This is a genomic window from Streptomyces sp. CNQ329 (assembly GCF_000482585.1).
In genome coordinates this window covers 56571-114241 of sequence record NZ_AXVU01000007.1, presented here as the reverse complement: position 1 = coordinate 114241, position 57671 = coordinate 56571, and the positions used below count along the sequence as shown (strand labels likewise).

Annotated in this window: 46 protein-coding genes, 1 pseudogene and 1 riboswitch (2 of these 48 cut by a window edge); of the genes and pseudogenes, 26 read left to right on the top strand and 21 right to left on the bottom strand. The window is 74.8% G+C overall.

Going from position 1 to position 57671, the window contains the following annotated elements:
- Nucleotides 1-725, bottom strand: the 5' portion of a protein-coding gene (locus I003_RS0106720) for a low temperature requirement protein A (RefSeq protein WP_027770814.1). Its footprint begins 562 nt before the window's first position; the window shows 725 of its 1287 coding nt (coding positions 1-725); its start codon is at nt 723-725; the stop codon falls past the left edge of the window.
- 253 nt (nt 726-978) lie between these two features.
- Here I003_RS0106720 and I003_RS0106715 point away from each other — a divergent pair, with 253 nt between their 5' ends.
- Nucleotides 979-2442, top strand: a complete 1464-nt coding sequence (locus I003_RS0106715; protein ID WP_027770813.1) for a glycoside hydrolase family 47 protein — start codon at nt 979-981, stop codon at nt 2440-2442.
- 52 nt (nt 2443-2494) lie between these two features.
- On the opposite strand, the gene I003_RS0106710 is transcribed toward I003_RS0106715, so the two are convergent.
- Both I003_RS0106710 and I003_RS0106705 read right to left on the bottom strand, forming a co-directional pair.
- Entirely contained in the window at nt 2495-3250 is a 756-nt protein-coding gene (locus tag I003_RS0106710; RefSeq protein ID WP_027770812.1) for a C39 family peptidase, read from the bottom strand.
- Nucleotides 3251-3318: 68 nt separating this feature from the next.
- The gene (locus I003_RS0106705) at nt 3319-4317 is read right to left on the bottom strand and encodes an esterase family protein (protein WP_037720261.1); all 999 of its coding nucleotides are present in this window, start codon (nt 4315-4317) and stop codon (nt 3319-3321) included.
- Nucleotides 4318-4698: 381 nt separating this feature from the next.
- On the opposite strand from I003_RS0106705, the gene I003_RS0106700 reads away from it, so the two are divergent.
- Nucleotides 4699-5682 carry a helix-turn-helix domain-containing protein gene (locus tag I003_RS0106700; protein WP_027770810.1) on the top strand — a complete coding sequence of 328 codons (984 nt, stop codon included), beginning with the start codon at nt 4699-4701 and terminating at the stop codon, nt 5680-5682.
- Between the two features lie 12 nt (nt 5683-5694).
- Here I003_RS0106700 and I003_RS0106695 read toward each other — a convergent pair whose 3' ends face one another.
- From I003_RS0106695 to I003_RS0106680, 4 genes are read right to left on the bottom strand one after another with little or no spacing between them, the layout of a single operon-like run.
- The gene (locus I003_RS0106695) at nt 5695-6915 is read right to left on the bottom strand and encodes a type III PLP-dependent enzyme (RefSeq protein WP_027770809.1); all 1221 of its coding nucleotides are present in this window, start codon (nt 6913-6915) and stop codon (nt 5695-5697) included.
- A complete protein-coding gene (locus I003_RS0106690; RefSeq protein ID WP_027770808.1) occupies nt 6912-8657 on the bottom strand; it encodes an IucA/IucC family protein in 1746 nt (581 codons plus the stop codon). The genes I003_RS0106695 and I003_RS0106690 overlap by 4 nt, the downstream gene beginning before the upstream one ends.
- Nucleotides 8657-10534 carry an IucA/IucC family siderophore biosynthesis protein gene (locus tag I003_RS0106685; RefSeq protein WP_027770807.1) on the bottom strand — a complete coding sequence of 626 codons (1878 nt, stop codon included), beginning with the start codon at nt 10532-10534 and terminating at the stop codon, nt 8657-8659. Before I003_RS0106685 ends, I003_RS0106690 begins: the two co-directional genes overlap by 1 nt.
- The gene (locus I003_RS0106680) at nt 10531-11712 is read right to left on the bottom strand and encodes an ATP-grasp domain-containing protein (RefSeq protein WP_027770806.1); all 1182 of its coding nucleotides are present in this window, start codon (nt 11710-11712) and stop codon (nt 10531-10533) included. Before I003_RS0106680 ends, I003_RS0106685 begins: the two co-directional genes overlap by 4 nt.
- 297 nt (nt 11713-12009) lie before the next feature.
- Between I003_RS0106680 and I003_RS0106675 the strand changes: the two genes are divergently transcribed.
- On the top strand, nt 12010-13302 hold the full coding sequence (locus tag I003_RS0106675) for an MFS transporter (protein WP_027770805.1): 1293 nt from the start codon (nt 12010-12012) through the stop codon (nt 13300-13302).
- A 24-nt stretch (nt 13303-13326) separates the two neighbouring features.
- On the opposite strand, the gene I003_RS0106670 is transcribed toward I003_RS0106675, so the two are convergent.
- The 3 genes from I003_RS0106670 to I003_RS0106660 all read right to left on the bottom strand — a co-directional run bounded on the left by I003_RS0106670 (nt 13327) and on the right by I003_RS0106660 (nt 16053).
- Nucleotides 13327-14361: a P1 family peptidase gene (locus I003_RS0106670; protein WP_027770804.1), complete on the bottom strand. Its 1035-nt coding sequence runs from the start codon at nt 14359-14361 to the stop codon at nt 13327-13329.
- A gap of 619 nt (nt 14362-14980) precedes the next feature.
- Nucleotides 14981-15715, bottom strand: a complete 735-nt coding sequence (locus I003_RS0106665) for a permease prefix domain 1-containing protein (RefSeq protein ID WP_027770803.1) — start codon at nt 15713-15715, stop codon at nt 14981-14983.
- Nucleotides 15712-16053, bottom strand: coding sequence for a PadR family transcriptional regulator (locus tag I003_RS0106660; protein WP_027742643.1), 342 nt, complete (start codon nt 16051-16053; stop codon nt 15712-15714). The genes I003_RS0106665 and I003_RS0106660 overlap by 4 nt, the downstream gene beginning before the upstream one ends.
- 75 nt (nt 16054-16128) lie before the next feature.
- Between I003_RS0106660 and I003_RS0106655 the strand changes: the two genes are divergently transcribed.
- Nucleotides 16129-16605, top strand: a complete 477-nt coding sequence (locus tag I003_RS0106655) for a hypothetical protein (protein ID WP_027770802.1) — start codon at nt 16129-16131, stop codon at nt 16603-16605.
- A 3-nt stretch (nt 16606-16608) separates the two neighbouring features.
- Nucleotides 16609-16881: a hypothetical protein gene (locus I003_RS0106650; RefSeq protein ID WP_027770801.1), complete on the top strand. Its 273-nt coding sequence runs from the start codon at nt 16609-16611 to the stop codon at nt 16879-16881.
- On the opposite strand, the gene I003_RS0106645 is transcribed toward I003_RS0106650, so the two are convergent.
- Nucleotides 16874-17947 carry a DUF4037 domain-containing protein gene (locus I003_RS0106645; protein WP_027770800.1) on the bottom strand — a complete coding sequence of 358 codons (1074 nt, stop codon included), beginning with the start codon at nt 17945-17947 and terminating at the stop codon, nt 16874-16876. The genes I003_RS0106650 and I003_RS0106645 overlap by 8 nt on opposite strands.
- A 291-nt stretch (nt 17948-18238) precedes the next feature.
- Here I003_RS0106645 and I003_RS0106640 point away from each other — a divergent pair, with 291 nt between their 5' ends.
- Together I003_RS0106640 and I003_RS0106635 are read left to right on the top strand one after the other, a co-directional pair.
- Complete coding sequence (locus I003_RS0106640) at nt 18239-19027, top strand: GNAT family N-acetyltransferase (protein ID WP_027770799.1); 789 nt, start codon at nt 18239-18241, stop codon at nt 19025-19027.
- A 109-nt stretch (nt 19028-19136) separates the two neighbouring features.
- Complete coding sequence (locus tag I003_RS0106635) at nt 19137-20171, top strand: glutathione S-transferase C-terminal domain-containing protein (RefSeq protein ID WP_027770798.1); 1035 nt, start codon at nt 19137-19139, stop codon at nt 20169-20171.
- A gap of 153 nt (nt 20172-20324) precedes the next feature.
- On the opposite strand, the gene I003_RS0106630 is transcribed toward I003_RS0106635, so the two are convergent.
- On the bottom strand, nt 20325-21806 hold the full coding sequence (locus tag I003_RS0106630; protein ID WP_027770797.1) for an MFS transporter: 1482 nt from the start codon (nt 21804-21806) through the stop codon (nt 20325-20327).
- 183 nt (nt 21807-21989) lie between these two features.
- On the opposite strand from I003_RS0106630, the gene I003_RS0106625 reads away from it, so the two are divergent.
- Nucleotides 21990-24698 carry a helix-turn-helix transcriptional regulator gene (locus I003_RS0106625; protein ID WP_027770796.1) on the top strand — a complete coding sequence of 903 codons (2709 nt, stop codon included), beginning with the start codon at nt 21990-21992 and terminating at the stop codon, nt 24696-24698.
- A gap of 42 nt (nt 24699-24740) precedes the next feature.
- On the opposite strand, the gene I003_RS0106620 is transcribed toward I003_RS0106625, so the two are convergent.
- Nucleotides 24741-25280: an NUDIX hydrolase family protein gene (locus tag I003_RS0106620; protein ID WP_199784242.1), complete on the bottom strand. Its 540-nt coding sequence runs from the start codon at nt 25278-25280 to the stop codon at nt 24741-24743.
- Between the two features lie 22 nt (nt 25281-25302).
- Entirely contained in the window at nt 25303-27366 is a 2064-nt protein-coding gene (locus tag I003_RS0106615; protein ID WP_027770794.1) for a discoidin domain-containing protein, read from the bottom strand.
- Between the two features lie 692 nt (nt 27367-28058).
- Here I003_RS0106615 and I003_RS0106610 point away from each other — a divergent pair.
- On the top strand, nt 28059-29591 hold the full coding sequence (locus I003_RS0106610; RefSeq protein WP_486584117.1) for an outer membrane protein assembly factor BamB family protein: 1533 nt from the start codon (nt 28059-28061) through the stop codon (nt 29589-29591).
- A 346-nt stretch (nt 29592-29937) separates the two neighbouring features.
- On the opposite strand, the gene I003_RS0106605 is transcribed toward I003_RS0106610, so the two are convergent.
- From I003_RS0106605 to I003_RS0106595, 3 genes are all read right to left on the bottom strand, one after another.
- Nucleotides 29938-31269: an amidohydrolase/deacetylase family metallohydrolase gene (locus I003_RS0106605; protein ID WP_027770792.1), complete on the bottom strand. Its 1332-nt coding sequence runs from the start codon at nt 31267-31269 to the stop codon at nt 29938-29940.
- Nucleotides 31270-31321: 52 nt separating this feature from the next.
- The gene (locus I003_RS0106600) at nt 31322-31816 is read right to left on the bottom strand and encodes a RidA family protein (RefSeq protein ID WP_027770791.1); all 495 of its coding nucleotides are present in this window, start codon (nt 31814-31816) and stop codon (nt 31322-31324) included.
- Between the two features lie 91 nt (nt 31817-31907).
- A complete protein-coding gene (locus tag I003_RS0106595; protein WP_027770790.1) occupies nt 31908-33473 on the bottom strand; it encodes an aminotransferase class V-fold PLP-dependent enzyme in 1566 nt (521 codons plus the stop codon).
- Nucleotides 33474-33840: 367 nt separating this feature from the next.
- On the opposite strand from I003_RS0106595, the gene I003_RS0106590 reads away from it, so the two are divergent.
- From I003_RS0106590 to I003_RS0106540, 11 genes are all read left to right on the top strand, one after another.
- Nucleotides 33841-34905, top strand: a complete 1065-nt coding sequence (locus tag I003_RS0106590) for a LacI family DNA-binding transcriptional regulator (protein ID WP_027770789.1) — start codon at nt 33841-33843, stop codon at nt 34903-34905.
- Nucleotides 34902-35858: a carbohydrate ABC transporter permease gene (locus I003_RS0106585; RefSeq protein WP_027770788.1), complete on the top strand. Its 957-nt coding sequence runs from the start codon at nt 34902-34904 to the stop codon at nt 35856-35858. The genes I003_RS0106590 and I003_RS0106585 overlap by 4 nt, the downstream gene beginning before the upstream one ends.
- Nucleotides 35858-36712, top strand: coding sequence for a carbohydrate ABC transporter permease (locus I003_RS0106580; RefSeq protein ID WP_027770787.1), 855 nt, complete (start codon nt 35858-35860; stop codon nt 36710-36712). Before I003_RS0106585 ends, I003_RS0106580 begins: the two co-directional genes overlap by 1 nt.
- Nucleotides 36709-38052, top strand: a complete 1344-nt coding sequence (locus tag I003_RS0106575) for an ABC transporter substrate-binding protein (RefSeq protein WP_037720254.1) — start codon at nt 36709-36711, stop codon at nt 38050-38052. Before I003_RS0106580 ends, I003_RS0106575 begins: the two co-directional genes overlap by 4 nt.
- Before the next feature lie 76 nt (nt 38053-38128).
- Nucleotides 38129-39229, top strand: coding sequence for an ADP-ribosylglycohydrolase family protein (locus I003_RS0106570; RefSeq protein ID WP_027770785.1), 1101 nt, complete (start codon nt 38129-38131; stop codon nt 39227-39229).
- A complete protein-coding gene (locus tag I003_RS0106565) occupies nt 39226-40629 on the top strand; it encodes an ADP-ribosylglycohydrolase family protein (protein WP_027770784.1) in 1404 nt (467 codons plus the stop codon). The genes I003_RS0106570 and I003_RS0106565 overlap by 4 nt, the downstream gene beginning before the upstream one ends.
- A complete protein-coding gene (locus I003_RS0106560; RefSeq protein WP_027770783.1) occupies nt 40626-41822 on the top strand; it encodes an ADP-ribosylglycohydrolase family protein in 1197 nt (398 codons plus the stop codon). The genes I003_RS0106565 and I003_RS0106560 overlap by 4 nt, the downstream gene beginning before the upstream one ends.
- Nucleotides 41819-43318, top strand: coding sequence for an ADP-ribosylglycohydrolase family protein (locus I003_RS0106555; protein ID WP_027770782.1), 1500 nt, complete (start codon nt 41819-41821; stop codon nt 43316-43318). The genes I003_RS0106560 and I003_RS0106555 overlap by 4 nt, the downstream gene beginning before the upstream one ends.
- The gene (gene rbsK, locus I003_RS0106550; RefSeq protein WP_027770781.1) at nt 43315-44229 is read left to right on the top strand and encodes a ribokinase; all 915 of its coding nucleotides are present in this window, start codon (nt 43315-43317) and stop codon (nt 44227-44229) included. Before I003_RS0106555 ends, rbsK begins: the two co-directional genes overlap by 4 nt.
- 88 nt (nt 44230-44317) lie before the next feature.
- On the top strand, nt 44318-45556 hold the full coding sequence (locus I003_RS0106545) for a CoA transferase (RefSeq protein WP_027770780.1): 1239 nt from the start codon (nt 44318-44320) through the stop codon (nt 45554-45556).
- A 62-nt stretch (nt 45557-45618) separates the two neighbouring features.
- Nucleotides 45619-46521: an aldolase/citrate lyase family protein gene (locus I003_RS0106540; protein WP_027770779.1), complete on the top strand. Its 903-nt coding sequence runs from the start codon at nt 45619-45621 to the stop codon at nt 46519-46521.
- Between the two features lie 86 nt (nt 46522-46607).
- On the opposite strand, the gene I003_RS0106535 is transcribed toward I003_RS0106540, so the two are convergent.
- Entirely contained in the window at nt 46608-48833 is a 2226-nt protein-coding gene (locus I003_RS0106535) for an NADP-dependent isocitrate dehydrogenase (RefSeq protein WP_027770778.1), read from the bottom strand.
- Between the two features lie 190 nt (nt 48834-49023).
- Between I003_RS0106535 and I003_RS0106530 the strand changes: the two genes are divergently transcribed.
- Entirely contained in the window at nt 49024-49725 is a 702-nt protein-coding gene (locus tag I003_RS0106530; protein ID WP_027770777.1) for an LmeA family phospholipid-binding protein, read from the top strand.
- Nucleotides 49726-49748: 23 nt separating this feature from the next.
- Here I003_RS0106530 and I003_RS0106525 read toward each other — a convergent pair whose 3' ends face one another.
- Nucleotides 49749-50144 carry a four-helix bundle copper-binding protein gene (locus tag I003_RS0106525; protein WP_051368125.1) on the bottom strand — a complete coding sequence of 132 codons (396 nt, stop codon included), beginning with the start codon at nt 50142-50144 and terminating at the stop codon, nt 49749-49751.
- A 441-nt stretch (nt 50145-50585) separates the two neighbouring features.
- Entirely contained in the window at nt 50586-50915 is a 330-nt protein-coding gene (locus I003_RS31615) for a DUF6479 family protein (RefSeq protein ID WP_486584116.1), read from the bottom strand.
- Between the two features lie 133 nt (nt 50916-51048).
- Between I003_RS31615 and I003_RS0106515 the strand changes: the two genes are divergently transcribed.
- From I003_RS0106515 to I003_RS0106500, 4 genes are all read left to right on the top strand, one after another.
- On the top strand, nt 51049-52488 hold the full coding sequence (locus tag I003_RS0106515; RefSeq protein ID WP_027770775.1) for a GuaB1 family IMP dehydrogenase-related protein: 1440 nt from the start codon (nt 51049-51051) through the stop codon (nt 52486-52488).
- Between the two features lie 60 nt (nt 52489-52548).
- The gene (locus I003_RS0106510; protein WP_027770774.1) at nt 52549-53004 is read left to right on the top strand and encodes an Lrp/AsnC family transcriptional regulator; all 456 of its coding nucleotides are present in this window, start codon (nt 52549-52551) and stop codon (nt 53002-53004) included.
- A 158-nt stretch (nt 53005-53162) separates the two neighbouring features.
- Entirely contained in the window at nt 53163-53951 is a 789-nt protein-coding gene (locus I003_RS0106505; protein ID WP_027770773.1) for a carbon-nitrogen hydrolase family protein, read from the top strand.
- A 111-nt stretch (nt 53952-54062) separates the two neighbouring features.
- Nucleotides 54063-55766 (top strand): NAD(P)/FAD-dependent oxidoreductase, encoded by a 1704-nt coding sequence (locus tag I003_RS0106500; protein ID WP_027770772.1) that lies wholly within the window; start codon nt 54063-54065, stop codon nt 55764-55766.
- 10 nt (nt 55767-55776) lie between these two features.
- On the opposite strand, the pseudogene I003_RS36755 reads toward I003_RS0106500, so the two are convergent.
- Nucleotides 55777-55956, bottom strand: a pseudogene (locus tag I003_RS36755) (DUF5995 family protein); the annotation flags it as partial.
- Nucleotides 55957-56351: 395 nt separating this feature from the next.
- A riboswitch (FMN riboswitch) is annotated at nt 56352-56482 on the top strand.
- A gap of 147 nt (nt 56483-56629) precedes the next feature.
- Here I003_RS36755 and ribD point away from each other — a divergent pair.
- Nucleotides 56630-57671 carry the 5' portion of a bifunctional diaminohydroxyphosphoribosylaminopyrimidine deaminase/5-amino-6-(5-phosphoribosylamino)uracil reductase RibD gene (ribD, locus tag I003_RS0106490; RefSeq protein ID WP_027770771.1) on the top strand. 128 nt of this gene lie beyond the right edge of the window, so 1042 of the gene's 1170 nt are visible here — the first part of the coding sequence; its start codon is at nt 56630-56632; its stop codon lies beyond the right edge, outside the window.

The following is a 57671-nucleotide window of genomic DNA, read 5'->3' as shown; positions in this document are numbered from 1 at the left end:
ACGGTGCCGACGACGACCTCGCCGAGGGTGATGATCGCGAAGAGGCCGTACCGCTCGGCGACGTGGTGCGGGTGCCAGGGCGTCCCGCCCGCACTGCCCTGGGTGAGCACCGGAATCAGCAGCTCCAGCATGGTGAGCACCGCGTAGGGGACGAAGACCTGGGTGAAGGTCAGCCCGGTGAACCCCACCACGAGCCAGCCGGCCTGGGCGATCGTGGTCCACCGGATGCTGGCCGTCCCCACGTCGCGGTACTGGGGAGACTCCCGTGCCGCCCGCCACCACTGCGCGACCATCGCGATCCGCATCACGACGTAGCCGATGACGATCGCGCGGATCTCCAGATGGCCGCCCTCTTCCACGGAGTGGAACATCGCCGGCAGGCCGAGCGCGAAGACGACGACCCCGATCATCTGGAGCATCGTCAGCGAGCGGTAGAGCCAGTCGTCCGTGCCGAACGCGGACGAGAACCAGCTGAAGTTGATCCACGCGATGCTGATCGCGAACATCGCCAGCGTGAACGCCGTGACCGCCCGCCCGGCCAGACCGCCGGCCGCCAGCTCGGCGAGGAAGTGGGCGGAGGTGCCGACGGCGGCCACGAAGGTCAGGTCGAACAGCAGCTCCAGCGGCGTGACGGCCCGGCCGCGCTCGCCGGGATCACGACCGGTCATCGGCACCCGGCCGTGTGCCACCCGCCCGCCCCCGGCGGCGCGTGCGGAGTCCGTCATGGCCCAAGATGATGCCCCATCAGGCGCCCGTCGCCGCGAGGACTCGCGCGGGGCACCCGGGACGCGTACGCCCGCTGCCCTACGGGCCGAGCGGCGCGCCCGGCACGCGCGGCGGGATCCGCCTCCGAGGCCCCACGACACTCCGCAGGCCCCATTGACACCAACCCAAGTCCCGCTAGCCTCGATGCACGACCACGTGACAACGATGTCAGGCGCGTCGGGGGCGCGTCCACACCGCGAAGGGGCAGCATCGATGGGCACCGCCGCACAGCACCGCACCCCTCTCTCCCGCCGCCGGCTGCTGGCAGCAGCGGCCGCGGCGTCCGCCGCAGGAGCCGGCGCCCTCGCGCAGGCCGGGCCGGCCCAGGCCCTGCCGGGCCCGGCGGCGCACCCCGCGACCGCGGTCCGCGTACCCGCGGGGCCGCACGCCGCGCGTCAGATCCGGGCCGAGTTCCTGCACGCCTGGAACGGCTACCGCGCCGCCGCCTGGGGCCACGACGAGGTCAGGCCCGTCTCCGGCACGTCGAGCGAGTTCTTCGCCGAGGGCCACCCCGTGGGCCTGTCCATCATCGAGGCCCTCGACACGCTGTACGTGATGGAGCTGGACGACGACCTGACAGAGGCCGCCGACTGGCTGGAAGCGAACCTCGACTTCGACATCGACGCGGACTTCCACGTCTTCGAATCCATCATCCGGCTCGTCGGCGGGCTGCTCGCCGGCCACCTCGTCACCGGCCGGCAGTCGCTGCTCGACCAGTGCGTCGACATCACCGACCGGCTGCTGCCCGCGTTCACCAAGTCGCCCACCGGCATCCCGTACACCCGGGCGAACCTGCACACCGGCGAGGTCCACGGCACCACGCCGCCGCTCGCCGAGATCGGCACGAACATCCTTGAGTTCGGGATGCTCTCGAAGCTCACCGGCGACGGGAAGTACTACGAGGCGGCCAAGCGCGCCTACCGGGCCGTGCTCGACCGGCGCTCCTCGCTCGACCTCCTCGGCACCCGGCTCGACGTCGAGACCGGGCGCTGGACCGACCCGACGGACCAGGGTCCGAACCCGCCGGTCGACTCCTTCTACGAGTACCTGTGGGGTGCGTGGGAGCTGTTCGGCGACCGGGACTGTCTGCGCTGGTGGCGGCTGCTCAACGGCGCCATGACCGAGCACCTTGTGGAGGAGTGGGACGGCCATGTCTGGTACCGCCAGGTCGACTTCGCCACCGGCGAGACCACCGGCCGGCGCCAGTCCGAGCTGGCGTCGTTCTGGGGCGGCCTGGTCGCCAAGGGCGGGGACCGGCGCCTGGGCGAGCGCTACCACCGCTCGTGGGAGTCGGTCCTGCAGCGCTGGCCGGTGCTGCCCGAGGAGATCGACTACAGCACCATGACCCCGACCTCGCCGGGCAACCAGTTCCGGCCCGAGTACGTCAACGGCGCCTTCGACCTGTACTGGCTGACGAGGGACGACTTCTACCGCCGTACGGCGTGGCAGTACTTCGAGGGCATGAAGGCCCACGCCCGTGTCCCCGGCGGCTACACGATCCTGGAGGACGTGACGACCTCGCCGATGCGCCAGGGCGACCTGTTCCCCGCGTACGCCTTCGCGGAGAACTTCAAGTACCTGTACCTGATGTTCGCGCGCACCCCCCGCTTCGACGGGGACGACTACGTGCTGTCGACGGAGGGCAAGATCCTGCGCGGCCTTCCCCGGCGCAGGTGAGAGCGGCCGGGGCCCGCCCTCCGCAGGACGGGCCCCGGCACACCCGGCGGCGTCAGGCGGCGTAGCCCTTCGGCGGGATGAGCGTGGCGAGCTGGTCGAAGGAGAGCCAGTAGATCTGGTTGCCGCCGAAGGACGCCGGGTCGGCGATGAGGACGGTGCCCTGGGCGTCGTCGTAGCCGATCACGGTGAAGTAGTGGTAGATCGTCTGGTCCGGCGGGTAGCCGGGCGGCTGGTTGCCGGGCGGGGCGACGATGTTCGCGACGACGGGGTAGCCGTTGTCGATGTCGAGCACGACGTCCTGCCACAGCAGGTCACGCTGTGCCTGCGTGGGCGGGTCGTTCGGCATCTCCTTCGTCTCGTACCAGCCGGTGCCCAGGTTGGCGTTGAGGACGCCGGTGACCTGGCTGATGTGGTCCGTCCCGGCCTCGGTGGTGCCGAGCTGTGCGGCCAGGTCGGCCTGGCCGGGCGGGGCGATGCGCGCGGACAGCGCGATGCGGGTGGCGGCGGGGCCGCACCAGTAACCCGTCTCCTGGACCTGGTAGTCGACGTCCAGGGTGCGCGCCGCCGCGGTCCGCTCGCCGTCGATGTGCAGCCGGGTACCGGGGCGGTTGTGCCCGCTGACGACGGCGGTGCCCGAGGCCGTGCCGTGCTCCAGTACGGAGGCCACGGCCGGTCCCGTGCCGGGTGCCGGCCGGGCCTGCGCCGGGGCGGCGAACACGGCGCAGGCGGTGGTGGCCGCGAGCGCGGTGGCGAGGGCGATCGGTACCGGGCCCGGGCGGGGCGAGCGTGGCGTGCGGGACAGGTGCATCGGGACTCCTGAGGTGGGGGGTTTGCGGGTGGGGGGTGGTGCGCGTACGGCTGCTCTGCCTGTACGCGTCAGGGTGACGCCTTGCGCAGCCGGGCGAGGATGCCGACGAGGTCCTGGCGGAACATCTCCGGGCGGAAGACGTGCCCGCCTGCCTCCTCGCGCCACTCGTGCGGGATGCCCGCCCCGGCGAGGGCGCCGCGGAACTCCCGCTGGCCGGCGAGCACCTGGGTCTCGTTGGCCGTGTCGAACCAGTTCACCGGGTCGGGGCTGGTCCCGGCGACCAGGAACACCCGCTTGTCGCGGTAGCTGCCGAGGCGCTCCATCGGGTTGTCGGCGCTGACCCGCGCCTCGTCCCACAGCGGCGCGCCGTAGACGGTGCCGCCGGCCAGCTCCACGGCCGCCGACGACAGGTTCGCCCAGTGCACGACGAGCCCGGCGTCCCGGCGCAGGCTCGCCGGGCCGGAGTGGGAGCTGACCGAGGCGAAGTGCCCGTAGTACTTGGCCGCGTACTTCAGCGCACCGAAGCCGCCCATCGAGAACCCGCCGACGGCGCGGCCGTCGTACTCGGCGTAGGTACGGAAGTTGGCGTCGATCCACGGCAGCAACTGGGCGATGTGGAACGTCTCCCAGTTGCGCGGCCCGGCGTTGGAGGAGACCGGGTTGGAGTACCAGCCGGCGTGGCCGCCGTCCGGCATCACGACGATGACGCGCTTGCCGGCGGTCAGCGCGCGGATGCCGAGCCGGTCGAACTGGATGAAGTCCGCGTCGGTGCCGCCGCCGTGCAGCAGGTAGAGCACCGGATAACGCAGCCCGCTGTCGTGGTAGCCGTCGGGGAGCAGGACGTTGACGCCGGGGTCCCAGCCGATCGCGTCCGTCGCGAACCGGTAGTACCACATCCGCGGGTCGGACTCGTTGCGGTCGACGATCCGCAGGCCGAAGCCGTCGTCCGCGGCGCCTGCCGGCGCAGCCGAGGCGAGGACGCCTGCGCCGCCGGCGGCCAGCGCCGCCGTGAGGCCGCCCGCGGCCTTGAGAACGCGTCGGCGGGTGGGACGGATCTCGCTCACCATGACCTCCTGGGCCGTGTCGATACCTGACTCCGGGCCGGGGTCCGCCGGCCCGGGTTCGTCGCGTCCGTGTCCGGCCACGGATCGTAGGCGGGGGCCCGCCGCGCGGCGGGGAAGGCTTTTCCGGCTCGGTCGAAAAGCCCACGGCGCGCGCCGCCGCGGGCGCCGCGGGACGGTCGTCGATCCCGCGTCGTCTCCCGGGGCGGGGGCGGTACGGAGGGCGGTGCGAGTCGTTCGCGGGGCCGCGCCGCCCGCGTGCCCCGCGCTGCTCCGTCCGTCCGGCAACGGCGAGGACACCTGCCTCGGGCCCCCACGGCGCGTGCGCCCGGGGCCGCCACCGCCGAAGGCGGGCGGGAGACGGGCGACAGGCCCTAACCTTCGGGGATGGCCGGCACGCTCCGTATCCACTTCGGTGACCGCGACTTCCGGCACGTGCAGTTGACCGGGACCGCCGATCCCATGTGGGAGGCGATCCTCGGGCTGCACGTGCTCAGCACGCCCCCGGCCCGCCTGCCCGCCCGGCTGCGCCCGTGGCGGCGGCGTGCCGCAGCGCGGCTGCACGGCGGCGAACTGCGCGCCGCCTGCCGGCTGCTGCGGGACCTGGCGCCCGCCGACGCCGCGTACTTCCCCGACTTCCTCACCCCCGTCGAGTCCGAGGAGGGCCTGTCCGCGGCGCTGGAGACGCTCCTCGCCACGCCGGGCCGGCGACTCGCCCGCGAACTGCGCGAGGCCGCCCGGCACCGGCCGCTGCCTGCCTGGACCCGGCGGCTCGCGGCGGGGGACCGGGCGCAGCTCGCCCGGATCGCGGACGCCGTACGGCAGTTCCACGCGCGGCTGATCGTGCCGGAATGGAGCGAGGTGGAGGCCACGATCGCCGCGGACCGCGAGTGGCGGATGGCCGCGCTGGACGGCGGGATGCCCGCGGTGCTGGGCACGCTGCGGCCGTTCCGGTGGCGCGACGGGGTGCTGTCCGCGCCGTATCCGGTGGACTACGACCTTCGGCTGCGCGGCCGGGGCGTACGGCTGATCCCTTCCTTCTTCTGCCACACCGCGCCGATCGCCGTCGCCGATCCCAGCCTGCCGCCGGTGGTGGTCTATCCGGTACGCCGCCACCCGGAGACGCCCGGCCCCGTCCGGCCGCCGGCCGCGCTCGCCGCGCTGCTCGGCACCGCCCGCGCCCGGGTGCTCGACGCGCTGGCCGCCACCGCCACCACCGGGTCCGTGGCCGCCCGCCTCGGCATGCCGGCGTCGACCGTGAGCGGTCATCTGACGGTGCTGCGCGGCGCCGGCCTGGTGTGGAGCGAGCGCGCGGGCACACACGTGGTGCACCGGCTCACCGCCCGCGGGCGGCACCTCCTCGGCCGCTGACCCCCGGTGGGCTCACGCGTGCCCTGCGAGGAAGTGGAAGCCGGGACGGGGGTGCATCAGGAAATTGTGGTGCGAGATGTTCCAGGCGTACGCGCCCGCCAGCGAGAACACCACCAGGTCCCCGGCGCGCAGCCCCGCCGCCGCCACGCCCCGCGCCAGCACGTCCTTCGGCGTGCAGAGCTGCCCCGCGACCGTGACCGACGTCCCGCGCGCCGCCGGCCGGGGCCACCGATGCGGCCACGGGCGGGGCCCCGGGTGGACGGTGCAGGGCTGGTCATGGCCCTTGGCCGCGGGGGTGCGCAGGTGGTGGGTGCCGCCGCGGACCACGGCGAACTCCTCGCCATGGCTGCGTTTGACGTCCAGCACCTCGGTCGCGTACCAGCCGCAGTATGCGGTCAGCGCCCTCCCCGGCTCGATTCGGAGCGTCAGCCCGGGGTGTTCCGCGGCCAGTTCCGCCAGCCCCGCGCCGTAGCCGCGCCAGTCGAACCGGTTCTCGGGGGCCGCGTAGTCGACGCTCATCCCCCCGCCGACGTCGACCTCCAGCCCGGACGCGTCGAGCCCCGCCCGTGCCGCGAGCCGCAGCGTCCCCGCCACCACCGCGCGCGCCACGCCCAGCAGCCGCGGCGCGTCGAGCCCGCTGGCCAGGTGCGCGTGCACGCCGCGCAGCCGCAGCCGCGGGTAGGTACCCGCGGCGAGCAGCCGCGCGGCCTCCTCCGCGTCGGCGGGATCCAGGCCGAAGGGGGACGGGAGGCCGCCCATCGCGAGCGCGCTGCCCGCCAGCGAGCCGTCGGCGACGGGCATGTTGACCCGCAGCAGGACGTCCGCTCCCGCGTCTGGCGCGTCGCCCGCGGTCTGCTCGCCGAGCAGGTGCAGCTCGTGCAGGCTCTCGACATGCACGCGGTGCACACCCGCGGCGCGTGCGGCGGCCAGCTCCCCGGGCGTCTTGCCGGGTGCGCCGAAGGCGAGGCGCCGGCCGGGCACGGCGCCGGCGACGTGGGCGAGTTCGCCGCCGGAGGAGACCTCGTAGCCGTCGACGTACGGCGCGAGCGCGGTCAGAACCGGGGGTTCGGGGTTGGCCTTGGCCGCGTAGTACAGCTCGACGGACGCCGGCAGGGCGGCACGTACGGCCGCCGCGTGGATGCGCAGGGCCGCCAGGTCATAGACGTACGCGGGCAGTTCCTCGGGTGCCAGAGTCGCGAGGAGGTCCAGTACCGCGGGGGTCGGGTCGGTCAACGGGGGCTCCGGCGAAGCGAGTCGGGTCCGGGTGCGGCAAGGGGGTTCGGCAGGTGGACGTAGCCCGCCTCGCGGTCCGCGCGCCGGCCCCAGCGGGTGAGCAGGTTGGCCTTGGCGGGCAGCGGCGCCCCGGCGAGCAGGGCCCGCAGCCGGGGCGGGTCGCCCAGGTCGCGGGCACAGTCCAGCAGCACCGCGCGTACCCGTGCCCACAGCGCGGCCTCGGCACGCGGGTGCAGGTCGGCGAGGACGGCGAGCATGTCGGCGATGTGGTTGACCAGCAGGCAGTACACCACCCGGTGCCAGCCGCGCGTCGCGTCGTACGTCATCGGCCCCGCCACCTGCGCGGGCAGTGCGGCCAGCGCCCCGGCGTGCCTCTCGGGCAGCAGCTTGGTGCCCTCCAGGTCGCGGAAGACCACCTGTGCCGGCATGCCCTCGGGGTCCACGCACAGCAGCACGTTCTGCAGATGCGGCTCCAGCACCACGCCGTGGTCGAAGTAGGCGGCCAGGACGGGCGGGACGAGCAGCGCCAGATAGGCCGACCACCAGTCGAGGGCCGTCTGCGGGTGGGCGGCGGCCGGGAGCCGGGAGAGATGCGCGGGACCCGTCGGGTACTCGTCCGCGACGGCACCGGCGAGCAGCGGGGTGACGCCCGGGTGCAGCACGCCGGTGAGCCCGTCGCGGACGATCACCCCGAACCCTTCGAGCAGCGCCGGATCCGGCGTACCGGCCGGGCCGGGCAGCGCCAGGGTGCGGTAGGCCGGTTCGCGCAGCAGGGCGGCGGCGGGGTGGCGGGCGGCGAGGGCGTCGAGCGCGGGGCGCAGCAGCCGGGTCAGGGCGACGGCACCGGAGAGCTCGTAACGGGAGTTCTTGCGGACGCAGTTGGTGATGCGCACGTTGAGGCTGAACTTCAAGAACCCCTCCCCGGTGTGCAGCGTGCGCACGGAGGCGGTGGGGGTGCACGGCGGGCCGCCGGTGCCGAGGTCGAGGACGTCCCCTCGGCCGAGGGCGGCGCGCAGCGCCGGGTGGCCGGAGAGGAGTTCATGCTGCCAGGGGTGGACGGGCAGCAGGCGGTAGCCGTCGGGGACCGGGCGGAGCCGGTCGAGCGCGGTGGCGGCGCCGGGGCGTGCGGTCTCCTCGGCGGCCAGGTGGGCGCGGACCGCGAGATGGCGCAGCGGGAAGGCGGCGCCGGCCTCGGGGGCGTAGGCGGACCAGGCGGCCGTGCCGCCGTCGCGGGCCTTGGGCGTGGGGTGGAAGCGGTGGCCGAGGGGGAGTGACTGCTCGGAGTGCAGATACGCGGCGAGCGGCCCGGCGCCGGCCGTGGGAGCCGGCCGATCGCGCAGGGCGGCCAGCGCCGCCGACGTACCGCGGTGGCTGGCGGCGACCTGCTCGGGGAACTCGTCGTTGCGCACGCCCGTACGTGCCGTCAGCTCGTCCTGCACGTGCTCGGCGAGCCGGCGCCAGCCGATCTGCGCCCAGTCGCCGTCGCGCCACTCGGCGACCGGTCCGCGGAAGCGGTGCGCGCCCAGCAGCGAGGCGCGGCGCAGCGCGACGCGCAGCAGCACGCCGCGCCTGGACAGCCGCAGCAGCAGCCGGCCGCCGTCGACGGTGGCCTGCCCCTCGGGTCCGCAGACCTCGCGCAGCAGGCAGTTGAGAAGGGTGTGCGCCACGGCCTCGTCGGCGGTGGGCGGCCGGGCGGGCGAGGCCGTCGCGGGCACGGTGGCGGGTGAGGCGGTGAGGGGCATCAACGGTTCCAGCCGGGGCGGGGTGAGGGGGCGGACGGGTACGGGGCGGTGTCGTGCGGCGCTGCCGGGGAGGGCCCGGCGCAAAGGTAGTTCGGGCCGGTGGTGTAGTGCTTGTTGATGTCGGCCGCCCCCGAGCGCTCCTTGGCCAGCAGCGTCCCGGCGCTGACCATCGCCTTCACCGGCAGGTGCCCGGCGCGCAGCACGTGCGTGCGCAGTACGCCCCCCGGTTCGCCGGGCCCGGTGCCGAGCCGGTCGACGGCCTCGGCGAGGCGGTCGCGTACGAGGGCGAGCAGGGCGGCGAGCGGGGCGCGGCCGTGCCGGGCGAGGCCGAATGCGAAGGCGCCGGCGCACAGGTGGACGGTGATCGTGGCGAAGACGTCGGCCACCGGCCCGTCGCCGTCGCACAGGGTGCGGGCGTCGGCGAAGTCACCGGGGCCCGGTGCCCCGGGCCCGAGGGCGGCGCGCAGCCGCGCGAGGTGGATGCGCGGGCCGTCGTCGTCCTTGAACAGCAGCCGGACGCGCGGGCGGCCGTCCGCGGTGCGGTCGGGCGGGTCGAGGACGAGCGAGACGTTCTGCTGGTGCGACTCCAGCGCGATGCCGTAGCCGAACAGCGTGGTCTGGAAGTCGAAGAGGAGGGTGAGGAGGTCGTCGAGGAGGGCGAGGTGGTCACCGCCGTGGCAGCGTTCGGCCAGGTGGTCGACGACGAGCCGGCCGCCGGGCGCGGGGGCCGCCAGGGCGGCCAGCGGGACGACGAGGGCGCCGTCGAGGCCGGAGGGCTGGCGGCGGCACAGCGCGGCGAGGAGGTCGTGGCCGGCATGCGCGTAGGCGGTCTCGTCGGCGTGCAGCACGGTGCCGCGAAAGCGCGGCTCGCGCCGGACGACCTCCTCGACAAGCCGCTGGACGGTCGCACCGTCGGCGAGGGTGGCGGGCTTGATCGTGCGCCGGTTGCGCAGTCCCAGGGTGGCGGTGGCCAGCGGGAGCTTCAGGTGCAGCCGGGGGTCGGCGGCCGAGGCGACGGTGCGCATCGACAGGGTCGGGAGCACCTCCAGGTACGGCTCCGGGGCGAGGGCTGCCCGGCCGGCGAGGCCCGCGGCGCGCAGCGCACCGTCCAGCGGTCCGCCGGCGGTCAGCGGGTGGACGGGCAGGGCGAGATGGGTGTGGTCCAGCGCGGCGGGCAGACCGAGGGCGGAGGGGGCGGGCCAGCCGGCGGGCGGCCCTTGCGCGGCGGCGGGGGCCAGGGCCCCGCGCAGGGTGAGGGCGTCGCGCGGCAGGGCGAGCCAGCGCAGGGCGAAGCGGGGGTGGAACTCCGGGGCATAGGCACGCAACTGGGCAGCGCCGAGGCCGGCGCGTCCGCGCGAGGCCGGGTAGACGGGGTGGTCGAGGCGGGCGGCGAGCGCGTCGTAGGCGAGCGTCCCGGCGTGGCCCCTCCAGCGGGCCGGGTCCGGCCCGTACCGTGCGGCGAGCGCCGCGGCCGTCCCGTCCCAGGTGGCGGTGTGCAGGCGCGCCGTGGCCAGGCTCTGCCGGCACTCCGCGGCGAAGTCGGCGAAGCCGCCGCGGTCCTCGGGCGCGGCGTGCCCGGCGAGTGCCGCCAGGACGGCGTCGAGCCCGGTGACCTCGCTGACCCGGCCGCCGGTTTCGCGTAGCAGCAGCGGCAGGCGCGCGCCGTACGCGCCCTGGAACCCGTCCGGCGCGACGGGCAGCAGCAGCGCGCCCGGCCCGGCGGGGTCCACGAGGCGCAGCCAGCGCCCGTCCGCCCGCTCGTGGACCGTCGTACGGGTGCGCAGCCCCGCCACGTCCTCGCGCAGCAACGCGCTCAGCACGCGCAGCGTCAGCTCCGTCTCCTCGCCGTCCACGGGCTCCGCTGCGGCCCCGCTCACGGCGTGATCTCCCAGCGCTGCGCGGCCAGGAAGCCGGCCACCACCCGGTCCACCCGCCGCTGGTCCGTGCCGATGCCGCGGGCCACGCCGAGGAAATCGCGGTTGGTGCGGTGCAGTTCGTGCCGCTCGCCCACTGCGCGCAGCGGGCGGTACGTCAGCTCCACCCCGTCCACCACCTGGTCGGCCGGCCCCGGCGCGGCGGTCAGCGTCCCGGCGGAGCGGGCGCACGGGTACGACAGCCGCGCCCGCCCGTCCGTCCGTACCTTCAGGTCCGTGGGCAGCGGCTCGCCCAGGTGCGTGCGCAGGATGTGCGCGAAGAGCGGGACACCGAGCAGCCGGGCGAGCAGCAGGTCGCACTGGTCGCCGATGGCGCGGTAGTTGACCTCCACGAGCCGCGCCCGGCCGGAGCTCACCACGAACTCGGTGTGACAGGCGCCGAATCCGACGCCGAGCGCGTCGAGCTGCGCGAGCACCTGGGCCGTGACCCGCGCGGGGTGCGCGGGCACGTAGGACATGCTCTCCTCGATGAAGTACGGCGGCGGTGACAGCTCGGTGTGGAAGCCGCCGAGGAGGTGGCGTACGCGGCCGTCGCCCAGCGTCTCCAGGGTGTACAGCTCGCCGTCCAGGAACTCCTCGACCACCAGGGCCTCGCCGGGCCGCCGTGCCCGGATCTCCGCGCACCGCCGTACCAGCTCCCCCTCGTCGGCGGCCAGCACCACGTCCTCGCTGGCGACGCCCTCGCGCGGCTTGACCACGCACGGGTACGGCACGTCCAGTCCCGCCGGGTCCGCTCCCGGGGGCAGCTCCGCCGCGCGCACCGGGTCGGCGCCGGCGGCGGCGAGCCGGCGGCGCATCTCCGCCTTGTCCTTGGTCGCGAGGGCGGCCCGCCAGCTCTTGGCGGGCAGGCCGAAGTAGTCGGCGGCCAGCGCGGCCTGCGTCTGCAGGTGGTCGCTGTTGGTGAACACCGCGTCGGGCCGGTGGTGGGCGGAGATGCGGCCGATCACGGCGCGGAAGTCGCGCACCTCGCAGCCCAGGGTCTCCGGTTCCGGGGCGCGCCGCCGGTGGGCGCCGGGCTGGTCGCTGAGCACGGTGACGTCGAGGCCGAGGCGGCGCGCGGCGGGGAGGAAGCCGTCCGTGACCGAGTCGGTGGGGTTGCGCGCCAGCAGATATAACCGCACGGAATCCTGACCTGACACCTTCCTGGATGCACCCGCCACCGGCGGCAGAGGTAAGGCTTACCTTACTCTGTCGATCACCCGTCGGTGCACGGGGTGCGCAATCCGGCCGGGCGCCGCTGTCCCGGCTCCGTGCGTCCGTGCGATGCCGGAGGCGGTCCAGGCGCCGATATGGGTTTGAGCGCGCGGCGGGGTCGGAACGAGACTGCGGGAGGAGCCGTGCCGCGACACGGTCCCCCGCTCTGCCGCACGTCCGTCGTCCCGGCGCCGACAGCCACCCCTTCGAAAGAGAGCCCTCCGATGGCCACCGCCTTGCGTCGCCGGCGCCTGTCGCTGTCGCTGATGTTCCTCATACCCGGGCTGGCGCTCTCGTCGTGGGTGACCCGCACCCCGGACGTCCGCGACGAGCTGGGTGCGTCCACTGCCGAGATGGGCTTGATCCTCTTCGGCCTGTCCGTGGGCTCCACGATCGGCATCGTCAGCTCCGGGGCGCTCGTGGCCCGGATGGGCACCCGGCCGGTGATCGGCGGCGGCACGGTGCTGATCGTGCTCGGGGTCGCAGGGGTCGGCACGGGGGCGCTGGCGTCCTCGGCGGCGCTCGTCACCGCCGGGCTCTTCGCGTTCGGCCTCGGCGGCGGGTCGGGCGAGGTCGCGCTGAACGTGGAGGGCGCGGAGGTCGAGCGGCTGCTCGGCCGGTCCGTGATGACCACGCTGCACGGGTTCTTCAGCCTCGGCACCGTGGTCGGCGCGAGTCTCGGCATGCTGGCCACGGCCGCCGGCTTCCCGGTGCCGTGGCATCTGCTCCTCATGGCCGGCGTCGCGCTGGCGGTCTTCCTCGCCTCCTTCGGCGACATCCCCGGCGGCGCCGGCAGGCCGGCGGCCACGGAAGACGCCGTCGACGGGGCCGGGGAGGCCGCCGACGGCAGCGGCGGTCAGGCCGCCGGACGGCCGCTGTACAAGGACACCCGGCTGCTGCTGATCGGCGCGGTCGTCCTGGCCATGGCGCTCGCGGAGGGCGCGGCGACGGACTGGCTGCCGCTGTTGATGGTCGACGGCCACGACCTGGACGCGGCGCTGGGATCGCTCGTGTACGTGGGCTTCGCCGCCGCCATGACCGCCGGCCGCTTCTGCGGCGGCTTCTTCATCGACCGCTTCGGGCGCTACCTCGTGATCCGCACCAGCGCGATCTCCGCGGCGCTCGGGCTCGTCGTGGTGATCTTCGTCGACCACCCGGTGGCCGCCGGCGCCGCGGTCCTCTTCTGGGGTCTCGGCGCCTCGCTGGGGTTCCCGGTCGCCATCTCCGCCGCCGGCGACTCCGGCCCGAACGCCACGGCCCGGGTGAGCCTGGTGGCGATGATCGCGTACGCGGCCTTTCTGGTCGGCCCGCCGGGCCTCGGCTTCCTGGGCGACCACTACGGACTCCGCTCCGCGATGATCGCCGTCCTCGCCCTGGTCGCCACGGCGATCTTCCTCGCCCCCGTGGTCGGCGAACGCCGCCGCGCGGTGGCGGACGTCAAGAACGAGCCGAAGACTGCCCCGCAGCCCGCCGCCGAGCCCGTGGACGAGACCGCGTGGACCGACGGCGACCGCTGAACCAGCGGCGCCCGTGCGGCGCGTTCAGCGGGAGCCGAGCATCTGAAGCAGCCGGCCGGCCGGCAGGGCGTGCCGGGTACGGCCCTTCGGACCCGTCGTCGTGATGGCGGCCAGCAGGGAGTTGAGCACCGCCTCCTCGACGGCATCCATGACCCCCTCGAAGACCGGGTCGAGTTGGGCGTCCGCAGGCGGCCGGCCGCCGGGCCGTACGCCGAAGGCGATGGCGTAGTCCCCGCTCCCGTGCCCGTACGACGCGCCCGTCCTGGCCAGCGCGAAGACCGCGCGCCGCGCCACCCGGGTCAACTGCCTGGCGTCCAGCGGCGCGTCGGTGGCCGCGACGACCATGCACGAACCCGCCTCCGGCGCGGCCTGCGGGCCGGGGACGCCGATGTCGGCGGGGGAGACGGTGCGGCCGAGAACGCGCAGCGTGCCGCCGAAGTTCGCCTGGACCAGCACGCCGACGCACGCGCTCCGCCCACCGGCCTCGACCAGCCGCGACGCGGTGCCTACGCCCGCCTTGAAGCCCAGCGCGGCCACCCCCGTGCCCGCGCCCACGCACCCCTCCGCGACCGGCCCGCCGACCGCCCCGTCGAGCGCGGCGCGTACGTGCTCCGCCCGTACCGGCCGGGCGCGGAAGTCCGACAGCACGCCGTCGTTGCACTCGCCGACGACCGGGTTGAGGCTCGTCACGTCCGCGCACGCGGGCCGCCGCAGCATCCAGCCGACGAGCGCGTCGGCCGCCCGGAACGCCGACAGCGTCGAGGTCAGCAGCACGGGCGTCTCCACCGTGCCCAGCTCGGCGAGTTGCGTGCTGCCGATCAGCTTGCCGTACCCGTTCCCGGCGAACACCCCGGCGGGCAGCGGCGCCCCCGGGTGTACGTCGCCGGGCACGATCGCCGTGACGCCGCTGTGCAGCAGCGGGGGCTCGCGCAGTGTCACGTGTCCCACGCGCACGCCCGGTACGTCGGTGATCGCATCACAGGGGCCGGGCGTGCCCCGGTCCGTCACCAGCCCCAGGTCGCGGGCGCGGCGCCCGCCCGCCGCGGCGAGTTCGTCCATGAAGCCGCAGGCTACGCCCCTTTGGCCGGCCAAGGCATGTTCCACACCTGCGGCACGCCGGTGTGACGGGACGCGGTGACACGGCGGTGGCCGTCCGCGGTGAGCGCCGCCGCGGGAGGGGGCGCCACTCCTCAAGGAAGGCGCGGGCCGTGTCCGGCGGCGCGGCCGGGTCCCGGTGCGGGTGCCGCCGCCGAGCCCCGTCGCCGCCTCCGGTGATCACGTGGCGCCCGTCCGGCGTCATCGCAGGCGACTGGATCCGGCCGCGCTGCCGCGCGGGCACCGGGCCTTCCGGTAACAGCCGCTCCCGCCACCCTGGCACGCCGTACTCCCCTCCTGGGGCACCGCCGGATCACCGAAGGCCGCGACGGACCACCGCGGTCCGGACGTGGCCGCCCCAGGCTGCCATGCGGATTCCGGGACCCCTCCCTGGATCCGTCAGCGGACACACGGGCCCGGCGGCACGCCGCGGCGCACCGGACCTGGCAGCAGGGCTGGATCTGAAGGGCTGCCGCGCACGCGGCAACACCCCGTGCCCGCGGGCGGGCCGGGGCTCCGGCCGCCGGGCTCCGCCGTGCCGGGTCCCGACGGCGGGGTCCGGTGCGCCCGGCGGGCGGTTACGTCAGCGGGCCAGCAGCGCGCAGTGGCGGCAGGCGCGCGCGGAGGCGGCCAGCCGGGTGTGCGCGAGCAGGGTGAGCGCCGCCGCCAGCGCGCTGACCGGCCAGTCCTGCGCCAGCACCGCGCCGGCGCTCAGGGTGAGCGCGCTGACCGCGAGCGCCACCGCCGCGGTGGTGCCCGTCCAGGCCACCACGATCGGCAGCCGCCGCGGGGTGGCCAGCCGGCGCGAGACACCGCCGGTGGCGGCCAGCGACCCGGCGGCGAGCAGCGCGGTCAGCGCGGCGAGGCCGCCGAGGTTGGCCACGAGTACGTGCACGGCCGCGGGCAGCCGCCCGCCGGCGTCCTTGTCGGTGGCCCCGAGCAGGTACCAGCAGGCCATCAGGAACGGGACGATGAGTGCGACGACCCGGGCGGTCTGCCGGGCCTGGGCGATGGTCAGCTCGCGCTGGAACGAGGGTCCGACCTCCTCGACGGTGCCGAAGTCGCGCACCGCGCGGGCCGCGGCGGCGGCGCGGGACGGGGCGTCGGCGTACGCGTCGGCGGCGTCGGCGAGGCCGTCGCGTACCTCCGCGAGCATCCGGGACTTGGCGCGCACGGGCCCGTACAGCGCGGTGTCCAGGGCGGCGAGGTGGTCCTCGATCGCGGTGCGGGCCGGGGCCCCGTCAGCGTCGCCGGACCCGCCCGCGGTGCCGGCGTCGCCGGCCTCACTGCGAAGGCCGCGGTGGCCGCGGGCCCTCACGTCGCCGGCCTCGGCGCCCGGCCCGGGTCCAGGACCGAGCCGATCGCGCTGGTGAACTCCCGCCAGGCGGTGCGCTCGTCGGCCAGCGCCCGCCGTCCCGCGTCGGTCAGCTCGTAGCAGCGCCGCCGCCGCTCACCCACCGACTCCCACGTGCTGCGCAGCAGGCCCGTGCGCTCCAGCCGGTTGAGAGCCGGGTAGACCGTGCCCGTACGCAGCTCCAGCGCGCCCGCGCTGCGCTGCTGCACGGCGGTGATGATCGCGTACCCGTGCAGCGGGCCGCCTTCGAGCGCGGCGAGCAGCAGTCCGTCCAAGTGCCCGCGTACCGGATCGCCTCTCATGGGCACCCACCCTACCTCCTCTTGTTGGTGTGCTATGTATTGGTAGCCAACATATTGAGCCTCTGGGAGGGTGCGGTGACGAAGTTCCTGCTGTCCGTACACGTGCTCGCGGCGATACTCGCCGTCGGGCCGATCGCCGTGGCGGCGTCGGTGTTCCCCCGGATCGTCCGGCAGCCGGCCGCGGCCGACCCCGCGCACCGCGACGGGACCGCCGCGTTCCTGCACCGCATCTGCCGCGCGTACGCGGTCGTGGGCCTGGCGGTCCCCGCCTTCGGCGTGGCCACCGGCGCGCAACTCGGTGTGCTGACCGACGCCTGGCTGCTCGCCTCGATCGCGCTGACGGCCGGCGCCGCGGCCCTCCTCGCCTTCGCGATCCTGCCCGGACAACAGCGCCTCCTCGCCCGGCCGGGCGGCGGAGCCCCCGCAGCGGAGGGCGACGGGATGCGCCCCGCGGCGAGCCGGCTGGCCATGCTCACCGGGGTCTTCAACCTGCTGTGGGCGGCCGTCGTCGTGCTGATGATCGTGCGCCCCGGCTCCACCACGGGGGCCTGAGCCGTGCGCGCGCTGCGGATCGCCGCCGCCGTCGAACTGATCACGCTCGTGGCCCTGCTGGCCAACCTGTTCACCGTGCACACCGATGCCGTCACCACCCTCGGCGGCCCCGTGCACGGCACCGCCTACCTCGCGGTCGTCGTCCTCGCCTGGGCGACGACCCCGGTGCGCACCGACCGCGGCACCCGGGCGCGGGCGGTCGTCCCGGGCGTCGGCGGCCTGCTGGTGCTGCGCCGGCTGCGCGGCGAGCGGCCACCGGCGCCGCCGGTCACGTGACGAGGCCGCCGAGCCGGGCGAGATAGCGGCGGCGCCGGTCGGCGAAGCCGTGGGCCAGAAGGTCGGTGCTGTCGGCGTACTGGTCCACGGACCCCACCGGCGGCAGCGCCACCAGCTCCGGTTCGGTGACCGTGGCCAGCAGCGCGGCGCAGAAGCGCTCGGCGCCCAGGACGAGGAACGGCCGCTCGTGGAACGGACGCACCGCCGGTGCCTGCGGCTCCGTCAGTCCCAGGCCGTTGTGCATCCGCGCCACCAGTTCGTACGCGGGCGACAACTGCCGCTCCCGCTCCCGCCAGCCGCGCGCCGCCAGCGCGCCGGACAGCAGCGGCCCGAGCTCCGCCGCCTCGGGCAGGGCGGCGAAGGCGGAGCCGAGCCACTTGCCGTACGGCGGGTAGACCCGGTGCATCAGCAGGCACAGCCGCATCAGCTCGCGCACCTGCCGGGCGGCGGTCACCGCGGACCCCAGGTCGTCCCCGACCTCCCCGCAGCGGCCGACGAACGGCTCCTCCTGGTGCAGCCGCTGCCACTGGCACGCCAGCACGTAGCGCCACACCTGGTCCGGATACCGGCCAAGGCTCTCCCGGTACGAGGTGAGCACCCCGGCGCCGTCATGGAACACCGCGCCGCCCGTCAGCTCCCGCAGCACCTGCCACGGAGCCGCCAGCCAACCGCCCGTGGACAGCCCGCCGTCCGGCACCTCGCCGAGCTGGCCGGCGAAGTACGCGGAGACGTCGAGGACGTCGACCCAGTGTCGCGGCTGCGTACCGCCGGGGAACGCGAAGCGCACCGGATGGCCGCCGAACCGCTCCGGAAGCTCCCGGTCGAGCAGCGCGGTGAGCCGCGCGGCGTGCGTCCGGTGTGCGGCAGGCGCGAGGAACACCTGCAGCCGCGGTCCCCAGGCGTGGTCCGTCGAGCGCGGGGTGTCGAAGCCCTGCACCTCGGAGCCCCAGCCCAGCAGCGCGGCGGCATACGGCGTTCCGGCCAGTCGTGCGTCGAGGAGCGGGGCGACGGCCTCGGCGTGGAAGTCGCGGGCCAGTTCGAGACCGGGGCGGAATGCGTCGCTCATCGCCGTCACCCTGGCAGACCCCGTGGCCCGCGGACCACCCGGTTTCCTTCGCCGTACCCGGCGGCCCGCCGTGTGGAGCGGGTCCCCCCGGCCAGCCTAGAGTACCCGGAAGATCCAGTCGGCGACCGCAAGCGGAGGCGTCACCGTGGCCGAGTCCGTGCCCTTCCCTCACGGGCCGGGGCGCACCGCCGGCGGCGAGCACTGCTGCGCCGGCCCCGCCCTCTCGTCCCGCGGCCCTGTCGCCGGACCGTTCGCCGGGAGGGCCCCCGCGTACCTTGGCGGGAGGCGGCGGTGAGCGCCGGGGTTCCGGGCCGGGCGCCCGGGGCCGTCCGGGACCTGCAGGAGCGGGCCGCGCGGGCGCTGCCCGCGGAACTGGTCGAGCACGCGGACGGCTGGTGGCTGCGGCACGATTCCGGGAGTTCCTGGTGGGTGGCCTCGGTACTGCCGCACGGACCGGAGGGGGCCGGGGGGCCGGAGCTGGCGCGACGGGTGGCACGCGCCGAGGAGTTCTACGCCCGGCACGGGGGTGCGGCGCGGTTCCAGATCACCCCGGCCGCCTGCCCCGCGGTCCTCGACGACCTGCTCGCCCGGCGCGGCTACCGCCGCGCGAATCCGGTGTCCCTGCAGGCCGCCGCGATCGCCGGGGTGTCGCGGCCGGACGCCGGAGGACGGCTGCGGGTACGGGTCGAAGACCGCCCGGGCGATGCGTGGTTCGGCGTCTGGCACGCCGTCCACGGCGGGGGCGCCGGCCCCGCCGGGTGGGGGCTGCTCGACCGGGTCGCCGGCCCGTCGGCGTACGCGCGCGTCCTGGACGGCGACGAGACGGTGGCCGTGGGCCGCGCGGTCGCCGACACCGGCTGGGCGGGTGTCTTCGCCATGGCCACCCTTCCCGCGGCGCGGGGGAGGGGCGCCGGCGGCCGGGTGCTCGGCGCGCTCGCGGGCTGGGCCGAGGAGCAGGGCGCGGCACACCTGTACCTCCAGGTGGAGTGCGACAACCCGGCGGCCCTCCGGCTGTACGCGCGCGCGGGATTCCGCGAGGTGTGCACCTACCACTACCGAACCGCCGGAGCAAAGCCGTGATCCGGCCGTCCGGCGACTCGCCCGGCGCACACCCCGTCTCCTGACAGCGGGACCGGGGGCACTGGACAATGGAGACGGTGGTGTAAGGCAGGTCGACGAAGGAGCGGCGATGAGCGGCAGCGAGACCGATGAGGCGGGCCGGGGCAACACGGAGTACGGCAGGAAGCGCTTCAAGCGCTCCCGCAGCCACTTCGCCGACCGGATCACCGCGGCCGGCGAGGACGGCTGGCCCGTCGAGGCCGGGCGCTACCGGCTGGTGGTCAACCGCGCCTGCCCCTGGGCCAACCGCACGCTGATCTCCCGGCGGCTGTACGGCCTGGAGCCCGCGATCTCCGTCGGCGTCACCGACCCGATCCAGGACGACCGGAGCTGGCGCTTCACGCTCGACCCGGACGACCGCGACCCGGTGCTGGGCATCCGCTACCTCAGCGAGGCGTACGACGCGCGCGAGACCGGCTACCCGGGCGGTGTCAGCGTGCCCGCGATCGTCGACGTGCCCAGCGGCAAGCTCGTCACCAACGACTTCCAGCAGATCACCCTGGACTTCGCCACCGAGTGGACGGCCCTGCACCGCGACGGCGCCCCCGACCTCTACCCCGAGGCGCTGCGCGACGAGATCGACGAGGTGATCGACGGCGTCTACCGGAACGTCAACAACGGCGTCTACCGGGCCGGGTTCGCCACCAGCCAGGACGAGTACGAGGCCGCGTACCGGGACGTGTTCCGGCAGCTCGACGAGCTGTCCGCGCGGCTGTCCGGCCGCCGCTACCTCGTCGGCGACACCCTCACCGAGGCCGACGTCCGGCTGTTCACCACCCTGGTCCGCTTCGACCCCGTCTACCACGGCCACTTCAAGTGCAACCGCAACAAGATCGCGGAGGACCCGGTGCTGTGGGCCTACGCCCGCGACCTGTACCAGACCCCGGGCTTCGGCGACACGGTGGACTTCGACCACATCAAGCGCCACTACTACGAGGTCCACACGGGCATCAACCCCACGGGCATCGTCCCCGCCGGGCCCGACCTGTCCGGCTGGCTCACCCCGCACCACCGCGAGCAGTTGGGCGGCCGTCCCTTCGGCGACGGTACCCCGCCGCCCCCGCCGCCCGAGGCGGAACGCATCCCGGCCGCCGGCCGCCCCTGATCCGGCGGCCCGCCCCGCCGCCCGCGAACCGGGCGCGGGCACCGCCGCGTTCTGGGACGGCATCGCGGCCGGCGGTCCGCGCGTCCCCGCCTCCTGGCTCGCCGCCGCCGGGTGCCGGCCCTCTGGGCCCGCGCCCACCCCTGCCCGGCGCCCTCACGGCACCTGCCCCGCGCCGCGAGCGGCCTGAGCGGCTTGCTTTTCCGCGTCCTCCGCCGCCCCGCCGGTGACCACACGCTCCGTTGCACGCGGCAGCGCCAGCGCCGCCGGCACCGCGGGCAGCAGCGCCACCGCCAGCACGAACGTCGCGTTGCGCATCCCGTCGGCCGTCGCTTCCCGCAGCGCCTGCCCGGCCAGCCCGTCGACGCCGCGGTTCGCGACGGCGACGAGCACGGCGATCCCCGTGGCCGTGCCGATCTGCAGCGCGGTGGACGCCACTCCCGAGGCGAGGCCCTGCTCCTCCGCGGCGACGCCGGTGCCGGCGGCTATCCACATGCACTCGTAGGTGACGCCCATGCCCAGCCCCACGACCACGATCCCGGCGAGCACGGTGAGGAACGAGCCGTCCGCCCGGAAGCCCGGCGCCAGCAGCGCCGCGCCGGCCGCGTTGAGCAGGATGCCGCCCGTGAGCGTGGCGCGGTTGCCGAAGAGGTGGACCAGCTTCTCGCTGAGGGCGTTTCCCGCGGTGATGGCCAGGGTGGGGCCGAGGAAGGCGAGCCCGGTCTCCAGCGCGCTGAAACCCAGCACGCTCTGGAAGTGAATCGTGAGGAAGTACGGCACGGCCTGCGTGGTGAACCCGAAGAGCAGGATGACGACGGTCGCCGCGCTCAGCGCCCGGTTGCGGAACACCCGAAGCGGCATGAGCGGGTTGCGCCCGCGCGCCTGGGTGCGCAGGAAGACGCCCAGCAGCAGCGGCGCCAGCGCCGCGGCGGCCACCACCTCGCCCGCGGTCCAGCCGGCTTCGGAGCCGTGCGCGACAGCGAAGATCAGCAGGGTCACGCCGGCGGTGCCCGTCAGCGCGCCCGGCACGTCGACGTCACCCCTGCCGAGGCGGCCGTCGGCAGGCAACAGGGCGAACGCGGCCGCCGCGCCGAGAGCCGCCATCGGGACGTTGACGAAGAAGACGGCCTCCCAGCCGAACGTCTGCGTCAGCACCCCGCCGGCCAGAGAGCCGGCCGTGAGACCGCCGGCACCCGCCATCGCCCACACCGTCAGCGCCCGGGTGCGCTCCCGGCCCTCCGGAAAGGCGGTGTTGACCAGCGACAGCACCGCGGGGAACAGCACCGCGCCGCCCAGCCCCTGCAGCCCGCGGGCGGCGAGCAGCACGCCCGGTACGGTGGCCAGCCCGCCGAGCACGGACGCCGCCCCGTACAGCACCATGCCCGTGACGAACATCCGGCGTCGCCCCAGGAGATCGGAGAGACGGCCGCCGAGCAGCAGGAAGCCGCCGTAGAGAACGGCGTAGACACTGACGACCCACTGCTGGGAGTGCGCGGTGAAGCCCACGTCGGCCGCGATGCCCGGCAGCGCCACGAAGACGATGGTGAGGTCCAGGCTGATGATCAGGTGCCCGAGCGCCAGCAGCGCCAGGGCCGGGCCGGGCCGCCGGAGGCGGGCGGGCGAGGGTGGATACGACATGGGTGTGCTCCGTCGCGGTGTGGTCCGGCGCAGCCGGCAGTGGGCCGCGCGGCGGGCTGCCGGCTGCGCCGGCGCGGTGCTCGTGACGCTAGGCCGGGGGGTCTACGTATCCGCATCAGCAAGTCTTCGGAATGCGTCCGCGGCGGCCGTGCGTTGTCGCCCTACGGGACGGGAGGACACGGCGTGCTGCTGGGGAGATCCGCCGCACAGGCGGCGCTGAAGGACGTGCTCGCGGGCGCGGGGGACGGACGCAGTGGCGTGCTCGTCCTGCGCGGCGAGGCCGGCATCGGCAAGTCCGCGCTGCTGGACTGGACCGCGGCCCAGGCGGCGGGGGCCGGGCTGCCGGTGCTGCGAGTGACCGGCTCCGAGGGCGAGGCCGAGCTGGCCTTCGCGGGCCTCGTGCAACTGCTGTGGCCGGTACGGGACGGGATCGACGGGCTGCCGGGGCCGCAGCGCGCGGCGCTGCGCGCGGTGCTGGACGCCGGCCAGGACCGCGGCCCCGACCGGTTCCTGACCGGCCTGGCCGTGCTCACGCTGCTGGCCGGCCTCGCCGAGCGCGGCCCGCTGCTCTGCCTCGTCGACGATGCCCAGTGGGTCGACCGGTCGTCCGCCGAGGCGCTGCTGTTCGCCGCGCGGCGGTTGGCCGCCGAGGGCGTCGCCATGGTGTTCGCGGTACGGGACGAAGGGCTCGACGGCCACGGCCTCGACGAGCTGCGGCTGCCGCGCCTCAGCGCCGCGGATGCCGCGGAGCTGATCGCGGACCGCGGGTTCGCCCCGGAGCTGCGCCGCCGGATCGTCGCCGAGTCGGCGGGGAACCCGCTGGCGGTGCTGGAGTTCGCCGCCGCGGCGGGCGCCGGTCCGGCCGGTGGGCCCGGTCCGCGCGAGCCGCTGCCGGTCGCGGACCGGGTGCTCGCCGGTTTCCGGGCCCGGATCGAGGGCCTGCCGGAACGGGCCCGGCAGATGGCCGTGCTCGCCGCCGCGGAGGGCCGCGGCGACCTGCCGGTGCTGCTGCGTGCCGCGCAGGCCCTCGGCACCGGCCTCGACGAACTCGACCGCTCCGGCCTGCTGCACACCACCGGCTCCACCGTCGCCTTCCGGCACCCGCTGATCGCCACCGCCGCCTACCGGGACGCCCCGCTGACCGCCCGGATCGCCGCCCACCGGGCGCTGGCCGAGGCCGCCGCCGACCCCGACTGCCGCGCCCACCACCTCGCCGCCGCCGCCACGGCTCCGGACGCGGGAGCCGCAGCCGAGATCGCCGCGGCGGCCGGACGTGCCCTGCGCCGTACCGCGTACACCGCGGCGGCCGGGCAGTTCCGGCGCGCGGCGCAGCTCGCCCCGGACCCGGCCGAGCAGGCGGGCTGGCTCGTCGCGGCGGTGAGCGCCGCGGCGTCGGCCGGGCAGCTCGACTGGGCCGCGGCGCTGGCGGAGGAGGCGGAGCCGCGGGCCGGGGACGGCGCCCTGCGCGCGGAGCTGGCGCGGGTTCGCTCGGTGGTGGAGTTCGAGCGGGGCGCACCCGATCGCGCCGCGGCCCTGCTGGTGCGGGGCGCGTCCGGGGCGGCGCCGGACGACGCGGCGGCGATGCTGCGTACGGCCGCCGGCTTCGGGTGGTTCGCCGGCAGCCCGGAGCCGGTCGGCGTCGCCGCCCGCAGGTTGCGCGAGCTGGGCCGGCCCGACGACGCGGCGGAGGCCATGGCCCACCTCCTTCAGGAGGACTACGCCCGCGGGGTGCCGCTGCTCGCGGCGTACGTCGCGCGGGTGCGCCGGGACTCGCGCAGGGCCGCGTACGAGACCGCTGACGAAGCCGGCGCCGGCCTCCGGCCGGTCGACGGCGACGAGCGCATGCAGGCCCTCTACGGCGGCATCATCCTCGGCGACGACGAGGCCGCTTTGGATCTGGCCGCCGACGAGGTCGAACGCTGCCGCACCGAAGGGCTGATCGGCCGGCTGCCCAAGGTGCTCCAGGCGCAGGCCATGGCGCAGCGGACGGCCGGGCTGCACCGCGCCGCCGCGGCGTCGGTCGCCGAGGCGGCGGCGATCGCCCGGGACACCGGGCTGCACCGCAGAACCGTGGAGCTGGACGTCGTCCGCGCGTGGCTGGCCGCGGCCGAGGGCGACGAGGAGCGCTGCGCCGAGCTGGCCGGTCGCGCCTCCGACACCGGCCGGGTCGCCGCCGACTGCGCGCTGAGCATGCTCGACCTGAGCCGGGGCCGGCACGCCGCCGCGCTGGACCGGCTGGAGGCGGCCTGGCGCGGCCCCGGCCGGCACACGACGGTGCTCATGGCCGCCACCGCCGACCTCGTCGAGGCCGCTGTGCGCCTCGGCCGCCCGGAGCGCGCGCACGCACCGTTCGACCGGTTCCGCCGCTGGGCCGAAGCCGGCGGCCCGCCCTGGGCGCTGGCGGTCGCCGCCCGCTGCGCGGCCCTGCTGGGCGGCGGCGAGGAGGCGTACCTGCGGGCTCTGCGGCTGCACGAGCAGGGCGGGCGGCCCTTCGAACGGGCCCGCACCGAGCTGGTCTACGGCGAGTGGCTGCGCCGCGAGCGCCGCCGCAGCGAGGCGCGCGCGCCGCTGCGCCGTGCACTGGAGTCCTTCGAGCGGCTGGACGCCGCCCCGTGGGCCGAGCGCGCCCGCGCCGAACTGCGCGCCACCGGCACCGCCGTACGCGCCACTGCGCCCGCCGCCCGCACGCGGCCGGCCGACCGGCTCACCCCGCAGGAGCTCCAGGCGGCCCGGCTGGCGGCGCAGGGGCTGAGCAGCCGGCAGATCGGGGCGCGGCTCTTCCTGAGCCCGCGCACCGTCGAGCACCATCTGTACAAGGCGTACCCCAAGCTGGGCGTGGCCTCCCGGGCCGAACTGGCCCGGCTGGACCTGGACGGTCCGGCGGCCGGCTGACGGCCCCCGGTCCACGCCTGCCGGGACGGCGGCCCCGTGGGCTCAGGAAGAGACGTACCCCACGTGCGCGAGCGCCTGCTTGAGCAGGTGGCCCTGGCCGCCGTGCATCTCCTGCTGCACCACCGGGGAAGCCGCCTCCTGCGGCGTGAACCAGACGAAGTCCAGCGCGTCCTGCCGCGGCCGGCAGTCTCCCGCCACCGGCACGACGTACGCCAGCGACACCGCGTGCTGCCGCGGATCGTGGTACGGCGTGATTCCCTGCGTGGGGAAGTACTCGGCGATCGTGAAAGGCTGCGGCGACGACGGCACCCGGGGCAGCGCCACCGGCCCGAGGTCCTTCTCCAGATGCCGCAGCAGGGCGTCCCTGACCCGCTCGTGGTGCAGCACCCGGCCGGAGACCAGCGCCCGGCTCACCGCGCCGTCCGCGCCGATCCGCAGCAGCAGACCGACATGCGTGACCTCGCCCCGGTCGTCGACGCGGACGGGCACCGCGTCGACGTAGAGGACCGGCATCCGTGCGCGCGCCGACTCCAGCTCCTCGGGAGCCAGCCATCCGGGTGTGGTTTCGGTCAAGTCAGCCATTGGCCGATCTTACGCCGAACACTCAGCCGGTGTGGACGCCGACCTCGTAGAGCGAATACCCGTAGGACGTGCCCCGTTGTACTCCGGCGATACGGACATAGCGCGCCTCGGTGGCCTCGAACACCGCGGTGTCGAGCCCGCCGTCGCCGCCCTCCGTCGCCCACACCGTGCGCCAGGCGTCGCCGTCCGCGGAGACCTCGACGCGGTAGGACTTCGCGTACGCCCGCTCCCAGTCCAGCGTGACGCGGCCGACCGTGCGGGGCTCGCCGAGGTCGAGCCGCAGCCACTGGTCGTCGCTCCAGTCGCTGGCCCAGCGGGTAGCGCGGTCGCCGTCCACGGCGCGGCCGGGGGCGTAGCTCGTCAGCAGGCTGAACTCGGTGGAGCTGGCGGTGGCGCCGGCGCCGGCGGCGAGGTTCGCAGGCTTCTCGTGGCTCTGGGTGGCGCCCCAGGTCGTCAGGTAGGACTCGGCGCCGGCCATCAGGTCCTCGACCACGTCGCCGCCGCCGTGCAGCCGCATCTGCTCGATCCAGTCGGGGACGAGGCCCGCGTGCGCACCGCCGTCGGTGTTGAAGTCCCAGGTGCGCTCGCCGGTGACCTGCCGGTCGAGGACCGAGCCGCCGTCGGCGCTGCGGAACGGGTAGGTGACCTTGTCCGGGGCGTCGTTGCCGCGGGGCGCCGGCCAGCCGCCGACGCCGTTCATGTCGGTGCCGTAGCCGTACCCGGCGCCGTACTTGTCGCGCAGTTCCGCGCCGCGCCGGCCCTGCTCCACGAAGTCCTCGGCGGCGTTCATGTACTGCGCGGAGAAGCCGCCGAGGCGGTAGAGCCGCTCGGTCCAGTCCAGGTCCATCCAGCTGTGGCTGGAGAGGACGCCCGGGTACGACTCCGACTCCAGGATGTCCAGCGTCCGGCCGGCGGCCTTGACGCTCATGTGGTCCAGCTCCAGCATCATGTTGCGTTCCATCATCCCGCGCACCGCGTACTCGCCGAGTCCGCTCAGCCCGCGGGTGTTGCACCGGGCCTCCTGGTCGTACGACGGCACGGATGTGCCCGGGGGCAGCAGCTCGGTCATCTCGGCGGGCGCCTCGGCCAGCCCGATGGGGTTGTCCTGCTGACGGCCGGTGCACTTCTCCGTGGTCCAGAACGTGCCGGTGGACAGGAACTGCCCGATGTTGACCGCCGCGCCGATCGTGCCCGAGTCGAAGCGCACGCCGCACAGGGCGTTGTCGAACTTGTGGCACAGGAACATGCTGCGCACACCCATGCCGTACAGCTCGTCCAGCCCGCGGTCGATGTCGCCCTTGTCGCACTGCGCGATGCCCAGCACCTGCTTGCAGCCGAACGGCTCGGAGGTCTCCACGCCCAGCACCACGGCGAGCTTGCCCTCGGCGACCACGGCGCGTGCCTGCTCGGCGTCGGTGACGATACGGAACCAGCCGCGTCCGGGACCGCCGTACATGGCGTCGACGTAGTCCTGCATCTGGTAGGTCTTCTCGGCCTGCAGCCTGAGGGAGTCCATCTCGTCGCAGCCGCGGTCCTTGGCCGGGTAGAGGGAGCAGAGCAGGCCGTTGGTGACCAGGTCCTGCACCAGGACCCGCTGCCCGCCGCGCCAGGCGCGCTCCAGCCAGGCGTAGTAGTTCTGCTGGTGGCTGAGCGAGTCGTGGGCCGGCCAGTGCCCGAACGTCGGCCAGCCGACCGGGTCGTGGTGGCCGTCGGCGCCGCCGGTGACGTTCTCGAAGAGGGCGAGCGCGCCGTCGGGGTAGTGCTCGGGGCAGTCCTTGAGCGCCTCGGCGACGCCCTGCGGGGAGAACGGCTCGCCGCAGATGATCCGGCCGCCGAAGCCCTCGTTGGACATCACGTGGTTGTGCGCGTCCACGAAGCCGCGCACGTCGCCGTCGGCGCCGGTGCCGCGGAACGGCTCCCCGGTGACGTTCACCCCGGAGTCCGGGGCGGGCCGCGCGACGGGATCCCACCAGTCGTTCGCCGCGGCGGCGGTGCCCGGCCCGGTGCCGAGCGCCGTCAGGGCGGCGAAGAGGACCGTGACGAGGGTGATCATGCCGGCCTTGCGCAGGTGCGGTCGTCGGGTCATGGGGTCCCGCCTCCGGTGGCGCGAAAGGTGAGGAACTTTTCTACGACTGAGTAACCAGAGGATCGCGGCGGATGGAGACCCCGTCAAGACACGGGGGAGCGCTTTCCCGCCGCGTACGCGCTCCGGCGCGCCCGGGGTGGAGCCGCGCCGCCGCGGGCTGGGGAGGTGGGCCCCGGGTGCCGCGGCGGCGCGGGCCGGTATGCGGCCGGGCCGCGGATCGCGGTCGGCCCGCCAGAGCGCGGGCACGTTCGGTCCCCGTCCTCCGGCGCCGTACGGGCTGTCCCGGACAGCCGGTCCGCGCGGATCGGCAGGACATGCTCGACAGCGGTCCGGACCCGAGAGGGCCCGGGGTCGCCGCAGGACCGCAAGCCGACCGCACGGACCTGGAGCTGCGGCATCGGACGACCATCGCGCTCCCGGCTCGGCGGCACCCGCGGTCCGTCGCCCGGCGGCCTCGTCGGCCGGATCTCCACCGCGTACCCCGGCGCCGTCAGTGGGTGACTCCGGCGGTGTGCCCCCGGCGGTGCCGCGGGTCCTCGGCCGGTCACGGGCGGTACGAACTCGTCCGCCGGACCCGGCCGTTGGCCCCGATCCGGGCTTCCGGGTCCCGTGTGTACGCCGCCAGGGAAGCCTCTACGATGGGGCGCCGAACCGCGGGGGACACGGGCGGCAGAGGGCCGGGGGGATACAGCATGGCTGACGAGTACGGGCAGAACGGGCAGTCGGGCGGCTTCGGGCCACCGCCGCAGAACGGCCCCGGCGTGCCGCCCGGCACGCCGGCACCGCCGCCGGGGCCCCCGCCGGCGGGACCGCCGCCGGTTCCGCCGCAGCAGCAGGCCGGCGGACCCTACGGGCCGCCGCAGCAGCACCTGCCGAAGCCCGTGCACGGGATGCCGCAGCCGGGACCGGCCGCCCCGGCGCCGCACGCGTACCCGCCGCCGCCCCCGCCCGGGGCCGGCGGCGGCAAGACCGTCGCCATCCTGCTCTCCGTGCTCGTCGTCCTCGCCGTGCTCGGCGGCGGCGTCGCGGTCGTCCTCCTCTCCGACGAGGGCGGCAGCAGCAGCGGTGGCAGCGCACAGGACGAACTGCCCGGGAACACGCTGGAACAGCGGTGGTCGACCAGGCTGGGGGGAACCCACGTCGCCAGCGGCGACTCCAGCAGTCTGCCCGGCATGTGGCCGGCCGGTGACCACGTCGTCTACGGGGACAAGGACGGCGGCATGCGCGCCTACGACCTCCGCTCCGGCAAGGAGAAGTGGAAGGTGAAGCCGCCGAAGCACGCCGGCGAGCTGTGCGCCATGTCCCGCTCCATCAGCCCCGGCGGCATCGGCGCCGTCGCCTTCGACGCCGGTGGCGACGACTGCGCGTTCCTCGCCGCCATCGAGGTCGACACCGGCACCGTGCTGTGGTCTCAGAACCTCGCCGACGAGTACGGCACCACCAACCCCGTGCTGAGGGTCAACGACTCCACCATCAGCACCAACATCGGCACCTACGTCAACAACTGGAACGCGAAGGGCGGCGGCCCGGGGCTGGACTTCACCTCACGCGGCCGGGAATGCGACTCCTCCCTCGTCCTGGGCGACGAGTTCGCCGTCGGCAGCAGTGAGTGCACCGACGTTTCCCCGCGCAACCAGCTCACCGTTCTCGACACCCGAGGTGGAGACGATCCGTGGCGGTTCCCCGGAGTCGAGCTCGACGCCGTGCGCATCCTGGGCGAGCACCCGCTGACCGTGCTGCTCCAGGACGACGACGAGAACAGGTTCGTGCAGTCCTTCACCGACGACGGCAAGAAGGGCGAGCTCGTCCCGCTCACCGGTGACCTCGCGGAGCTGCAGTTCCAGGAGCACACCACCTTCGTCACCGAGGACGGGGTACTCGTCGCCGAGTACCGGGACAACGCCCACTTCGCCGCCGTGGACCTGAAGTCCGGCGAGCTGCTGTGGAAGACGCCGAAGAAAACCTTGCTCCAGATGATCGGCTACGACGACACCGACGGCCGCCTGATCGCCGCTGTGAAGCCCGAGGAGGGCTTCCACCTGGACCTGACCGAGTACGACGTGCGCAGCGGCGAGACCGAGGTCGTCGGCGCGCTGGCGGCCAAGGACCAGTTGATGGGCTCGCCGTCCACGGTCACGTACGCCTGGGACGGCAGCAACGTCTTCGTCGTCGCGGAGGACGCCGAGGGCGAGGCGGTGCTGCGCGCCTTCCGCGGCACCGCCTGACCCCGCGGGCCCGGCCTTCGGCTACGGCGTGCCCGCCGTGACCCCGGCGGCGGAGGCGTAGCTCCCGCCGCCGGCCGTGTGCGCCTGACGGCGTACGTACGGGCGTCGGCGGCGGTGAGCCGGGTGACGAAGTCGTCGAGGTCGGCCCTCTGGGCGGCGTCGGCGGGACGTACCGCGTGCTGCAGGTTCGCCCGGACGACCGGCACCTCCCCGGCGGCAGCAGCCTCGCGCCCCGCGGTGTCCGCCTGGGCTGCCGGCGGGCCGGGAAACGCGGAGCCCCGGAGAGCGTCCCGGCTTGGGCCGGCCGGGACGCCCTCCGGGGCGGGAGGGATGGTGCGTGGTGCGGTCAGTGCTCGGAGTCTCCGGAAACGTTCTCCGGCGGGTTGGCACCCGGGTACCACTCGGCCGCCGCCTTGCCGTTGAGGTCCCAGACGACCTCGCCGGCGCGGACGGTGGTCTCGGCGACCAGCTTCTCCTTGCCGTCGATCCGCCAGCCGAAGCTGTCGGTGTAGCCGAACTTGCCGCGCTCCAGGGTGAAGACCGAGATGTCCGCGGGCGCCCCGACCGACAGGTTGCCGAGGTCGGGCCGCTGGATGGTCTGGGCCGGGGTCCAGGTGGACGCCTCGACGACGTCCTCCAGCGGCATGCCGAGCGTCAGGAACTTCGACATGACGTTGGACAGGTCCTTCATGCCGCTGTTCATGCTGGAGATGTGCAGGTCGGTGGAGATGACGTCGGGCGTGAAGCCCTCCTTCATCCCCGGAACGGCCACGTCCCAGGAGAAGCTGCCGCCGCCGTGGCCGACCTCGAAGAGGACGCCGCGGTCACGGCCCTGCTGCATAGCCGGGTTGAGCTTGCCGTCCGCGCCCAGCTCACCGCGGAGCCCGGAGAACATGTGCGAGTAGACGTCGCCGGGGCGCAGCTTCTCGGTGAGCAACTGCGACAGCGGACGCTCCGGGGTGTTCGCGCCGAAGTCGACCATGACCGGCAGGCCGGCTTCCTCGGCCGCCGCGACGGAGTTCTCCACCGGGTCCCACTCGGGGCCGTTGAAGTGCGCTGTCTTGATGCCGACGATGGTCTCCGGGTTGGCCTTGGCCACCTCGGCCGCGGGCCCGGGCTTCATGTCCGCGAGGTCCTGCTCGTACGGGTGGCCGGCCATGCCCTTGCCGACGATGTTGAGGAACGACAGCACCCTTGTCTGGGACTTGTCGATGACCTCCGTCTTGAACTGGTCGAAGTTGCTCGCGCCCGAGGAGCCGGTGTCCACCGCCGTGGTGACGCCCGCCCGGAGCGTGAAGCCGTCGGGCGCCACGCCGTGCCAGCCGTTGGCGTAGTCCTGCTTCGGCCCCGGGAACATGTGCGCGTGCATGTCGATCAGACCGGGTGTGACGTAGTTGCCGCGGGCGTCGACGGTCTTCTCCGCCCCCGAGGCGTCGATGCTCCGCGCCACCTCGGCGATCTTGCCGTCCTTGACGGCGATGTCACGGACGCCGTCGATGTCGTTCTTCGGGTCGATGACGTGGCCCCGCCGGATGACGAGGTCGTACGCGGCGCCCTTGTCGTCCTTCCCCTCGGCCTTGGCGTCCGAGGGCGCCGTGGCGCCGACGGTGGAGGCGCCCAGGACGAGGGTCAGCGCCGCGGGGAGTACAGTCCAGGAAATTCGCGATCTCACGTGCATGCCGGCTCGATTCCCCATCTCTGTGTCAGGTGGTGGCGTGCGCTACGGATCGTCAGATGACGGCGATGCAGTCGATCTCGACCAGGGAGTCGCCGGGGATGCCGGCGGCGGCGGCGATGGTGGTGCGGACGCCCGGCTCCTTGCCCCAGCGGCCGAGGAAGACCTCGTTCATCCCGTCGTAGTCGTCGAGGGTGTTGAGGTAGACGTTGACCTTGAGGACCTTCTCCATGGAGGAGCCGACCGACTCCAGGTAGCGCTCGACCTCGTTGAGCACGTGGTCGGTGTGGGAGCGGATGTCGCCCTCGAAGTGCGCGCCGATACCCGAGATGAAGACCATGTTGCCGTAGGTCACGATCGGGCTGAACAGCGGGTTCTCCGGCGGCTCGCCGCCGTCGGGGTAGTGGACCTCCTTGCGCGGTGGCCGACCGTGGCCCTTGCGCTGCTCGCCGTCGCTGGCCACTGCCTGGCCGCCCGCGACCACCGGCACGGCGGCCACCGCGGCCACCGGGGCCGCTTTGCGGATGAAGTCCCTGCGGTTGGAGGACATGCGTTTACTCCTCGATGAATGTTCGGTGCATGACATGTGGAGGTGGGCCGCGCGCGCCGGCCGCGGCTGGCGGGCCGGCGCGCGCCGGCCGTCAGGACCGGGTCGCGGTCCAGGAGCCCTTCAGGTACTCGCCCATGTCGAGTTCGCCGCTGATCTTGTCGCCGTCGACGGTGCCGGTGAAGGTGTAGCTCAGCGAGTCGCCGTGCTCCTCGCCGTAGCTGCTGCGCACCGTGACCTGGTCGGCGCTGACGCTGCCGGAGGCCGGGCGGCTGACGAACTCACCGGTGTGCGTGCCGGTGACCTTCGCGCCGTCCTGGGCCAGTTCGAGCTTGTGCGCGCTCGACGTGCCCGCGGCGTACGTGATCTCCACGGACCAGGTGCCGGCCACGTCCACGGTGGGCGGCCTGGGCGACTCCGGCGCGGGCGGCGGGTCCTTGAGCATCCGGACGAGTTCGTCGGCGATGGTGCGCCAGTCCTTGGGCTCCATCATGTACGGCGTGATGGAGACACCGGTCTGGTCCGGGTCGGAGCCGCCGGCGGCGTTGAGCGCGATGCGCGGCTCGCCGTCCCACATCGCGTTCATGATGGTGGTGCCGGTGACCTCCATGCGCTTCGCGCTCCACAGGATGCGCAGCGAAGGCGTCTTGTTCGACAGCCCCTCGGGCTGGGTGATCTCGGTGGTCACCCCGCTCACCGACGACACGCGGCGGGAGATCTGCTTGAGCCAGCTCGTCCACTCGGCGTACTCGGCGTCGTGGTCGCGCTGGACCCACATCTCGACGGCCGCGAGCATGCCCATGGCCTCTTCCTTGCCGACCTTGAAACCGCGCGCGTAGCCGTGGTGCGGGGCGCTGTGCACCCACGCGGCCCGTACGAGGTCCTCACGGCCCAGGATGAGACCGGCCGACTGCGGGCCGCGCATGCACTTGCCGCCGCTGTAGCCGACGAGGTCGGCGCCGCGCTCGATGTGCACATTGGGGATGGTGAGGATCTCCGCGGCCGCGTCGACCAGCAGCGGGACCCCGGCGGGCTTGGTCACCGACGCGATCGTCTCGGTGTCCAGCTCGCTGTCGTCCACGCGCGGACCGGCCATGACGTAGACCAGCGCGGTCTGCGGGCCGATGGCGGCCTCCAGTTCCTCCTTCGTCTCGACCTGGACGACCTTGAGGCCCACCGCGCTGATCGCGGCCTCGTAGACGTTCCGCGAGTGCCGCGGGATGATCGCCTCGGTCTTCTGAAACCCGGTCAGGTCCGGGATGTTGACGTGCAGATCCGGGTTGCCGCCGGCGGTACAGGCCGCCGCCGCGTGCGTCAGACCCGCCGAACATCCGGCACTGACCAGCCCGAACTCCGTCTGGGTGAGCTCGCCGATACGGCGGCCGACGGCGTCGGCCAACTCGTCGAGCTGTACGTACTGCTGCGCCGCCGCGTCGATCGCGGCGCGCACCTCGGGCAGCATCAGCGAACCGCTGAGCACGGTGTACGTTCCCCGTGCGTTGATCAGCGGGCGGACCCCGATGCGGCCGTAGACGTCCTTGGGACGGCTCTGGCCCGGGTTCGCCGCGGACGGTGCCCCGGGCGTGGCGGCCAACGCCTCACCCGCCAGCAGCGGACCCAGCGCAAGTGCTCCCCCGGCCGCCGCCCCTCTTCCGAGCATGGTGCGACGAGAAAGTGCCTCAGCAGGCATACCGGCCCCCTGTCACCTCGTAAGTTGTGGTGCCGTAGACGTTAGAAAGATCGTGAGTCGGCGTTAAGGCCCTCTTTCCGATGCGGCTATTCGGAACCCGGATCCTCCCCAGTCAGCCCCCGCCTCGGTGGCCGGGCCGGCGGACGGCCCCGCGCGTTGCCGGCCCGGGGAGATCGCGCCGCCGGCGCCGCCGCGGCGAGACGCAGATCACAGGTATCCGGCCATTGACGGCCGGGCGGCGCGCTAGCACCATACGTAAACGTTTCCAGCGGCTGTAAACCTTTACAGGAACGCCTCTTCGGGCCGGCCGCGTACGCAACGCAAAGGGGCGAGTGCGATGTCCACCGGGGGGCCACCCACGATCGTCTCGATCGCCGAACGCGCCGGGGTGTCCATCGCCTCCGTCTCCCGCGTCCTCAACGGACTGGGTGCCCGCCCGGAGACCGTGGACCGGGTCCGCCGCGCCGCCAGCGAACTGGGCTACGTGCCCAACGCCGTGGCCCGCTCCCTGAAGGACGGCCACACCCGCCAGTTGACCTTCGCCGTCCCGGACATCGGCAACCCCGTCTACGTCGCCATGGTCCGCGAGATCCAGGCCGTCGCGAAGGCCGTCGGCTACCGCCTGCTGCTGCACTCCACCGACGCCGACGTCGCCGACGAACTCGGGGTCGTACGCAGCCTCGCCGACCGCACCAGCGACGGCCTCGTCCTGGTGCCCATCCGCATCACCCCCGAGCACATCGAGGCGCTGACCGCCGCCCCCGGGCCCGTCGTCGTCATCGGCTCCCTGCCCGACGACGTCCCCGTCGACGCCGTGCAGGCCGACTCCGTCACCGGCGCCGAACTGGCCGTACGCCACCTCGTCGGGACCGGCCGCCGCCGCATCGCCTTCGTCAACGGGCCCGTCGACACCGTGCCCGGCGGCAACCGGGGCCGCGGCTACCGCGCCGCGCTCGCCGCCTGCGGCGTCCCCTACGACCCGGACCTGGTCACCGCCACCGACTTCGGCGTCGGCGCGGGCGCGCGCGCCACCGCCCGGCTGCTGGAGGCCCACCCCGAGCTGGACGCCGTGTTCTGCGCCAACGACCAGCTCGCCCTCGGTGCCGTCCAGGCACTGCACGCCCGGGGCCGGCGCATACCCGAGGACACCGCCGTCGCCGGTATGGACGACAGCGATCTGGCCGTCGCCGCCTGGCCGCCGCTGACCAGCGTCGACCTCGGCGCCGGCGAACGCGGCCGGCGCGCCGCCCGGATGCTCCTCGAACGGCTCGGACCGGGCGCCGGCGACACGGTCCCCGCCCGCCGCACGACCGCCGCGCCGCGGCTCGTCGTGCGCGGATCCACCTCCCCGGGCGCCGCGCCCGCGGGCTCCGACGAGCAGGAAGGCGCGAAGTCCGCATGAGCGTTGCCGCACCACCCCCACCGAAGGCCGCCGGCCGCGGGACCCCGCCACCGCGCACGCCGCGCGCCCGCAAGGCCGCGCTCGGCCTCGACGGCGGCGCATGGTTCCTGCTGCTGCCCGCGCTCATACCCATCGTGGTGCTGAGCGTCGGCCCGCTGCTGTACGGCGCGTCGCTGGCGTTCACCGACGCGCAGGCCGGCCGCACCGAACCCACCGAGTTCGTCGGCCTGGCGAACCTCGCCGACCTGCGGCACGACACCCTGTTCTGGGACTCGTTCCGCATCGGGCTCATCTGGGCGGTCTGCGTGACCGCCCTGCAGTTCGTCCTCGCGCTGGGCCTGGCCCTGCTGCTCAACCAGGACCTGCGCTTCCGCTGGTTCGCGCGCACCCTCGCGCTCGTCCCCTGGGCGATGCCCGAGGTCGTCGTCGGCATCATGTGGCGGCTGGTCTACCACCAGGACGCCGGCATCCTCAACGAGACGCTGAGCCGGCTCCACCTCATCGACGGGAACGTCGACTGGCTCACCAGCCTGTCCCTGGCCCTGCCCGCGGTCATCGCCGTGGGCGTGTGGGCCGGCATGCCGCAGACCACGGTCGTGCTGCTCGCCGGGCTGCAGAACGTGCCGTACGAGCTGAAGGAGGCGGCGGCCCTCGACGGCGCCGGTGTCTGGCGCCGCTTCACGGCCGTGACCTGGCCCGCGATCAAACCGGTGGTCATCGCGATCACCGCGCTCAACTTCATCTGGAACTTCAACTCGTTCAGCCTGGTCTTCGTGCTCACCCAGGGCGGTCCGGGCGGCGAGACCCGGCTGCCGATGCTCTTCGCCTACGAGGAGGCTTTCGCCTACGGCCAGTACGGCTACGCCGCCGCCATGGGGCTGGCGATGATCGCGGTCATCGCGGTGTTCCTCACCCTGTTCCTGCGCAAGCGACTGAAGGAGGAGGCAAGCTGATGAGCAGCCTCACGAGCCTGCGCACCAAGCGCGCCGCCGGCCGCACCGGGCAGTATCTCGCCCTGCTGGCCTACCTGGTCTTCCTTGCCTTCCCGCTGGTCTGGCTGATCTCCACGGCCTTCAAGTCGCCGCAGGAGCTGGGGAAGATCGACCCCACCTGGATCCCCCAGGACCCCACCCTGGAGAACTTCCGCGCCGCCTTCGACGCCCAGCCGCTGCTGCGGTCCGCCGCCAACAGCCTCCTCGTCGCAGGCAGTGCCGCCCTCATCGCGGTCGCCGTCGCCGTGCCCGCCGCGTACGCGATGGTCCGCCACCGCTCGAAGGTCACCACGGCGGCCACCGGCTGGATCCTGGTCAGCCAGATGTTCCCGTTCGTGCTCATCATCATCCCGCTGTTCATGCTCCTCAAGGAAGCGCGGATGATCGACTCGCTGGCCGGGCTGATCCTCGTCTACGTCGTGTGGAACCTGCCCTTCTCGCTCTGGATGCTCCAGGGCTACGTCAAGGCGGTGCCCGTCTCCCTGGAGGAGGCCGCGGCCGTGGACGGCGCGAGCCGGCTGCGCACCATCGTGAGCGTGGTTCTCCCGCTGCTCACCCCCGGCCTGGTGGCGACGCTGATGTTCTCCTTCGTCACCGCCTGGAACGAGTTCTTCTTCGCCCTCGTGCTGCTCAAGTCCCCGGAGAATCAGACGATGTCGGTCATCCTCACCCAGTTCCTGGGGGCCGAGGGCGTCGTGGACCTCGGCCCGCTCGCCGCCGCCGCGACCCTCGCCACCGTTCCCAGCCTGCTGTTCTTCGCGCTGCTGCAGCGCCGCCTGGTCAGCGGGATGCTCGCCGGGGCGGTGAAGGGATGAGGCGCGTACGACGCATCCGCCACGCCGCCACCGCGGCCGGCGCCGCCGCCCTGAGCCTGGTGCTGCTCGCCGGCTGCAGCGGCGACGGCGGCTCCGGCGACGGCACCGTGACCCTCGACTACCTCAGCCTCGCCTGGCAGGAGGAGTCCGTAGCGGCCAACAAGCGTCTCGTCGAGGAGTGGAACGAGGCGCACCCCGAGGTTCAGGTCCGCTATGTGCAGGGAATCTGGGACACCGTGCACGACCAGTTGCTGACCTCCTTCGAGGGCGGCGAGGCGCCCGACATCATCCACGACGCCGCCGACGACCTCACCGACTTCGCCTACGGCGGCTACCTGGCCGACCTCACCGACCTGCTGCCCGCGTCACTGCGCTCCGACATCCCGGAGCAGTCGTGGCGGACCACGACCATGAACGGCGGCATCTACGGCGTCCCGTTCCTCCAGGAGCCGCGGATGATGTTCGCCAACACCGCCCTGCTCCGCGAATCCGGGGTCCGGGTGCCGACGGCGGCCGACCCGTGGACCTGGCGGGAGTTCGAGGACGTGGCCGGGAAGCTGACCGCCGACACCGACGGCGACGGCGAGACCGACCGGTACGGCGTTGCCTGGGGCATGAAGGAGCCCGTCAGCCAGTCGGTGAACCTCTCGCTGTCCACCGGCGGCGGGCTGTTCTCCCGCGAGCAGACCGACGACGGCCCGAAGAACCGCGTCCGCTACGGGCCGAAGGACTCCGCCGTCGCCGAGACCATCGACCGCCAGGTCAACGAGGACCACACCGCCCCCCGCAGCAGCCTCGGCATGTCCGGCTCCGACACCCTGCCCGGCTTCTTCGCCGGGCGGTACGCGATGGTGCCGCTGAACTTCTCGTACCGCCAGCTCGTCACCCAGCAGGCGCCGGACGACTTCGGCTGGTCGGTGCTGCCGATGCCCGCCGGCGACGGCCCGGCGGACGGGCTCGCGCAGGGCGTCAGCCCGCAGACGCTCTCGGTGGCGGAGGACAGCGACCACCGGCAGGCGGCGGCCGACTTCATCGCCTTCATGACCCGCCCGGAGCACATGGCCGAGCTGGCCGCGGGCGACTGGATGCTGCCCACCGGCGCGGAGGCGCTCAAGGATCCGGCGCTGAACACCGACACATACGGATGGCGTACGGGTGTGGAGGTGGCCCGCTCGCTGCGGCCCGCGCCGGTGCTCGGGGTGAGGGGGTACCGCGAGTGGTCGGACAAGATCGCCACCCCGGCGTTCCAGCGGTACTTCAACGGCGACACCGACCTGGACGAGCTGCGCGCATCGCTGGTCGACGACGGCAACCGCGTACTCGACCGCTACCAGAGATGACGGCACGAGCGGACGCACGACGCACACCGCAAGGCGCACGAGGAAAGAGCACGAACCGCACGATGAGCACCGCACGATGAGCGCAGAAGCCGGACCCGGACCGTCCGGCCGGCCGGCCCCCGTCCACCCCGCCCCCGTCCGCCTGCGCACCGTGGGCCGCGGCCCCGGGCAGGCCGCCCCGACCGCTCGTGACCGGGCCCGCGGCGCCATGCTCGGCCTCGCGGTCGGCGACGCCCTCGGCGCGCCGGTCGAGAACATGAAGCCCTCGCAGATCCGCGAGCGCTGGGGCCGTATCGAGGACTTCGTGGCCGCCTCCCCGGCGGGCACCGACGACACCGAGTACGCCATCTTCTCCGGGCTGCTGCTCGCCGAGCACGGCGCGCGGCTGAGTCTGGCGCACGTGGAGTCCGCATGGCACGAGCGGATCGCCGACCTCGACGAAGGCCCGTTCCGGGGTGCCGGGTTCAGCGAACGCGGGACCCTGGAGAACCTGCGCCGCGGCCTGGCCGCACCGATCACCGCGCAGCACCGGCACGCCTGGAGCGACGGGCTCGCCATGCGCGCCGCGCCGTTCGGCGTCTTCGCCGCGGGCCGCCCGGCCGAGGCCGCGCGGCTCGTGGCCATCGACGGCACCGTCAGCCACGAGGGCGAGGGCATCTACGGCGGCCAGGCCGTCGCCGCCGGTGTGGCCGCCGCGATGGCCGGCGACTCCCCGGACGTCGTCGTGCAGGCCGCCCTGTCCGTCATCCCCGAGGACTCCTGGACCTCGCGGTCCCTGCAGCGCGCGGTCTCCGCCGGCCGCCGCGCGCGCCGCGCCCCCGGCGCCACGCCGCTGAGCGTCGAGCGTGCCGTGCGCTCCTCGGTCGTCATCGGCGGCTACCCGTGGTCGGACCTGGCGCCGGAGGCCGTCGGGCTCGCGCTCGGCGCCTTCGCCGCCGCCCGCGGCGACTTCGCGGACTCCGTCCTGACCGCCGTCAACATGGGACGCGACGCCGACACCACCGCCGCCGTCGCCGGCGCCCTGGCGGGCGCGCTGTGCGGCGAGTCCGCCGTCCCCGCCGCCTGGGCCGCGGCCATCCAGCCCGTACGGGGCACGTGCCTGCCGTCGATGGCGGGCCACCACGTGCTCGACATCGCCGACCGGCTCGCCCCCGCAGACGAGGAGGCCGCCTCATGAGCGCCCCCCTGCCCAGGTCCCGCCCCGCCCCGGAGCCGGGTGCGGCGCGTGCGCCGTCGGGCGCGCCCGACGGCGCCGCCGGGGGCGCGGCCCGTACGAGCGGACCCGCGGATGCGCCCGCGAGCCCCGACGACGGCGCGCGGCGCCCCGTCGTCGCCGCGCCGCGCACGGAGCGGCCCGCGTCGCCGGACACGCCCCCCGCCGGCGGACGGCCCGTCGGTGCCGCCGGCTTCACCGAGGCGGGCGGCGACCTGCGGCGGGTGGAAGGGCTGCTCCTCGGCATCGCCGCCGGCGACGCCGCCGGCTGGCCCGCCGGCCGGCACCGCGCCGCGCGGATGCCCGAGTGGACCCGCCGGCTCACCCGCGAGCTGGACACCTTCGCCGAGCAGAACGCCACCACCACCCTGCCGGTGCCCATCGCGCTCAACCAGCCGCCCGAGCCGCTGCGGCTGGGCCCGTCGGACGACGCGGAGTGGGCCGCGTTCACCGCGTACGCCGTGCTCTCCGCCGGCAGCGGCCTGCACACCGACCTCACCTCCGACCGGCGCGTCCGCTCCGCGCTCACCCTGGCCTGGAGCGCGCTGGCCGACGAAGTCGCCGTCGCCGCCGAGCGCGCGGACGAGATCGAGTCGGCCCAGATCCCGCTGCGCGCCCGTATCTCCGTACGGGCCGGGCTCGGCAACCTCGCCGCCGGCCTGCGCCCGCCCGCCACCGGTCACGACAACCCGCACTACTTCGACGACGCCGCGTGCGTGCGGGCCGCCGTGCTCGCCGCCGTCCACCCGGGCGACCCGGAACGGGCCGCCGACCTCGCCGAGTTCGACGCCCGCTACACCCAGGACGGCGACGGCGTGCACGGCGCCCGCGCCACCGCCGCCGCGATCGCCGCGGCGCTCGGCGGCCGGCCCGTCGACGCCTGCGTGGACGCCGCCCTCGCCCAGCTCCCGGCCGGCACCGAGATCCTGCGCAACGCCGAACGCGCCGTGCAGCTCGGCCGCACCGCCGTCGCCACCCGCCCCGGGCTGCCGGGCAACGCCTTCGCGCTCGTGCCCGTGCTGGAGCACGAGATCGTCGACCACGTCTACAGCTACGGCATCGCCGCCGCCGAGACCGTGCCCGTCGCTCTCGCCGTCGCCACCGCCGCGGCGGGCGCGATCTCCGAGGCCGTACCCGCCGCCGCGTGCCTGTCGCGCGTGGCCGACTCCGCGCCGGCCCTGGCCGGCGCCCTCACCGGGGCGCTCGGCGGCGCCGCCGGACTCCCCGCCACCTGGCGGGACGCCTGCCGGATCCTCTCCGGCTGCGCCCTGCCCCACTTCGCCGGCGCCGACCTCGTCGACCTCGCCCGGCAGTTGGCCGACAAGCTGCTCAGCACTCCCGCGGAAGGACCCCTCGCCTCATGACCCCCACCACCGCTTCCGCCGGCCCCGGCGACCCCGCCGCCTCCGCAGGTCCCGGCCTCGCCGACCGCACGGCCGGATGCCTCGTCGGCGCCGCCGTCGGCGACGCCCTCGGCGGGCCCGTCGAGGGCTGGACCCCCGAGGCCATCGCCGAGCGTTACGGCGGCCGGGTGAGCGGGATCGTCGAGCCGTTCCACCGTGAGGCGTGGCGCACCGCACGGCCCATCGCCCCGTACCACAAGGGCGACGGCCACGTCACCGACGACACCCTCATGACCCACGCCCTCATCCGCGTCTACGACAAGGTCCGCGACCACCTCGACTCCTACGCCGTCGCCGCCCACCTCGTGCCCGACCTGATGGGCACGCCACGCTGGATCCCCGAGCTGGAGGCCGAGGCGCTGCCGCTGCAGCGGATCTTCCTCGCCGAGAAGTGGATCGTCGCGCGGCTGCACTACGGCCATGTCGACCCCCGCGAGGCGGGCGTCGGCAACATCGTCAACTGCGGCGCCGCGATGTACATGGCCCCCGTCGGCGCCGTCAACGCCGGCAACCCCGCGGCGGCCTACGCCGAGGCGCTGGACGTCGCCGGCGCCCACCAGTCGTCGTACGGGCGCGAGGCCGCCGGCGTCTTCGCCGCCTGCGTCGCGGCGGCCTTCTCCCCGGGCGCCACCCCGGAGTCGGTGGTCGAGGCGGCGCTCGCGCTGGCGAAGGACGGTACCCGCGCCGCCATCGAGGCCGTCTGCGAAGCAGCCGCCGGCTGCCGGGACTTCGAAGAGGCGCTGGCGCCGCTGCGCGCGGCGGTCGAACCGTACGACACCGTCGGCCCCGACTACCGCAACCCCTCACTCGGCGCCCGGCGGCCCTCACGGCTGCACGCCATAGAAGAGCTGCCGGTGGCGCTGGGCATGCTGCTCGTCGGCCGCGGCGACTACCGGCACACGGTCCTCGGCGCCGTCAACTACGGCCGCGACTGCGACTCGATCGCCACCATGAGCGGCGCCATCGCCGGTGCCCTGGGCGGCGCCGCGGCGGTGCCGGGGGAGTGGGCCGAGGAGGTCGCGCGCGCCAGCCGGCTGGACCTGCTCGCCCCCGCCGCCACACTGACGGACGTCGCGCGCGAGGTGTTCGTACGGGACGTGGCGCGCCGCCGCGCCCACGAGGCCGTGTTCGGCGCGCTGGCGGAGGCGTCGTGACCGCGGTGCCGGCCGGTGCGCACGGGGGCCCGCTCCGGCTGACCTGGGTGCAGCCCGAGGACCTCGTCGGCCACGAGCTGCGGCAGGCGGCGGAGGACGGCCGCGCCGCGGGGCCGCTGCACCGGCGCTGGCTCGCGGCCGGCGGCCACATGGCGCCGGACCGCGCGGGCGCCTCGCCGGGCCCGCCGAAGCCGCGGCTGCGGGCGCTGGCGCTGGAGCTGCTCGACGAACTGGCCACGTTGGAGAGCCCGCTGGCGGCGATCGAGCCGACGGAGCTGGCCGAGATCAGGTCGGCCTGCCCCCGCTGGCCCGCGCCCCCGCGCGGCCCGGAGGGCACGGACGGCGACGGGCTGCGCCGCCGGCTGCACGCCGCGTGGCTCGGCCGCGCGGCCGGCTGCGTCCTGGGCAAGCCCGTCGAGAAGGTGACTCTGGAGGGTATCCGGGCCATCGCCCGCTCCACCGGCAACTGGCCGGTGCACACGTGGTTCACCGCCGCCGGGCTCGACCCGGCCGTCGCGGCGGCGCACCCGTGGAACAGCCGCAGTGCCGCCACCTCCCTGGCCGAGACCATCGACGGCGCACCCGAGGACGACGACCTCAACTACCCGCTCCTCGGCCTGCTCCTCCTCGACCGCCACGGCCACGCCTTCACCACCGCCGACGTCGGCCGCCTCTGGCTCGACGAACTGCCCGCGGGCCGTACGTTCACCGCCGAGCGGGTCGCGTACCGCAACCTGCTCGACGGCGTGGAGCCCCCGCACACCGGGGCGTACCGCAACCCGTTCCGCGAGTGGATCGGCGCCCAGATCCGCGCCGACGTCCACGGCTGGACACACCCCGGCGACCCGGCCGGCGCCGCCGAAGCCGCGCACCGCGACGCGGTGCTCACCCACACGGCCAACGGCGTCTACGGCGCCATGTTCGCCGCCGCCGTCATCGCCGCGGCGGCCGGCGGCCGCGCGGACGTGAACGAGGCGCTGCGCGCGGGACTGGCCGTCGTGCCGCCCCGCTCGCGGCTGGCCCGCGCCGTGCGGCACGGCATCGAGCTGGCCCGGACCGAAGCCACCGGAACCGCGGAGGGCTTCGCGACCGTCGTCGACGACCTGCACGCCGCGCACGAGGGGCGGCACTGGGTGCACGCCGTCCCCAACGCCGCGCTGCTCGCCGCCGCGCTGACCCACGCCGCAGGCGACTTCACCGGTGCCGTCTGCCGCGTCGTCTCCGGCGGCTGGGACACCGACTCCAACGGCGCCACCGCCGGGTCCGTCACCGGGCTGCTCGCCGGGGCACCGGAGGCGCTGCCGGAGCGGTGGACGGCGCCGCTGCGCAACCGGCTGGCGACCACCGTGGGCGGCATGGACGGCATCGGCTTCGACGAACTCGCCGCCCGCACCGCCGCCCACGCGCTGCCCGCCCCGGACCGCGGAGACCGCGCCCGCACCGCCGCCCACGCCGGTGCCGTACCACCGCACGACCCCAGGAGGCCCTCCGCATGACGACCACCCCCCAGGCGACGATCGCCGTGTTCGGCAGCGTCAACATGGACCTCGTGGCGTACGCCGCCACCGCGCCGCGCCGCGGCGAGACCGTCTCCGGCCGCGAGTTCCGCACCGTGCCCGGCGGAAAGGGCGCCAACCAGGCCGTCGCCGCCGCCCGCGCCGGCGGGGCGGTGTCGATGATCGGCGCGGTCGGCGCCGACGCCTTCGGCCGCGAGCTGCGCGCCGCCCTCGACGACGCCGGCGTGGACACCGCGGGGCTGCGCACCGCCGCGGGCGCCAGCGGCACCGCGCACATCGTCGTCGACGACGACGGCGGTAACTCCATCGTCGTGGTCCCCGGCGCCAACGGCACCGTCACCGCCCTGGCCGACGGCGACGAGGAGCGCATCGCCGCGGCCGGCACGCTCCTGCTGCAACTGGAGCTGCCGATGGACGGTGTGGTGGCCGCCGCCGAGTCGGCCCGCACGAGCGGCGGCCGCACCGTGCTCACCCCCGCCCCGGCACGCCCGCTGCCCGACCGGCTGCTCGCCGCCACCGACCTGCTGGTCCCCAACGAGCACGAGGCCGCCGCCCTCACCGGCAAGTCCGACCCGCACGAGGCCGCGGCGGCTCTGCTCGAGCGCGTACCGGAGGTCGTGATCACCCTCGGCGGGGCGGGCAGCCTGTACGCCGCGCGCGACGGGGACCCGGTCACCGTGCCGGCGCGGCCGGTCCGGGCCGTCGACACCACCGCCGCGGGCGACACCTACGTCGGCGCGCTCTGCGTGGCGTACGCCGAGGGCCGGCCGATGCCCGCGGCGATGGCGTGGGCGGCAGCCGCCGCCGCACTCGCCGTCCAGCGCCCGGGTGCGTCGTCCTCCATGCCGGCGCGCGCGGAGATCGACCGGCTGGCGGCCGAGGGCCCGTGACCCGCATACCGCCGCAAGACCCCGCGAGGCCCCGGGCGTACGGCCCGCGCACGGCACCGCAACGCACCACCGAGGAAGGCGCGACACCATGACCGACACCCCCGCCTCCGCCGCTCCTGACGCTTCCGCCTCCCCACCGCCGCAGGCCCCGCTCGCCGGGCTGCGCGTCCTGGACCTCGCCACGCTCTTCGCCGGCCCGCTGGCCGCGACCATGCTCGGCGACTTCGGCGCCGAGGTCATCAAGGTCGAGCACCCCGCCAAGCCCGACCCCTCGCGCGGCCACGGTCCCGCGAAGGACGGCGTGGGCCTGTGGTGGAAGCTGCTCGGCCGCAACAAGAAGAACCTCACCCTCGACCTGTCGACCCCCGGCGGGCGCGACGTGCTGCTGCGGCTGGCCGCCGGATCCGACGTGATGGTCGAGAACTTCCGCCCCGGCACGCTGGAGAAGTGGGGCCTGGGCTGGGCGGAGCTGTCCGCCGCCAACCCCCGGCTCGTACTCGCCCGGGTCACCGGCTTCGGCCAGTTCGGCCCCTATGCCCGCCGTCCCGGGTTCGGCACCCTCGCCGAGGCGATGAGCGGCTTCGCCGCGGTCACGGGCGAGCCGGACGGGCCGCCGACGCTGCCGCCTTTCGGCCTCGCGGACTCCGTCGCCGCCCTGACCACCGCGTACGCCGTGATGACCGCGCTCGCCGGCCGGGAGCGCACCGGGCGCGGGCAGGTCGTCGACATGGCGATCATCGAACCGATGCTGACCGTGCTCGGCCCGCAGCCCCTCTGGTACGACCAGCTCGGCTACGTTCAGCCCCGTACCGGCAACCGCTCCACCAACAACGCGCCGCGCAACACCTACCGCACCGCCGACGGCCGCTGGCTCGCCGTCTCCACCTCCGCGCAGTCCGTCGCCGAGCGGGTGATGCGGCTCGTGGGGCGGCCGGAGCTGATCGACGAGCCCTGGTTCGGCACCGGCGCGGGCCGGGCGCGGCACGCCGCCGAACTGGACGAGGCGGTCGGCGGATGGATAGCGCGGCATGACGCGGCGACGGTCGTGGCCGCGTTCGACAAGGCCCAGGCGGCGGTGGCGCCGGTGTACGACGTGCGGGACGTGATGGCCGACGAGCAGTACCGGGCGCTGGGCTCGGTCACCGAGGTCGAGGACGAGGAGCTGGGCACGCTGAAGATGCAGAACGTGCTCTTCCGGCTCTCCGAGACCCCGGGTGCGATCCGCTGGGCGGGCCGGCCGCACGGCGCGGACACCGACGAGGTGCTGACCCGGCTGGGGCTGACCGGGGCGGAGATAGCCGGGTTGCGGGACGAGGGGGCGGTGTGAACTCCCCGCGCGCCTCCGCGGTCGCGGCCGGCCCGGCCTCCGGTGCCGGGCCGGAGACGTATCTGACCTGGCTGTACGCGCCCGGGGACCGTCCCGCGGTGGTGGCCAAGGCGCTGCACAGCGGCGCGGACGTGGTACTGGTCGACCTGGAGGACGCGGTGGCGCCACAGCGCAAGGCGTACGCGCTGGCCGCCACCGCGGAGCTGCTGAGCGACCCGCGTCCCGGCCCGGTGCCGGTGCACGTGCGGATCAACGCGCTCGCGGGGCCCCTGGCGGACGGCGAACTGCGCACGCTGGCCCCGCTGCCGGGCCTGGCCGGACTCCGGCTGCCGAAGACCGGCGGCCGGGAGGAGGTGCTGCGGGTGGCGACGGCCGCCCGCGAAGCCCGCGCCGCGGCCCTCGCGCCCGGTGGATCCGCCGGCGCGGACGGCGCACCCGCCGCACCCCTCGGCCACGCCGCCACCGGCGGTGTCCCGCCGCTCTACCCGCTCCTCGAATCCGCTCTCGGCATCGAGCGCGCCTACGAGATCGCCGCCGCGCACCCCGCCGTCCGCGGCCTCGCACTCGGCGAGGCCGACCTGCGGGCGGAGCTGGGCGTCGCCGACGACGCGGGGCTGGCCTGGCCGCGCAGTCGCGCCGTCGTCGCGGCCCGCGCCGCGGGACTCTCCCCGCCCGCGCAGTCGGTGTATCCGGACGTCGCCGACCTCGACGGACTCGCCCGCTCCTGCGCCGCCGGCCGGGCGCTGGGCTTCCTGGGCCGTACGGCCATCCACCCCCGGCAACTGCCCGTGATCGAGCGCGCGTTCCTGCCCTCCCGGCAGGAGGTCGAACGGGCCGAGGAGATCGCCGCCGCCGCGGCGGCGGACCCGGGCGCGCTCGCGCTTCCCGACGGCCGCTTCGTCGACGCCGCCGTGGTGGCAGAAGCCCACCGCACCCTGCTCCTGGCCCGCCGCCGCACCGTCTGACACGTCACCGCCCCGGCCGGAGGGCCCGGCCGGGGCGGTGACGGCGGTACGGGTGCGGGCGCGCCCGGTACGGGCCCCCGCCGTACTCAGCCCAGCGTCGACAGCGCCTCGTTGAACGTGTGCGACGGCCGCATGACCGCGGCGGCCCTCTCGGGGTCCGGCTGGTAGTAGCCGCCGATGTCGGCGGGCTTGCCCTGCACGGCCAGCAGCTCCTCGACGATCTGCCCCTCCCGCTCGGCGAGCGTCGCCGCCAGCGGCGCGAACGACTCCGCGAGCTTGGCGTCGGCCGTCTGGTCCGCCAGCTCCCGGGCCCAGTACAGCGCCAGGTAGAAGTGGCTGCCGCGGTTGTCGATGCCGCCGACGCGGCGGGTGGGCGACTTGTTCTCGTTGAGGAACGTCGCCGTCGCCCGGTCGAGGGTGTCGGCGAGGACCTGGGCGCGGGCGTTGTCGGTCGACTGGGCCAGGTGCTCGAAGGAGACGGCCAGCGCCAGGAACTCGCCGAGGCTGTCCCAGCGCAGGTAGTTCTCCTTGACGAGCTGCTGCACGTGCTTGGGCGCGGAGCCGCCCGCGCCCGTCTCGAACAGGCCGCCGCCGTTCATCAGCGGGACGACGGAGAGCATCTTGGCACTGGTGCCCAGCTCCAGGATGGGGAAGAGGTCGGTGAGGTAGTCGCGCAGCACGTTGCCGGTGACCGAGATGGTGTTCTCACCGCGGCGGATCCGCTCCAGCGACAGCGCCATCGCGTCGGCCGGGGCGAGGATCCGGATGTCCAGGCCCTCGGTGTCGTGCTCCGGCAGGTACTCCCGCACCTTGGCGATCAGACGTGCGTCGTGCGCCCGGTCCTCGTCCAGCCAGAAGACCGCCGGGTCGCCGGTCGCGCGGGCGCGGGTGACGGCGAGCTTCACCCAGTCCCGGATCGGCGCGTCCTTGGTCTGGCACATCCGGAAGATGTCGCCCTCGGCGACCGGCTGTTCCAGCAGGACGGTGCCGGCCTCGTCGACGACGCGTACGGTCCCGGCCGCGGAGACCTCGAAGGTCTTGTCGTGGCTGCCGTACTCCTCCGCCTTCTGCGCCATCAGGCCGACGTTGGGCACCGAGCCCATCGTCGCCGGGTCGAAGGCGCCGTGGGCGCGGCAGTCGTCGATGACGACCTGGTAGATGCCCGCGTAGCTGCTGTCCGGGATGACGGCGAGGGTGTCGGCCTCGTTGCCGTCCGGGCCCCACATGTGACCCGAGGTACGGATCATCGCGGGCATCGAGGCGTCCACGATGACGTCGCTGGGGACGTGCAGGTTGGTGATGCCGCGGTCGGAGTCGACCATGGCCAGCTCCGGGCCCTCGGCCAGCTCGGCGTCGAACGACGCCTTGATCTCGGCTCCCTCGGGCAGCGCGTCGAGGCCGGCGAGGATGCCGCCGAGCCCGTCGTTCGGGGTCAGGCCCGCCGCGGCCAGCGTCGCGCCGTGGTGCGCGAACGTCCGGGGGAAGAAGGCCCGTACCGCGTGCCCGAAGACGATCGGGTCCGAGACCTTCATCATCGTGGCCTTCAGGTGCAGCGAGAACAGCACGCTTTCGGACTTCGCCCGGGCGACCTGCTCGCCGAGGAACGCACGCAGGGCCTCGACGTGCATCACGGAGGCGTCGACCACCTCGCCGGCGAGCACCGGCACCGACTCCCGCAGCACCTCGGTCGCGCCGTCCGCGCCGGCCAGCTCGATACGCAGGCTGCCGTCGTGGCCGACGACCGCGGACTTCTCGGTGGAGCGGAAGTCATCGGCGATCATGTGCGCGACGTTGGTCTTCGACTCCGGAGACCAGGCACCCATGCGGTGCGGGTGGTTGCGGGCGTAGTTCTTCACCGAGGCGGGGGCGCGGCGGTCGGAGTTGCCCTCGCGCAGCACGGGGTTGACGGCGCTGCCCTTGACCTTGTCGTAGCGGGCGCGGACGTCGCGCTCCTCGTCGGTCTTGGGCTCGTCCGGGTAGTCCGGCAGGTCGTAGCCGTGCGCGCGCAGCTCGGCGATGGCGGCCTTGAGCTGCGGAATGGACGCCGAGATGTTCGGCAGCTTGATGATGTTCGCCCGCGGGGTCTGCGCCAGCGCCCCCAGCTCGGCGAGCGCGTCGGCCACCTGCCTGTCGGCCGGCAGCCGCTCGGGGAACTGGGCGAGGATCCGCCCGGACAGGGAGATGTCGCGGGTCTCCACCTCGACCCCGGCGGTCGCGGCGTACGCCTGGACCACCGGCAGGAACGAATACGTGGCCAGGGCCGGGGCCTCGTCGGTGTGGGTGTAGATGATCGTCGATGCTGATTCAGTCACCGGGTGCTCCAGTCCGCGTCGCTGCTCTGCCGGATTGCTTGATATCAAGATATCCCGTGCCGTCCGCGCGCCGGACAAGACCCTGGCCCGCTGCGCCGGTAGAGATGTGTCACACCTGGCCGGGGGCGCGGGAGACGCGCGGGGGACCGGATAGGCTCCGGAATCTACGCACCCGGGGGGGACCTGTTTCATGCGCGGACTGAAAATCGTGCTCGTGCTGTGCCTCGTGCTCGGCGTGCTCTTCGTCGCCGCCGACCGGCTCGCCGTCCACATCACGGAGGGGAAGGTCGCGGAGAAGATCCAGGCCCGGCAGGGCCTGGAGGGCAGCACGGACGTGTCCGTCAACGGCTTCCCGTTCCTCACCCAGATCTACGGCAAGCACCTCGACGACGTCGACGTCACGATGACCGGCATCCGCGCCGACCCGGCCGCCGCGGGCACCGGGGAGCGGCTGATGATCTCCGAGTTCAGCGTGGAACTGAGCGGCGTCGAGCTGGACGGCGACTACGGCGGCGCGACCGCGGAGAGCGCCGAGGGCTCCGCCCTCATCGCGTACGAGGCGCTGACGGCCGTGGCCGGGCATCAGGGCGTCACCTTCGCCTACGGCGGCGACGGCAAGGTGAAGGTCACCGCGAGCGCCGGGACGCTGAACGCACCGGAGCCGGCCGAGGTGCTCTCCGCCGTCGCCGTCGAGGGCGGCGACACCATCCGGCTGCGGGCGGAGGAGGTCCCGGACGGCGTGCCCGGGACCGAAGAGGCGGTGCGCGGGGCCGTCGACGTCGAGCGCCGGGTGGGCGGGCTGCCCGACGGCGTACGCCTCGGCCTGGTCACGGCGACCGCCGACGGCATCGTGGTCGACGTGACGGGCCAGGGGATCCGGGTCGCGGGCTGACCGCGCGGGGAGCGCCCGCGCGATCAGACGAGGTTCACCAGGAAGGCGTGGCACGCCTGCTCGCAGCGGCGGCACGCCTCCGCCCGCTCCGCCGCCCCGGGCGCCTCGTCGGCCAGCCGCTCGTAGTCCTCGGCACACGCAGCGCACGTCGCGGCGCACAACTCGACCTGCGCCCGGAGCACCGTCGCGTCGTACCGGCCGTGCTGCGAGAGCATCCGGGAGGTGTGCTCGCACACGTCCGCGCACTGCAGGTCCAGCCGCTGCACGGCGCCGGGTTCCGCCGCCCCGGCGGGCTGCAGGCACGCGGTCGCGCACTCCGCGCACGCCTGCGCGCACACGAAGCCGTCCTCGATATAGCGGACGAGTGCCTCACGATCGAGCTCGTCGGCCGAAACGGCCACCTGGATCGCCTCTTTCACCGTCAACCGCTCCCCTCCGGCGTCAGCCCACGGGACCCGGCTGCGGGTTGGGCTCCGGCACCGGGTCGGGGCCGGGCGGCCGGGGGATCGGATCAGGCGTGGGCGGCGTCGGCTCCGGTACGGGTGCGGGACCCGGCCCGGGGCGCGGGTCGGGGCCGGGAGGTGCGGGGGGCACCGGCGGTGGCGGCATCGGCGGAACGGGATCGGGCTCCCGGTCCGCCGACGGGAACGGGCGGGTCCCGGCGTCCGCTGCCGGCACCCGGGTCGGCTGCGTCGACATGTCGTCCTCCCGTGACGGGTCGTGCGCGTGTTTCCTTTGCGGTCAAGGGGGCGGCTGCCCGGCCGCGGCCCGCTTCACGCCCCCGGGCCGGAAGTTCCGCCCGATTGCACGCCCGCCCGGAGGGCGGTGCGGTGCCGGGGGCGGGCAGCGTGCCCGGCGGCTCAGTCGCGGCGGTGCCGGGGGCCGGCGGGCCGGGTGCCGGAGTTGCCGTGCCCCCGCATCCGGTGCGGGGTCAGCCGGCCTTCGTCCCGGGGCACCTCCGCGGGCTCGCGCTCCTCCGTCACCCGCCGGACCGGGCCGGACTCCGGGGGCCGCGGCTGGTCCTCCGGCCGCGGCGGGGCGGGCTCACGGGAACGTATCCGGATGCCGAGCCACACCGCGCCGACCAGCACGGCGACCACGACGAGGCCGAGGAGGAAGGGGAGCAGGCCGGCGGTGACGGCGGCGTCGGCGGCACTGCCGGAAGCACGTAGGTGCGCGTCGGTAGGCATGGCGCCCGGGTACCCCCGGATCGCCCGCCTGCACATCCGCCGCCGCACCTGTGCCCCGTCGCCCCGCCCCGGCCGCACCGGCCGGCGGATTTGTCCGGGGGCGATACCGCTGCCGCGTGGGACACTGAAGCACGTGCGTTTCCTGAATGACACTCCCGCCCCGTACGACCTCACGTACGACGACGTGTTCATGGTCCCCCGCCGTTCCGGCGTGGGCTCCCGCCAGGCCGTGGACCTGTCGTCCTCCGACGGAACCGGCACCACCATCCCGCTCGTCGTCGCAAACATGACGGCGATCGCCGGCCGCCGGATGGCGGAGACCGTGGCCCGCCGCGGCGGGCTCGTCGTGATCCCGCAGGACATCCCCATCGACGTCGTGGCCGAGGTCGTCTCCTGGGTCAAGGGGCGCGACCTGGTGCTGGACACCCCCATCGTGCTCGGCCCGCACTCCACCGTCGCCGACGCGCTGGCGCTGCTGCCCAAGCGGGCGCACGGGGCCGCCGTGGTCGTCGAGGACGGCCGTCCCGTGGGCATCGTCACCGAGGCCGACCTGACCGGCGTGGACCGCTTCACCCAGCTCTCCGAGGTCATGTCCCGCGACCTGCTGACCCTCGACGCGCAGATCGACCCGCGCGAGGCGTTCAACCGGCTGGACGCCGCCCACCGCAGGCTCGCCCCCGCCGTCGGACCCGACGGACGCCTCGTCGGCCTGCTCACCCGCAAGGGCGCCCTGCGGGCCACGCTCTACACCCCCGCCACCGACGCCCGCGGCCGGCTGCGTATCGCCGCCGCGGTGGGCATCAACGGCGACGTCGCCGGCCGCGCCAAGCAGCTCGTCGACGCCGGCATCGACACCCTCGTGGTGGACACCGCGCACGGCCACCAGGAGCAGATGATCCACGCGCTGCGCGCCGTCCGCGCCCTCGATCCCGGGGTGCCCGTGGCGGCGGGCAACGTCGTCGCCGCCGAGGGCGTACGGGACCTCGTCGAGGCGGGCGCCGACATCGTCAAGGTCGGCGTCGGGCCCGGTGCGATGTGCACCACCCGGATGATGACCGGTGTCGGCCGCCCGCAGTTCTCCGCCGTGCTGGAGTGCGCCGCCGAGGCCCGCCGGCTCGGCAGGCACGTGTGGGCCGACGGCGGCGTGCGCCACCCCCGCGACGTCGCCATGGCGCTGGCCGCCGGAGCCTCCAACGTCATGATCGGCTCCTGGTTCGCCGGCACCTACGAGTCGCCGGGCGACCTGCAGCAGAGCGCGGACGGGCGGCTGTACAAGGAGAGCTTCGGCATGGCCTCGGCGCGTGCCGTGCGCGGCCGTACCGCGGAGGAGTCCGCGTACGACCGCGCGCGCAAGGGGCTCTTCGAGGAGGGCATCTCCACCTCGCGGATGTTCCTGGATCCCGCGCGGCCGGGCGTGGAGGACGTCATCGACGCCGTCGTCGCGGGCGTGCGCAGCGCGTGCACCTACGCCGGGGCGGCCACGCTGGAGGAGTTCCACGAGCGGGCGGTGGTCGGCGTGCAGAGCGCCGCCGGCTACGCCGAGGGCAAGCCGCTGCACGCAAGCTGGCAGTAGTCGGAGCAGCGGGGCCGGCCGCGTCGGGAGCGGCGCCGCCGGCCGTGGTGTACTGCGAAGATGCGACTCGACGAGCTGGACGAGCGGATCGTGCGCGCCCTCGCCGAGGACGCCCGCCGCACCTACGCCGACATCGGCGCCGAGGTCGGGCTGTCCGCGCCCGCGGTCAAGCGGCGCGTGGACAGGCTGCGCGCCGCGGGCGCCATCACCGGCTTCACCGTGCGGGTCGACCCGGCGGCCCTCGGCTGGGCCACCGAGGGCTACGTCGAGGTGTACTGCCGCTCCAACACCGGCCCCGCCGACCTCCGCCGCGCCCTCTCGCGCTACGCGGAGGTGGCCGCCGCCTCGACGGTCACCGGTGACGCCGACGCCATCGTGCAGATCTTCGCCACCGACATGCGGCACTTCGAAGACGTGCTGGAACGGATCGCCGGCGAGCCCTTCGTCGAGCGCACGAGATCGGTCCTCGTCCTCTCCCCGCTCGTGCGCCGCTACGCCCCTGACCCACCCCGGTGAGCCGCGCCCCGGCGGGCCACGCAACGGATCGCCGCCCGAGCGGCGCATCACGCAACGAATCGCCTGACCGGACGCAATCGACGGGCCTTGTTCCGGCCCGCGGCCGGGCCGTACCGTCGAGGGGAGCCCCACCCCACCACCCGCCTGCGAGGTTGCACATGGCGCCGCTGCGCATCGCCCTGCTCCAGGGGCCGGCCGGGGCGCTCCCGGGCAGGCGGGAGGGCCTCGCCGCCCTGGAGGCCGCCGCCCGGACCGCCGCCGCCGGGGGCGCGCGGCTACTGGTCGCCTCCGAGCTGTTCCTCAGCGGGTACGCCACCGACCCCGCGGTCCACGCCGAGCCCGCCGACGGCCCCGGCGCCCGCGCCGTCGCCGCCATCGCCGCCGACCACGGGCTGTTCCTCGCCTACGGCTATCCGGAGCGGGACGGCACCGAGGTGTACAACGCCGTCCGGCTCATCACCCCGTACGGCCATCCGCTGGCCAACTACCGCAAGACGCACCTCTTCGGCGACTTCGAGCGCAGGTCCTTCACCCCGGGCGACACCACCGTGGTGCAGGCCGACGTCGACGGCCTCCGCGTCGGCATGCTGATCTGCTACGACGTGGAGTTCCCCGAGCTGGTGCGGGCGCACGCCCTGGCCGGCACGGAGCTGCTGCTCGTACCCACCGCGCTGATGCGTCCGTACGAGTTCGTGGCCCGCACGCTCGTCCCCGCGCGCGCCTACGAAAGCCAGCTCTACATCGCGTACGCCAACCGCGTCGGGGCCGAGGGCGAGCACCACTTCGCCGGGCTGAGCTGCCTGGCCGCGCCCGACGGCACGGTGCGCGCCCGCGCCGGTGACGGCGGCGAGGACCTCCTGCTCGCCGAGGTCGACCCGGCCCGCATCGCCGGAGCCCGCCGCGACAACACCTATCTCGCGGACCTGAGGCCCGAGCTGTACGCCTGACGCCCGGGCCCCCGCGATCCCCGGAAACCCCCTGGCACCCCCGCCCGTACCCCCGCACGACCCGGCGGCGGCTCCGCGCCGCCCGCACGCACGCCCGAGGAGCCCCGCCCGATGACGTCCACCATGCCCACCGCCGTCCACCCCGTGGCGGAGGAGCCCGCCCGGCGGCCGATCACGATGTTCGGCCCCGACTTCCCCTTCGCGTACGACGACTACCTCGGCCACCCGGCAGGTCTCGGCCAGGTACCGGCGACCAGGCACGGCACCGAGGTCGCCGTCGTCGGCGGCGGGCTCTCCGGCCTCGTCACCGCGTACGAGCTGATGAAGATGGGGCTGAAGCCGGTGGTCTACGAGGCGGACCGGATCGGCGGCCGGCTGCGCACCGAGACGTTCCCCGGCTGCGACCCCGCGCTCACCGCCGAGATGGGCGCGATGCGCTTCCCGCCGTCGTCCACGGCGCTGCGGCACTACATCGGCCTCACCGGCCTTCGGACCCGCCCGTTCCCCAACCCGCTGGCGCCCGGCACCCCGTCCACCGTCGTCGACCTCAAGGGCGAGTCGCACTACGCCCGCACCCTCGACGACCTGCCGCAGGTCTACCGCGATGTCGCCGCCGCCTGGGCCGACTGCCTGGAGGAGGGCGCCGACTTCACCGCCATGAACCGCGCCATCCGCGAGCGCGACGTGCCGCGGATCCGCGAGCTGTGGGCGGCCCTGGTCGAGCGGCTCGACAACCAGACCTTCTACGGCTTCCTCTGCGACTCGACGGCCTTCCGCTCCTTCCGGCACCGGGAGATCTTCGGCCAGGTCGGCTTCGGCACCGGCGGCTGGGACACCGACTTCCCCAACTCCATCCTGGAGATCCTGCGCGTCGTCTACACCGAGGCCGACGACGACCACCACGGCATCGTCGGCGGCAGCCGGCAGCTTCCGCTGCGGCTCTGGGACCGCGCCCCCGGCAAGATCGTGCACTGGGCGCAGGGGACGTCGCTGGCCGCCCTGCACGACGGCGGCGCTCCCCGCCCGGCCGTCACCCGCCTCGCCCGCACCGCCGGCGGGGGGATCACGGTCACCGACGCCGCCGGCGAGGTGCGCACCTACCCGGCCGCGGTCTTCACCGCCCAGTCGTGGATGCTGCTGTCGAAGATCGACTGTGCCGACGAGCTGCTGCCCATCGACCACTGGACCGCCGTCGAACGCACCCACTACATGGCGTCCTCCAAGCTGTTCGTCCCCGTGGACCGGCCGTTCTGGCTGGACCGGGACGAGCGGACCGGGCGTGACGTGATGTCCATGACGCTCACCGACCGCATGACCCGCGGCACCTACCTCCTCGACGACGGCCCGGACCGGCCGGCGGCGATCTGCCTGTCGTACACCTGGTGCGACGACAGCCTGAAGTGGCTGCCGCTGCCGCCCGGGGAGCGGATGGAGGTCATGCTCAAGTCGCTCGGCGAGATCTACCCGGAGGTCGACATCAAAAAGCACGTCATCGGCCCGCCGGTGACGGTCTCCTGGGAGGACGAGCCGTACTTCATGGGTGCGTTCAAGGCCAACCTGCCGGGCCACTACCGCTACCAGCGGCGGCTGTTCACCCACTTCATGCAGGAGTCGCTGCCGGCGGACAAGCGCGGGCTGTTCCTGGCCGGCGACGACATCTCGTGGACCGCGGGCTGGGCCGAGGGCGCGGTGCAGACGGCGCTGAACGCGGTGTGGGGCGTGATGCGGCACTTCGGCGGCGCCACCGACCCGGCCAACCCCGGGCCCGGAGACGTCTTCGACGCCATCGCCCCGGTGGAGCTGCCGGAGGACTGAGGCGTCCGGCTCAGTCGCGGGACCGGGCGCGCAGCGGGGCCAGCAGGCAGCGCGAGACCAGCCCCACCGACTGATCCAGCCGTTCGGCGAACTCCTCGCCCACCTCGGGCAGTCCGCGCAGCCGCCACAGCACCCGCGCCGCCGCCCACGCCGCGTCCCGGGCCCGCTCCAGGCTCCACGCCCCCGCGAGGTCCGCGGCGAGCCCGGCGGCCACGGTCCGGTCCGCGAAACGGCCGCCCGCCGGATGCAGCCGCTCCTCCTCGGTCACCGCCGGATACACCGAGGCGAAGACCGCCACCCCGTCGCGCCGGGGCAGCCCGCACGTCAGCGCGCGCATCCGTTCCGCGGCGCCGCCGAGGTCCCCTCAGGCCACGGTGTCCTGCACAGACGTCATGGCCGTCACCCTGACAGCCGGGAGACCGCGCGGCCCTCACCCGCCCGGGCGAGGCCCCGAGCACCCCTCGTACGGGTGGTGTCCGCCGCCCGGCCGGTACCGCCGGGGGCCTCGCGGGGTGATCCAGCCCACAGGAACGGCGGGATTGACCCGTGCCGGAGCGTGGCAGACTGGAGTCGTACCAGTGACGTACGCGCACTCCGGGGTCGGTGAAAATCCGAACCGGCGGTTACAGTCCGCGACCCGGCCGCTGCCAGCGGCCGGTTGACCAGGTGAAATTCCTGGACCGACGGTGAAAGTCCGGATGGGAGGCAGTGCGCGGCGGGATGCCACAGGTGCGCCGCCCCCGGCGGCCCGCCCCTCGCGGGCGGTCCAGCCGGATCCCGGCCGGCGCCCCGGTGATCGCGTTCCGTGACTGTCGTGAAAGACAGGCCCCGGAGTCCGTGCCCGACGAGGCAGGAGGACCCGGGTGGCCACCCCAGCCGAAGCGCAGGCCATGCGCCGCGCCATCGCGCTCGCCTCCCGGGCGCTCGGCGACACCAGCCCCAACCCCGTGGTCGGCTGCGTGATCCTCGACGCGGCCGGGCACCCGGTCGGCGAGGGCCATCACGCCCGCGCCGGCGGCCCGCACGCCGAGATCGCCGCGCTGGCGGACGCGGGGGAGCGGGCCCGCGGCGGCACCGCCGTCGTCACCCTCGAACCCTGCAGCCACACCGGCCGCACCGGTCCCTGCGTCCGCGCCCTGGCCGCCGCCGGGGTCGCCCGCGTCGTCTACGCCGTCGCCGACCCCACCCCCGCGGCCGGCGGCGGCGCCGCGGCGCTCGCCGCGGCCGGGATCGAGGCCGAGGGCGGCCTGCTCGCCGACGAGGCCGCCGCCGGGAACGAGCCGTGGCTGACCTCCGTGCTCCGCGGCCGGCCCTATGTCCTGTGGAAGTACGCCGCCACGCTCGACGGCCGCAGCGCCGCCGCCGACGGCACCAGCCGCTGGATCACCTCACCGGCCGCCCGCGCCGACGTCCACCGGCTGCGGGCCGAGGCCGACGCCGTCGTCGTCGGCTCCGGCACCCTGCGCGCCGACGACCCCCAGCTCGCCGTCCGCGGACCCCGCGCCGAGGCCGGCGTCACCCAGCCGCTGCGTGTCGTCGCCGACACCGGCGCGACCGCCCTCACCCCTGGCGCCCGGATACTCGACGGTGCCGCCCCCACCCTCGTCGCCGTGGCCGACGACGCCCCGGCCGCCGCCGTCGGCCGCCTCGGCGCCGCCCTCGACGCCGCCGCGGCCCGCGGCGGCCACCGCGCCGAGGCGGTGCGCCTGCCGCGCGCCGCCGGCGGCCGGGGCCTCGACGTCGACGCGCTGCTCGCCACGCTGTACGGGCGGGACGTGCGCTCCGTCCTGCTGGAGGGCGGCCCGACCCTGGCCGGGGCGTTCCTCGCCGCCGGCGTCGTCGACCGGGTCGTCTGCTACCTCGCCCCCGTCCTGCTGGGCGCCGGGCCCGCCGCGCTCGCCGACG

Excerpts from the sequence above, each read along its gene's own strand:
- I003_RS0106580 (WP_027770787.1), top strand. The coding sequence starts at position 35,858 with ATGAGCAGCCTCACGAGCCTGCGCACCAAGCGCGCCGCCGGCCGCACC.
- I003_RS0106530 (WP_027770777.1), top strand. The coding sequence starts at position 49,024 with ATGCGCGGACTGAAAATCGTGCTCGTGCTGTGCCTCGTGCTCGGCGTG.
- I003_RS0106605 (WP_027770792.1), bottom strand. The coding sequence starts at position 31,269 with ATGCACGTGAGATCGCGAATTTCCTGGACTGTACTCCCCGCGGCGCTG.
- I003_RS0106635 (WP_027770798.1), top strand. The coding sequence starts at position 19,137 with ATGAGCGGCAGCGAGACCGATGAGGCGGGCCGGGGCAACACGGAGTAC.
- I003_RS0106560 (WP_027770783.1), top strand. The coding sequence starts at position 40,626 with ATGACCCCCACCACCGCTTCCGCCGGCCCCGGCGACCCCGCCGCCTCC.
- I003_RS0106610 (WP_486584117.1), top strand. The coding sequence starts at position 28,059 with ATGGCTGACGAGTACGGGCAGAACGGGCAGTCGGGCGGCTTCGGGCCA.
- I003_RS0106500 (WP_027770772.1), top strand. The coding sequence starts at position 54,063 with ATGACGTCCACCATGCCCACCGCCGTCCACCCCGTGGCGGAGGAGCCC.
- I003_RS0106715 (WP_027770813.1), top strand. The coding sequence starts at position 979 with ATGGGCACCGCCGCACAGCACCGCACCCCTCTCTCCCGCCGCCGGCTG.
- I003_RS0106565 (WP_027770784.1), top strand. The coding sequence starts at position 39,226 with ATGAGCGCCCCCCTGCCCAGGTCCCGCCCCGCCCCGGAGCCGGGTGCG.
- I003_RS0106690 (WP_027770808.1), bottom strand. The coding sequence starts at position 8,657 with ATGCCCCTCACCGCCTCACCCGCCACCGTGCCCGCGACGGCCTCGCCC.
- I003_RS0106660 (WP_027742643.1), bottom strand. The coding sequence starts at position 16,053 with ATGAGAGGCGATCCGGTACGCGGGCACTTGGACGGACTGCTGCTCGCC.
- I003_RS0106545 (WP_027770780.1), top strand. The coding sequence starts at position 44,318 with ATGACCGACACCCCCGCCTCCGCCGCTCCTGACGCTTCCGCCTCCCCA.
- I003_RS0106570 (WP_027770785.1), top strand. The coding sequence starts at position 38,129 with ATGAGCGCAGAAGCCGGACCCGGACCGTCCGGCCGGCCGGCCCCCGTC.
- I003_RS0106615 (WP_027770794.1), bottom strand. The coding sequence starts at position 27,366 with ATGACCCGACGACCGCACCTGCGCAAGGCCGGCATGATCACCCTCGTC.
- I003_RS0106585 (WP_027770788.1), top strand. The coding sequence starts at position 34,902 with ATGAGCGTTGCCGCACCACCCCCACCGAAGGCCGCCGGCCGCGGGACC.
- I003_RS0106620 (WP_199784242.1), bottom strand. The coding sequence starts at position 25,280 with ATGGCTGACTTGACCGAAACCACACCCGGATGGCTGGCTCCCGAGGAG.
- I003_RS0106645 (WP_027770800.1), bottom strand. The coding sequence starts at position 17,947 with ATGAGCGACGCATTCCGCCCCGGTCTCGAACTGGCCCGCGACTTCCAC.
- I003_RS0106705 (WP_037720261.1), bottom strand. The coding sequence starts at position 4,317 with ATGGTGAGCGAGATCCGTCCCACCCGCCGACGCGTTCTCAAGGCCGCG.
- I003_RS0106600 (WP_027770791.1), bottom strand. The coding sequence starts at position 31,816 with ATGTCCTCCAACCGCAGGGACTTCATCCGCAAAGCGGCCCCGGTGGCC.
- rbsK (WP_027770781.1), top strand. The coding sequence starts at position 43,315 with ATGACGACCACCCCCCAGGCGACGATCGCCGTGTTCGGCAGCGTCAAC.
- I003_RS0106575 (WP_037720254.1), top strand. The coding sequence starts at position 36,709 with ATGAGGCGCGTACGACGCATCCGCCACGCCGCCACCGCGGCCGGCGCC.
- I003_RS0106700 (WP_027770810.1), top strand. The coding sequence starts at position 4,699 with ATGGCCGGCACGCTCCGTATCCACTTCGGTGACCGCGACTTCCGGCAC.
- I003_RS0106710 (WP_027770812.1), bottom strand. The coding sequence starts at position 3,250 with ATGCACCTGTCCCGCACGCCACGCTCGCCCCGCCCGGGCCCGGTACCG.
- I003_RS0106675 (WP_027770805.1), top strand. The coding sequence starts at position 12,010 with ATGGCCACCGCCTTGCGTCGCCGGCGCCTGTCGCTGTCGCTGATGTTC.
- I003_RS0106630 (WP_027770797.1), bottom strand. The coding sequence starts at position 21,806 with ATGTCGTATCCACCCTCGCCCGCCCGCCTCCGGCGGCCCGGCCCGGCC.
- I003_RS0106670 (WP_027770804.1), bottom strand. The coding sequence starts at position 14,361 with ATGGACGAACTCGCCGCGGCGGGCGGGCGCCGCGCCCGCGACCTGGGG.
- I003_RS0106595 (WP_027770790.1), bottom strand. The coding sequence starts at position 33,473 with ATGCTCGGAAGAGGGGCGGCGGCCGGGGGAGCACTTGCGCTGGGTCCG.
- I003_RS0106510 (WP_027770774.1), top strand. The coding sequence starts at position 52,549 with ATGCGACTCGACGAGCTGGACGAGCGGATCGTGCGCGCCCTCGCCGAG.
- I003_RS0106590 (WP_027770789.1), top strand. The coding sequence starts at position 33,841 with ATGTCCACCGGGGGGCCACCCACGATCGTCTCGATCGCCGAACGCGCC.
- I003_RS0106505 (WP_027770773.1), top strand. The coding sequence starts at position 53,163 with ATGGCGCCGCTGCGCATCGCCCTGCTCCAGGGGCCGGCCGGGGCGCTC.
- I003_RS31615 (WP_486584116.1), bottom strand. The coding sequence starts at position 50,915 with ATGCCTACCGACGCGCACCTACGTGCTTCCGGCAGTGCCGCCGACGCC.